Here is a 57,671-nt window from a genome sequence, read left to right as displayed (position 1 = left end):
TGGATCACCCTATCCTCGCCATGCTCTTCACTGTCGGAATTGACAATACCTGTCGTCGGGCGGCGATCACGGCGTTCCGTCCATTCGATGAGCTCCATACGGCCATCGAAATGTTCAATCACGGCCGTGCAGCTTTCCACCCAATCGCCCGTATTGATGTATTCCACGCCATTCATGCTCTCGATCGTGGCGTGATGAATATGGCCGCAGATCACACCATCAACCCCGATACGCTGCGCTTCTTCCGAAACCACGCTCTCGAACTGACCAATGAAATTGACCGCCTTTTTGACGCGAAACTTCGCCCAGGCTGAAAATGACCAGTAGCGCAGACCGAAAAGCGAGCGAACCCGGCTCATAACCGTATTTATCCAGATTGCTGTGTCATATGCCCAGTCGCCCAGATAGGCGATAAAGCGGGCATTGCGTACAACCACATCGAACTGATCACCATGGATTACCAGAAACTTGCGTCCGTCTGCCGTCTCATGGATCGCGCGGTTCATCACTTCGATGCCGCCAAAATGCGTTCCCTGAAAATTGCGCAGGAACTCATCGTGATTACCAGCAATGTAGATGATGTTGGCACCCTTGCGACTCTTGCGGAGCAGCTTCTGGACCACATCATTGTGCTCTTGCGGCCAATGCCAATTGCGCCGCAGGCGCCACCCATCGACAATATCGCCGACAAGATAGATCGTCTCGGCTTCATGATAGCGAAGAAAATCCAGAAGCAGTTCCGCCTGTGCGGCCTTGGAACCGAGATGCACATCCGAGATAAAGAGGGTTCGGAGTTTTCTGGGCTGCGGAGCGTCGGTGCTCATATGGTTGTCCCCTTCAATGGCAACCTGATCTGAGCGCAGAAAACCCGATTCATGTCACAGACATATGACGGTCGGCTTTGAGGCGCGGAAGGTGGCGTCCGCGCCTCCTGTTCTGTCCACTTTAGGCGACAAGTCCCACAGTTGGGCCGACATATCGCGACTGCGGACGAATGAGCTTGTTTGCCGCCACCTGTTCACGACAATGCGCTATCCAGCCCATGGTTCGCCCCATAGCGAAAACGCAAGTGAAAGCCTCACGCGGGAACCCCAGCTGTTCCAACAACAAAGCAGTATAAAACTCGACATTGGTTTCGAGGGAGCGGTCCGGCTTGTGGCGCCTTAGAACTGCGATAGCGGCTTTCTCAACGGCCTCGGCCAATTCAACGCGGTGTTTTCCACGCCCTTGTTCTAGGGCTTCGATGTGCTTCAATGCACCTTTCAAGGCATCGGCGCGAGGATCGCGTACACGATAGACCCTGTGACCGAACCCCATCAGTCTGTCTCCATCCGCAACAGCGGATTCAAGCCAACGCTCCGCGTTGTCGGGCCTACCGATTGCATCCAGCATATCGAGGACCGGGCCGGGTGCACCGCCATGCAGCGGTCCTTTCAATGCGCTGATTGCGGCAAGCAGCGATGAGGTCAATCCGGCTCGTGTAGATGCCACGACACGCGCAGCAAAAGTCGATGCGTTCAATCCGTGGTCTGAAACCGTTATAAGATAAGTGTTCAGCCCAGCGACCTCTGCTTCATCCGGCATTCCCGCATTCATCATACGAAGGATGTCAGCGCTATGGGGAAGCGTCGGATCAGGATGTATGGGACGGCGCCCCTTCTGGCCCCTCAGAATGGCCGTCGTAAAGACTGCCGGTGCCGCCATCAGATGCAAGGCTGCGGTCAGATCATCGTCGTCAGGGATGCGTGCCATCAATGCGCGAAGCGCTTCGATGGGAGACATTTCCATCAATGTATCGTCAAGCGCATCCGTATGATGAAATACCTGTACGCGCGCTTCACCGAGCGCTTTCTGAAGTTCCTCCCCTTTGGGAAGATCATTGAAAAAGCCGCCCCACAGAAGTTCTATTCCATCTTCGACGCTGCTATGCGGGACCAGATCGTCCAGCGACCGACCGCGAATAACCAGCCTGCCTGCAAGCCCATCGACGTCAGACAACACGGTTTCAGCAGCAATCACATCTTCAAGTCCGCTATTCATAATTATTCTCCTTGTTTGCCTTTCGACATTGAATCCAAGTATAGTTGACGTCAATCTTGACGAAATAGATCAATGTAGGGGGCAATAATGGACTGGCTAACTGCGGAGGAAGCCCTTGCTGTTCTCCAGACAAAGCCGCAGACTCTCTATGCAAATGTGAGCCGTGGCCGCATCCGTTCCAAGCCATTGCCGGATGATCCGAGACGCAGCCTCTATCGGTCGGAGGATGTCCATCGTCTGGCTGGCAAGCGTCCCGGTCGCAAGAGAGATAGCGTGGTTGCCGCCGACACCATTCGTTGGGGCCTGCCGATCATGCGCTCGGGCATTTCGACCATCCTGGATGGCCGCTTGCTCTATCGTGGCTGCGACGCTGCTGAGCTGTCCGAAACAGCAACGCTGGAGGAAGTGGCTGCACTGCTGTGGCAGATGGATTTCGACGGTATCATCAGAAGTGACAACGAATCGACCTTGAACATTCGTCAGACCGAGACTGCGCCTCTGGAACGGCTGTTTACTGTCCTTGGTGTTCGCGCTGCGAATGATCTACCCAGTTCGGGGCGTTCAACATCAATCCTGCAGCAAGAGGCTTTTGGTCTGCTGCAACTGTTTCACAATACCGTTCTTGGCGTTTCCGCATCGAATATGCCGATGCATGAACGCATTGCTCAGGCTTGGCAAAAGCCGCAGGCAAGTGATGTGATCCGGCGCATTCTTGTGCTTCTGGCCGACCACGAACTCAATGCATCGGCATTCGCTACACGCGTTGCGGCGTCTACAGGTACACCGCTTTCCGCTGCGGTTCTCGCCGGATTATCAACATTGATTGGCCCGCGACATGGACGAGCGGCCACAGCGGCGGCGGCTATTATTACGCAAACCCGGCAAATAGGAGCAGAAGCAGCGATCAAGGGCCAGCTCAGACAAGGAACACAGTTTCACTTTTTCGGCCACCCGCTTTACCGCGAAACAGGTGATATTCGCGCCACCGCACTATTGGAACATCTGGAATTGCCTCCCCCCTATAGCGATCTGGAACAAAGTGCCGCGAACATTCTCGGAGAAAAGCCAAACGTCGACTTCGCCCTCGCCGCCGTTACAGAAATCTATGATCTGCCGCTCGACGCACCGCTATTTCTGTTTGCGCTCGCACGCATCGTGGGATGGCTCGCCCATGCACTGGAACAGGCTGATAGCGGATCGCTCATACGCCCGAGGGCAGAATTCATGCCGCCGCTTGAATAGCGCTTCACCAAATATTGTTCGCAATGAACGCATATTCTGCCGGTAAAAGGTGGACATATGCGCCCGTGAACCAGAATCCGGTTGATCGGACTGCTCGCTTGGTGGCATGTCTCTAAAACTTGAACAAGATGTGAGGATCGAGCCGTGGACTTGGGCCTGAAAGGTCGAAAAGCAATTGTGTGTGCTTCCAGCAAGGGACTCGGACGGGCATGCGCGGAGGCGCTCGCCGAAGCCGGTTGCGATCTGGTTCTCAATGGACGCAACGAAGAAACTCTCGCCACAACCGCGGAAGCAATTCGCAAAACATTTGGCGTGAAAGTCGATACTGTCGTTGCCGACGTGTCCACCGCTGAAGGGCAAGCCAAACTGCTTGCCGCCTGCCCTGCACCGGACATTCTCGTGAATAATAACGGCGGTCCAGCCTTCAAGGATTTCCGCCTGCTCGACCGCGACGCGATCCTGCAGGGTGTGACACAGAATATGGTCACCCCCATAGAATTGATCAAAGCTGTTATCGACGGAATGGTCGAGCGCCGTTTCGGCCGTATCGTCAATATCACATCGACGTCGGTTTACGCCCCCATTCCCGGGCTTGATCTCTCATCTGGCGCCCGCGCCGGTCTGACTGCATTTCTGGCTGGCGTCGCCCGCACGGTTGCAGCCTCCAATGTGACGATCAATAACATCCTTCCCGGCGCCTTTGACACGGATCGCCTTCGCAATGGCTTTGCATTCTCAGCCCAGAAGAACGGCACGACAGCGGATGCGGAAGCTGCAAAGCGAGCATCAGCAATTCCTGCCGGGAGAATCGGTCAGCCAAAGGAATTTGGTCAGGCCTGTGCCTTCCTATGTTCGGAACATTCCGGGTTCATTACCGGGCAGAATCTCGTTATCGATGGCGGCGCCTATCAGAGTGCGTTTTAACAGCATCAAATAATAGATCTGCAAAATTGGAAAAACTCATTCTCGAAAACGGGCCTACTGAGATTTGAGCCGATAGACTAAGAACAATGACGGCCCAGAGTGCGGAAGTCGTGTACGGAAACTGTATGCGGACACCGCACCCTCCACGTGCAAACGAGCTTTTGCCCTGCACGAAAGATTTTGGAAAGCGATGCGACCATGACCAAGAAAACACCTTCCACTTCCCGTTCGGATTTCGATGAAGCAGCTCTGTTCTTCCACCGTTATCCGAAGCCCGGAAAGCTGGAAATTCAGGCGACAAAGCCACTTGGCAACCAACGAGATCTGGCGTTAGCTTATTCTCCCGGCGTAGCCGCTCCCTGCCTCGCAATCCACGAAGACCCGGCAACTGCCGCCGAATACACCGCTCGCGGCAATCTCGTTGCCGTCGTGTCAAACGGCACTGCTGTTCTCGGCCTCGGTAACATTGGTGCGCTTGCTTCCAAACCGGTCATGGAAGGTAAAGCCGTCCTTTTCAAAAAATTCGCCGACATCGACGTATTCGACATTGAAATCGACGCGCACGAAATCGGTCGCATCGTTGATGTTGTTGCCGCTTTGGAGCCAACTTTCGGCGGCATCAACCTTGAAGACATCAAGGCACCGGAGTGCTTCGAAGTTGAAGAACAGCTTCGCGCGAAAATGAACATTCCGGTTTTCCACGACGACCAGCACGGCACAGCGATCATCGTTGCTTCGGCGGTGTTGAACGGTTTGGAACTTGCCGGCAAGAAAATCGGGGACGCCAAGATCGTTACATCGGGCGCTGGCGCTGCGGCCCTTGCCTGCCTCAATCTTCTCGTCAATCTCGGCGCGAAACGCGAAAACATCTGGGTCTGTGATCTCGAAGGCGTTGTCTACGAAGGCCGTAACACGCTGATGGATCGTTGGAAGGAAGTTTACGCCCAGAAGACTGACGCGCGCGTTCTGGCCGATGTCATCGGTGGTGCTGACGTCTTCCTCGGCCTGTCGGCTGCTGGCGTGCTGAAGCCTGAACTTCTGAAACAGATGGCCGAAAAGCCACTCATCATGGCCCTTGCCAATCCGAAGCCGGAAATCATGCCGGAAGAGGCTCGTGCGGCCCGCGCCGACGCCATGATCTGCACCGGACGTTCGGATTATCCAAACCAGGTCAACAACGTTCTCTGCTTCCCCTATATCTTCCGCGGCGCACTCGATGTCGGTGCGACTGCAATTAACGAAGAAATGAAGCTGGCGGCTGTCCGCGCAATTGCCGCTCTTGCCCGCGAAGAGCCTTCGGATGTCGCTGCACGCGCTTATTCCGGCGACACACCCACTTTCGGACCAGACTACATCATTCCATCGCCATTCGATCAGCGCCTGATTCTGCGTATCGCCCCGGCAGTGGCCAAAGCGGCCATGGAAACAGGCGTGGCGACACGCCCGATCGAAGACATGGAAGCCTATCTCGATCGTCTGAACCGCTTCGTCTTCCGCTCCGGCCTCATCATGAAGCCAGTCTTTGCTGCCGCCCGCGCGCAGGAAAAACCAAAGCGCGTCATTTATGCAGATGGTGAAGATGAACGCGTGCTCCGCGCTGCTCAGGTAGTCATTGAAGAGCGTATCGCAGCTCCGATTCTCGTCGGACGCCCGCAGGTTATCGAAACACGCTTGCGCCGCTACGGCCTCAAGATTCGTCCGGGAACGGATTTCGAACTCATCAATCCGGAAGACGATCCGCGCTATCGCGACTATGTAGACCTTTATCTGTCCTACACCGGCAGGCAGGGCGTCACACCGGAAGCTGCACGCACCATCGTCCGCACGAACTCGACCGCAATTGCCGCTCTCGCGGTTATGCGCGACGAAGCAGACGCCATGATCTGCGGTCTTGAAGGTCGCTTCGAACGCCACCTCCGTGTCGTACGGCAGATTATCGGCAAGGTTCCCGGTATCCGAGACTATTCCGCCTTGAGCCTGCTCATCTCGCAGCGTGGCGCCCTCTTCCTCACAGACACTTATGTCAACGTCGAACCGGGCGCGAACGAGATCGCCGAAATGGCAATTCTTGCTGCAAAGGAAATCAGCCGCTTCGGTATTGAGCCAAAGGCTGCTCTCGTATCGCATTCGAATTTCGGATCGAAAGAATCAGCCAGCGCCGAAAAGATGCGTGAAGCAGCGGCAATTCTTGCCGAGAAGGCACCTGAGCTGGAATCCGATGGCGAAATGCACGGCGACTCCGCTCTCTCGCAGGCTCTGCGCGATCGTGTGTTCCCGAATTCGCGCCTGAAGGGCGAAGCCAATCTTCTTGTTTTCCCCAACCTTGACGCTGCAAACATCACGCTGAACGTAGTCAAAATGGTTATAGATGCGCTGCACGTGGGTCCAATCCTGCTCGGCGCGGCACGTCCGGCACATATTCTGACGCCATCCGTCACCTCGCGTGGCGTCGTCAATATGACAGCACTGGCGGTCGTTGAAGCCTTGCAAAAATCAGGAGAGACTCTTCGCAAGAAGAAGTAATTTAACAATAACTAAGTTAGATAATTATAACATAAACTCAAATAACGGCGAGTATATTTAAATATACTCGCCGTTAGTATTTAATTTACTATATTTTTTAAACATGATATCGCCAGCATCGTTATCGAGGTTATCATGTTTTTTATTTCAATTAATTCTAATAGATCACTGACTTACTCAGTAGTTTTGATATTCTCGGGAATATTGGCTGGCTGTACAACTATACGCCCTCCAGAATTATGCACGCCTGCCGAGCAAATACAGCTTAAGAAGCAACTTCGCGTCACCCAGTCACTCCTTGATCGCAAGGAAGCAGAGCTTTCTCAGATGAGAAAGACCTCGGCTCAGAATCGTTGCGTCGGGAGCCTGTTTACACCTGCTGTCAAATCCGCACAGTGCACGAAATTGCTGACCAGAACAGATCATCTGGTAAGCGAAACACAGACTTTGCGCGAACGCGTCAATGAGCTGAATATGGCGCTTGCCGGACGTCCGTCTGCGTCCAAACATATCAAATCGTGCAAGGCCTCCTGGGTGGTGTCCCCTAAGAAACCTCAGTCGAAAACTGTCCACGTACCACAGCGGAAGTCCAGGGGCATCGCCAAGCCGAGCGCCGAGATGGCCAACTCAATTGCATTGCCTGCCTATGAAACTCCCGCTCCTGTCGAAACAGAGAAAGTGGATTACACGTCATCTGCAACGGTGGAGACCTCGAATACGACACCGGCCTATGTTGCACCTGTCGCAACGACACCGCCTGTGGAACGCCCCTATACGGCAAACGCAAAAGTCAGGGTCGTCGGGTCAGGGTTCTTTCCGGACCAATCAACACCAGCAAGTCAGCCAACTCCGGCCCATGCGCCTGCCCCGTAAGCGCCAGGCGCAAGGGCATGAAAAGGTTCTTGCCCTTGCGCCCAGTTGCAGCCTTCACTGCTTCGGTCCAGACTTTCCATGTCTGATGATCCCAGGGAGCTGGTGGCAGAAGGGCAAAAGCCTCTTCCAAGAAAACGCGATCCTCTTCTGACGGGTCCGGCGTTTCTGGCAGATCACCGTCAACGATGGACCACCAATGCACCGCATCCTTGAAGCGGTCGAGATTTCCTCGCACTGCCCGCCAAAAGGGCTCAGCCTTCTCGCCGCAAATGCCCATGGCAGCCAGACGTAGCTGGGCTTCTGAAAACGGCATCTCGTGCAGCAGGGCCCGATTGAGCGTGTCCAGTTCCGCAGGATCGAACTTTGCCGATGACTTCGATATGGATGCCAGATCGAAACGTTCGGCGAGACTTTCCATATTGGGTGCCGCCGAAACATTTTCCGAGGTGCCGATCAAAATCGCCAACGAGGCCACTGCCATCGGCTCGAACCCGGCGTCGCGCAGCGATCCGACAGACAGTGCGCCGGTTCGCTTTGAAAGCCCCTCGCCCGAAATTGTCGTCAGTAGATTGTGGTGCCCAAAAACCGGAGCCTTGGCCCCCAGTGCCTCGAAAATAGCAATCTGCACACCGGTGTTGGTTACGTGGTCGTCACCGCGAATGATGTGCGTGACACCGAGATCAATATCATCCACCACCGACGGCAAGGTATAAAGATAAGTGCCGTCTTCACGCACCAGCACAGGATCGGACATAGAGGCCAGATCGACGGTCTGCGGGCCCCGAACAAGGTCATCCCAATGAACCTCCGTGCGCTGCGTATCAAACGGATCAGCTTCGAAATTCGGCAGCAGGAAACGCCAGTGTGGCTTGCGTCCTTCAGCTTCAAACGCAGCTTTCTCATCGTCAGTGAGTTTTAAACCTTCGCGGCCATATACCGGCGGCAGACGACGTGCGAGGCGCAGTTTGCGGCGACGCTCCAATTCATCAGCCGTTTCATAGCAAGCATAAAGCAAACCAGCCTGTTTGAGCTTCTCTACTGCCTTGCCATAAACATCAAAACGCTTCGACTGATATTCGACGCGATCAGGTTTGACACCGAGCCAGTCAAGATCGACTGCGATTGCCTGCGCGTATTCTTCCCGGGAGCGCTCAACATCAGTGTCGTCATAGCGCAGAATGAACTTGCCGCCATTCTTCTGTGCGAAAAGCCAGTTTGAAAGCGCTGTGCGTGTATTACCAATATGGATATAGCCCGTCGGCGACGGAGCAAAACGAACAGTTACGGTCATCTTATTGTCTTTCAGCGGTCGCGGAAGCGGTTCGTTATAGGGTAGCGGCGATCGCGTCCAAAATTCTTCTTGGTAATTTTAACACCGGGCGCCGATTGTCGGCGCTTGTATTCAGCCAGATAGAGCAAATGTTCGATCCGTTGAACGGTTTCGAGCGGATGCCCGCGCTCAGCAATCTCGGTGTTGCTCATTTCGTTTTCGACAAGGCATTCAAGAATATCGTCCAGAACCGGATAAGGCGGCAGACTATCCTGATCCGTCTGGTTTTCACGCAGTTCAGCAGACGGCGCCTTGGAGATGATGTTGTGCGGGATCACTTCACCCGATGGGCCAAGCGCACCGTTCGGAACATGACTGTTGCGCCATTCCGACATCGCATAGACCTGCATCTTGTAGACGTCTTTGATCGGATTGAACCCGCCATTCATGTCGCCATAAAGCGTCGCATAGCCCACCGACATTTCAGACTTGTTGCCGGTGGTGACAACCATCGAACCGAACTTGTTTGAAACAGCCATCAGAATGGTGCCGCGTGCGCGGCTTTGCAGGTTTTCTTCGGTAACGCCGCTCTCGGTGCCTTCGAACAGCGGATGCAGCGCTTCAAGAAAGCCTTCAACTGGCGCAGAGATCGGAACAATATCGTACCGAACACCGAGCGCTTTTGCACAATCGGCCGCGTCTTTCAGAGATTCATCAGATGTATAGCGGTAAGGGAGCATGATGCAGCGCACCCGATCCTTACCCAATGCATCGACGCCGAGAGCCGCGCAGATTGCCGAATCGATGCCGCCCGAAAGCCCGAGCACCACATCCTTGAAACCGTTCTTGTTCACATAATCCCGCAAGCCCAGCATGCAGGCGGAATAATCAGCTTCAAGCCCTTCAGGAAGAATAGCCTTTTCGCCTTCTTCACAGCGCCAGCCGTCATTCTCTCTGCGCCAAACGGTCAGCGTGATCTGCTCCTCAAACTGAGGCAATTGCAGACAGAGCGACCGGTCAGTGTTGAATGCAAACGATCCACCATCGAAAACCAGTTCATCCTGTCCGCCAACCTGATTGGCATAGACCATCGGTAACTCGGTTTCGATCACCTGCTTCAGGACAACCTGATGGCGCCGGTCCATCTTCGCACGGTGATAAGGCGAACCATTCGGTACGAGCAAAATCTCTGCGCCACTCTCAGCCAGCGTTTCCGCCACACCGAGTTCGCCCCAAATGTCTTCACAGATTGGAATCCCGATGCGAACACCACGGAAATTGACTGGCCCCGGCATTGGGCCTGCCTGAAATACGCGCTTCTCGTCAAACTCGCCATAGTTGGGCAGATCGACCTTGAACCGTTCGGCAATGATCTCGCCGCCATCCAGAACCGCGATAGAGTTGTGCAGACCACTTTCACGGCTAAGCGGCGTGCCGATAATGACGCCTGGTCCGCCGTCGGCAGTGTCGCTCGCCAGCGCACGAACAGCCTTTTCACACGCAGCAAGAAAAGATGGTTTCAGAACCAGATCTTCCGGCGGATAACCAGAGATGAACAATTCTGTAAACAAAATGAGATCGGCCTTCATCCTGGCCGCCTCAGCGCGTGCCGCGCGTGCCTTGGTCAGATTTCCGGCGATATCGCCCATGATGGGATTAAGCTGCGCAACGGCAATACGGAGCATGGCAAGATTCTCATGAGAGGCAAACATGCCCAAGCTTTAGCGCGCTTGGGCAAGCAAATGCAACGGATGCGATCAACAGAGCACTCTGTTTGTCAGGCCAAATAGGTATTGGCGAGGATATAACCCCAGATCGCGACGACGAACACAATGGAAATCAGAACAGCAAGAGAACCGCAGTCCTTTGCAATCTGAATTTCCTTATGAAAATCCCGCGAGACGGCATCACACGTTGCCTCGATACCAGTGTTCAACACTTCCACGAGGATGAGAAACAGGATCGAGCCAGTCATGAAGAGGAAAGCGAGCCATGTCGGCGCAAGGAAAAAAGCCACCGGCAGAGACAGAAGAAACAGCACAAGCTCCTGTTGGACGGCCTTTTCATGTCCTGCGAGGTACTTCAGTGCTCGCATGGAATTAAGAAAGGCCAGGAAAATGCGCTGCATCATTACCCTCAATCAAATTGGTTACAGCTTGGCCCGAAAATCAGAGCCAATTTTCTGAAAGCATAAAGCGTCCTTTATGCATCCATTCAGACACATGCCGCTCCAAGGCAATCAATAGGTGAGTTTCCCCGAAATGCAACAGGGCGGAGATCGAAACCTCCGCCCTGCAAGCTCTAGAATGTTGGAAACAGGTCAGGCACTCGCAACCTGCTTGTCCGCACCTGCATCGCGCTCCTTCTTGAGGAGTTCGGCCAGCAAAAACGCGAGTTCCAGCGCCTGATCGGCGTTGAGACGTGGATCGCAGTGCGTGTGATAACGATCGTGCAGATCTTCTGCCGAGATCGCACGCGCGCCGCCCGTGCATTCCGTCACATTCTTGCCGGTCATTTCGACATGGATACCTCCCGGATGCGATCCTTCAGCGCGATGGATCGCGAAGAAGGACTCCACTTCCTTGAGGATACGGTCGAACGGACGCGTCTTGTAGCCACCGGCGGTGATCGTATTGCCGTGCATAGGATCGCATGACCATACGACCTTGCGACCTTCCTTCTCGACAGCACGGATAAGCTGCGGCAGATGATCACCAACCTTGTCGTAGCCAAAGCGCGCAATCAACGTCAGACGCCCTGCTTCGTTTTCCGGATTCAGAAGATCGATAAGGCGGATGAGATCATCCGGCTGCAGCGACGGCCCACACTTGAGACCGAGCGGATTCTTGATTCCACGGCAGTATTCGATATGCGCATGGTCAGCCTGACGTGTGCGATCACCGATCCAGATCATGTGGCCGGACGTGCCGTACCAGTCGCCGGACGTCGAGTCCACACGAGTCAGCGCTTCTTCAAAGCCAAGAAGCAGCGCTTCATGGCTGGTGTAGAAATCGGTTTCACGCAGCGAATGATTGCTGTCAGCCGTGATCCCGATTGCACGCATGAAGTTCATGGTCTCGGAAATACGCTGCGCCAAAGCTGCATAGCGCTCTGCCTGCGGGCTCTTGCCGACAAAGCCGAGCATCCACTGGTGAACGTTCTCCAGATTAGCGTAACCGCCCTGAGCGAATGCCCGCAGCAGGTTAAGCGTAGCCGCCGACTGGCGATATGCCATGTCCTGACGCTGCGGATCGGGAATGCGCGATGCCGCGTCGAACTCGATACCGTTGATGATGTCACCACGGTAGGACGGCAGTTCCACACCATTCAGCGTTTCCATGTCCGATGAACGTGGTTTGGCAAACTGACCGGCGATACGACCGACCTTCACGACGGGCTTCGACGCACCGAATGTGAGGACAACGGCCATCTGAAGAAAGACGCGGAAAAAGTCGCGGATGTTATCCGCGCCATGTTCAGCAAAACTTTCAGCACAATCGCCGCCCTGGAGCAGAAATGCCTTGCCTTCCGCCACTTCAGCCAGTTGCTGCTTGAGCTTGCGTGCTTCACCTGCAAAAACCAGCGGCGGATAGGTGCGAAGACGAGCCTCAACGTCGTTCAGAGCCTGTGCGTCCGGATAAAACGGCACTTGCTTGATCGGTTTGTTTCTCCAGGAATGCGGGGTCCAGTTCTTCGTCATTTGAGCACCTGTTTGCTTCTATCCGCTCGATTTCTCTCGGATTATATCCTCCTTACACGAATGCCGGAATCCTTTAACGGACAGCTCGCATCTGACAAAGATGACAGTCTGCCCCGGAAAACCGGCCTGCGTGGTCGCGCTGATATAATGCAGGCCGAGACTTTATGCCAGCAATAATCGTTAACCGGAGAAACCGGTCGCGAAAGAGTTAGCCGTCAACTTTCTCACCATTCACGACGCGATAGGTCGGCTTGTACATAGTGACCAGTTCTTCGGCCGCTGTCGGATGAACCGCCATCGTGCGATCGAAGTCATCCTTGGTCGCACCAGCCTTGAGGGAAATACCCAGAAGCTGAGCCATTTCACCGGCATCTGGCCCCATGATATGGGCCCCGACCACTCTGCGGCTCGCGGCATCAACGATGAGCTTCATCAGCATTTTCTCATTGCGGCCGGAAAGCGTGTTCTTCATAGGGCGGAACAGCGCTCGGTAAACATCAAGTTCCGGATACTTCTTCGCAGCCTCATCTTCCGGCAAACCGACCGTGCCAATTTCTGGCTGAGAGAACACCGCCGTCGCAATCAATTCATGGTCGGGCTTCGTCGGATTGTCCTTGAACGCCGTTTCGAGAAAGCACATGGCTTCGTGAATTGCCACTGGTGTCAGCTGGACGCGGTTCGTAACATCGCCCACGGCCCAGATATTCGCGACATTGGTACGCGAATAATCATCGACCGGAATCGCGCCAAGCTCATCCATCTTGACGCCAACTCTCTCCAGCCCAAGACCCGTCGTGTTGGCCTTGCGCCCGATCGCCATCATTGCCTGACCGACTTCCAATGTATCGCCATTGTTCAACGCGATTTTCAGATTACCGTCGGACTGCTTCTCGATTTTCTCGAAAACCGCTTCGCAAATGATACGGATACCTTTTGCTTCCATGGTTTCATGCAAAAGATGGCGCAAGTCCGGGTCGAAACGGGAGAGGATTTCCTTGCCTCGATACACGAGTGTCGTTTCGACGCCAAGGCCGTGGAATATGTTCGCGAACTCAACAGCGATATATCCGCCACCCGCAATGGCAATCGCTTTCGGCAGCTCAGCGAGATGAAACGCTTCGTTGGAGCTGATGCAATATTCATGTCCGTGCATGGATTCGGGCATGCTCGGATGACCGCCGGTCGCAATCAATATCTGGTCTGCGGTAACGCGACGACCGTCTGCCTTCAGCTCAACAGTATGTTCATCGATCAATTCGGCGCGGCTGGCAAAAATTTCGACATCGGAATTCTGGAGGCCCTTGGTGTAGAGCCCTTCAAGCCGGGCAATTTCTTTGTCCTTGGCATCGATCAGCTTTTTCCAGTCAAACGTCGATGTGCCGACATCCCAACCATAGCCGGCTGCATCCTCGAAATGCTCAGGAAACTGCGAAGCATAGACGAAGAGTTTCTTCGGTACGCAGCCGCGAATAACGCAGGTTCCGCCCATGCGATATTCTTCTGCAAGACCGACCTTTTTGCCCATGGCCCCAGCGAGACGCGCTGCCCGAACACCGCCAGAACCGCCGCCGATAACAAAAAGATCATAGTCGAAGCCGGTCATGGGATTCTCCAATAAACATTAGGTTGGCTGCTATGTAAGCAAAAGAAAAAGCCCGGCCAAGGGACCGGGCTTTCAAATTCCTCGTTACCGCAAAAATTACTGCTGCGCAGGCTGTGCCGGAGCTGCAGCAGCGCCAGCCTGTGCCGCCAGAACCTCAGCTACGCCGGTCGCCAGATCACGGGCGATGCCATTCTGCCAGATATTTGCTGCTTTCACGACTTCACGCGTCACAATCGGGCCTTCGGACAGAAGCTTCTTGCCTGCAGGCGACGTATAGAATGCTGCTATGGCTTTGAGTTCGTCTTCGGAAAACGCTTTTGCATAGGCGCGAGCGGATTCGGTTTCGAGATCCGCACGGCGGGAAGCAAGAGCGAGAGCCTTGTCATCGACAGTCTTCGTGATCAGGGCTTCCAGATTCGGATCCTTCTGGATCAGTTCACCCTTGAGGGAGCGCGCTGCGTTCGGCAGAATTTCGTCGAACTGCTCAGTAGCACTAATCGCAGAAATAGCAGCACGGGCAGCTTCCAGATGAGCTTCAGTGATTTCCTGTGCCGAAGCTGCATGAATGCCCGACATCAGTACGAGCGCGGAAAACGGTGCAATCAGACGGCGAAAGCCAGTTGCCGGGATCATAAGGTCAGTACTCCGTTCAATCAGTTCAAGACCGGTTCATGGTGCGGATGCCGTCGTTGCCGGCAACCACTGCCGCACGCGCCAGTCCGATGAAAAGTCCGTGCTCGACAACGCCTGGAATTGCGAAGAGAGCGTCAGATAGTGTCTTTGGATCGGGAATGCGGCCAAAAGATGCATCCACGATATAATGCCCACCATCTGTTACGAAGGGTGAGCCATCTTTTAAACGCAGTGCCAGCGGGCCTGCAAGACCACACTTCGCAGCTGCTTCTTCAATCGCGCGCATGGTAGCACCAAGACCGAAGCGATTGACTTCCACAGGCAGCGGAAAACGCCCGAGTGTTTCGACGACCTTCGAACTGTCGGCAATAACGATCATTGCGTCAGATGCCGCAGCCACGATCTTTTCACGAAGAAGCGCTCCACCGCCGCCCTTGATGAGCGAAAGGTTGGTATCGACTTCATCGGCACCATCCACGGTAAGATCAAGATGAGGCGTTTCATCGAGCGTCGTAAGCGGAACCCCGAGTTCCTTGCAAAGTTTTGCGGTGCGTTCGGAAGTAGGCACTCCAATGATCTTGAAGCCGTTGCTTACCTTGTCGGCAAGCAGGCGCACGAATTCCTCGGCCGTCGAACCAGTACCAATCCCCAGACGCATTCCGTCCTTGACGTGCGTGAGCGCTTCTGCGGCGGCTGCGATTTTCAGCTTGCGAGCTTCGTCCATACTTGAATTCCCGATATTCCCCTGCGGATTCTCATTGTGGTCCGGCTCGCCTCTAGCATGCGGACGCGGCACAACAAAGCGCCTATTCGAACTATGACGCAGAATTTCGGTTTTTAGAGCGCATCCCGATCGCGAGGTTGAGCCGAAGTCGACAATCAGATAGGACTTCCTTATTCCCCATTTCACACACGAGAAGCTAATGTCTGCTGCCAACCCCAAGCCCATCATCGTTTTCGATCTCGACGGAACCCTTGTCGACACAGCACCAGACCTTCTCGACAGTCTCAATCACTGCCTCGCTATATCGGGCCTGAAAACAGCGGATCGTGAATCGTTACGCAGATTCGTAGGGCAAGGCGGGCGCGTCATGATCGAGCGTGCTTTCGCCGCGCAGAAGAAACAGGCCGACGAAGCACAGCTTGACAATCTCGTGGAAGAATTCCGCGAACATTATGCCGATCACATGCCGGGACATTCAACCTTTTTCCCAGGCGTTCTGGAAGCAATGGACCGCTTCTCAGCAAGCGGTTATGAGCTCGCAGTTTGCACGAACAAATTCGAGGCTTTGTCGGTAAAACTCCTGACTTCCATGGGTGAAGCCGAGCGATTTGCTGCAATCTGCGGAGCCGATACATTTGCTTATCGCAAGCCTGATCCGCGCCATCTCACCGAGACCATCGTACGGGCTGGTGGCAATCGTGAACGGGCAATCATGGTCGGGGATAGCCGAACAGACATCGACACCGCAAAAGCTGCTGGCATCCCCGTTGTTGCCGTCGACTTTGGGTATACCGATCTTCCCGTACAGCATTACGATCCAAGCCGTGTGATTTCGCATTTTGACGAGTTCACCCTCGAAATGGCCGAACAGCTCATCGATGCGGTCACCGATCCCGTATAAAGGGAGAATGGTAAATGATTACGCAGCGTTTTCTTATATTTTGCTTTGCTTTCTTAGCCACGGTATCAACAGCGTCTGCGAACGACGGATCGCCGGGACTACCCGGCGTTCAGGCTCAAAAACCCATTGTGACCGCCCCGCCGCCTGCTCCCGAACCGGAACAGGCACCAAGCGGTAACTGGAAAAATTTTCGTGTCGGTAATACTGACGTTTCGGTCTCTGGAAGCATCACGATTGATGTCGGCACCAAGAACAGCCGGACGTCCGGTCGTTAATTGCGAGAGGATCGCACCAATGCCGACAGGGCAGCAGGTATCTGAGCAGGCAAATCTTCCGCAATAAGTCCATGGCCAAAGCGTCGCGCGGCGTCCGCATGCATCCACACGGAAGCACACGCCGCTGCAAATGCGGGCATCCTTTGAGCAAGCAGGCCGCACACAATTCCCGTCAAGACATCGCCTGATCCTGCAGTGGCGAGCAGCGGGGTTCCATTGGCATTGACCACTGCCAGACCACCCGGTTCTGCGATCACGGTATCGGGACCTTTATATATAAGGACTGCGTTAGCACGCCTTGCAGCCTCGCGAGCCTTTTCGATCTTTGATGTCGAACTCTTTGCTATATCTGGAAAAAGCCGCCGGAACTCTCCCTCATGTGGTGTAAGCACAAGAGCAGTCTTTATGCCCTGTCGCTTATCGAAAAGCTCAGCTGGATTCTGCTCAAAGGCCGTAATCCCGTCGGCATCAAGAACCAAACCATGAAAGCCCGCTGATTCGTCACTTGCTAGAAACAGGGCATATTCACGCGCCAAAACGGGATTTCCATAACCCGGACCAAGGACAGCTGATGCGACCTTACGTTCGGCAAAAAACTGTCGAATATCCCTCAAACCACGGGTCTCACGGACCATGATACTGGTCAGATGCGTGGCATTGACCGTCATAGCATCGGGCGGAGACAGAAGCGTTACCGCACCCGCCCCACTACGGGCCGCAGCGAGGGCTGATAAGCGTGCGGCACCTGTAGAATGAACGCCGCCGGAAAACACGGCTGCATGGCCGCGACTATACTTATGAGCCTCAATGCCAGATACTGGCAGGGCGCTTGCCCAAAGGTCTGGAGCATTCTCGAATGCATGCGGTTCGATCGCAGTAAGTATGTGATCCGGAATGCCTATATCCGCCACATGGAGAACACCGCAATGCGCCCTTCCCGGTTGTAGCAAATGGCCGGGTTTCTTGCGAAAGAACGTAACTGTTGCTCGTGCACGGATCGCCGTTCCGAGGATATGACCGCTTTCACCGGATATGCCGCTAGGTAAATCAACCGCCACAACCGGCACATCAGAAGTGTTCACAGCATCAATCGCGATGGCTTCGGCTCCGTGAACATCGCGAGCGAGGCCAGCGCCGAATAATGCATCGATTACGCCGCCGAAACTCGCAACCGAAAATTCACCGAAGTTCGAGACAGGCCCCTTGTAGAACAACGACGCACGCATGGCATCGGAGCCTTTCCTCGGGGGAGCGGATGCGAAGCACACGACTTCCAAACCCGCTTCCAGGAGAAACTGCGCCGCGATGTAGCCGTCGCCACCATTGTTGCCAGGCCCGCAAAGAACAGCAACTGGAGCATTGCGAGGAAACATCCGCTGTGCAACCTCTGCGACGGCCCGGCCTGCAGCAAGCATCAGTGAGAAACCATCCTTGATACCGGTCTCGATCGTCTGGCGATCCGCTTCTGCCATTTCCTGCGGGGTCAGCAACTCGTACATCGCGTACCTTCTCAATACGGGGTCTCATTGTGATTAAATACGCGGCACCGGACTTTATGCAAGCTTGCCCTCTTTTGATGCATAATGACTAATTTTTAGACAGATAAACCGGAATGATAGTGCCTATTTCATACCCGTCATGAGAGTCCCGCTTGCACAAGCGTCATGAATAGTGCCACTCTGCCTGCGGATGAACGAAATCGAAGAAGTTTTTTATACAGACTTCAAACTGGCACACTTCATGCTTCTCTATTGGTGAAACGGGCACAATGTCCATTTCCGTAGAAGAGCGGAGACCATTCTCTGATGAAAAAGATCGAAGCCATCATTAAGCCCTTCAAGCTGGATGAAGTGAAGGAAGCCCTTCAGGAAGTCGGCTTACAGGGGATCACTGTCATCGAAGCCAAGGGCTTCGGACGACAGAAAGGTCATACCGAGCTTTACCGCGGCGCCGAATATGTCGTCGACTTTCTTCCCAAGGTGAAAGTTGAAGTCATCGTCGCAGACGAAACCGTGGACAGCGCCATCGAAGCCATCCGCAAGGCTGCCCAGACGGGACGCATCGGGGACGGCAAGATTTTCGTCTCCAACATCGAAGAAGTTATCCGTATCCGCACCGGTGAATCCGGCGTGGATGCAATCTGATAATACCTGCGTACAATCCATCGTCGTGCAAACAGGGAATTAAAATGACGACTGCCAACGATATTCTCAAACAAATCAAAGACAACGACATCAAGTTCGTCGACCTTCGCTTCACCGACCCGAAGGGCAAACTGCAGCATGTTACGATGGATATCGGCCTCGTCGACGAAGAAATGTTTGTCGACGGCGTGATGTTCGACGGCTCTTCCATCGCCGGTTGGAAAGCCATCAATGAATCCGACATGGTTCTGATGCCGGATCCGACGACGGCCCATATCGACCCGTTCTTCGCTCAATCCACACTGGTCATCCTTTGTGACATTCTTGACCCGATCTCGGGTGAAGCCTATGGCCGCGATCCGCGCACGACCGCAAAGAAGGCGGAAGCCTACATGAAGTCGCTCGGCATCGGCGACACGGTCTATGTCGGTCCGGAAGCTGAATTCTTCGTCTTCGACGACGTGAAGTACAAGGCTGACCCGTACAATACCGGTTTCAAGCTCGACTCGACCGAACTGCCGTCAAACGACGATACTGAATATGAAACGGGCAATCTCGGCCACCGTCCGCGCGTCAAGGGCGGCTATTTCCCGGTACCGCCGATCGACAGCGCGCAGGACATGCGCTCGGAAATGCTAACCGTCCTCACCGAAATGGGTGTCACGGTTGAAAAGCATCATCATGAGGTTGCTTCCGCACAGCACGAACTCGGCGTGAAATTCGACACGCTGGTCCGCAACGCCGACAAGATGCAGATCTACAAGTATGTCGTGCATCAGGTTGCCAATGCCTATGGCAAGACCGCAACCTTCATGCCGAAGCCGATCTTCGGTGACAACGGTTCGGGCATGCACGTCCACTTCTCGATCTGGAAAGAAGGCAAGCCAACCTTCGCTGGTAACGAATATGCCGGCCTGTCGGAAAATTGCCTTTACTTCATCGGTGGCGTTATCAAGCACGCCAAGGCCGTGAATGCCTTCACCAACCCGTCGACCAACTCTTACAAGCGTCTGGTTCCGGGTTACGAAGCCCCGGTTCTGCTTGCCTACTCGGCTCGCAACCGTTCGGCTTCCTGCCGTATTCCATTCGGCAATTCGCCGAAGTCCAAGCGTCTGGAAGTTCGTTTCCCTGATCCGGCGGCAAACCCGTATCTGTGCTTTGCTGCCCTGCTCATGGCTGGTCTTGACGGCATCAAGAACAAGATTCATCCGGGTCAGGCCATGGACAAGGATCTTTACGATCTGCCTGCCAAAGAACTGAAGAAGATTCCGACCGTCTGCGGTTCACTGCGTGAAGCACTGCAGTCACTCGATAAGGATCGTGAATTCCTCAAGGCTGGCGGCGTGTTCGATGACGATCAGATTGACAGCTTCATCGAACTCAAGATGGCCGAAGTGATGCGTTACGAAACGACGCCGCATCCGGTCGAGTACGACATGTACTACTCGGTTTAAGAAAGCTGCGCGGGCGTTAATCCGTTCGCGCCATTTCTTTTGCTCTTACCGAGGGGAACGACGCGCAACACTTGATGATTGCGCGCGCAAAAGAAACCCCGGCAATGCCGGGGTTTCTTTATTAGATCAATGCGATAATTCTAATATTTAAAGTGCTTTGAGCACACGAGCCGCCATCATCATTTCAATTTCGCGGTTTTTTCGCCGCTCTATGGCTTCCGCGTCCGAACCCCAATGCTCGATAGTCCAGTCCTCATCAATATGAGCCAGATTCCAGCCTTGCTCTGCTGTTATTTCATCCTTTGCGATAGCAAGTGCAATAATCGCTGAGCCGGTCAGCGTCGTCATTGTATGCAGTGATGCCAGCGCGATTGGGTCTTTGAAACCAGCCAGATGAACACCGAATGCCGCGATGGCTTCCCGAGGCTGTTCAATGTGCATCACACCTTCAGCAAGTGAAAAACGTGCGCCAAGGCCTTCCATCCAGTCGATCAGCGGATCCCATTGCTCGGTCTGCCGAGAAACGAGTTCCTGCGGACTATCGGCGCGATAGCAAAGCATATCCGTGCCTGCGAAACGCAAAATGTCCTCGAAAACTGCCTGCGGATCCTGCGCAATCCCATCAATCGCCGTGTTGACGAGACGGGTCGCAGGCATTTTCCCCGGGTCGATAACCTTTTCCTGAGCGGTGAATTCGTCCGCTACGATCTGGGCCGCCGCCTTGGTCGGCAACAGCAGCAGATTGCGAGCCGGCGTCTTGACAGGGCGACCATCCAAATGGACGGTGAAACCGCCTTCAACTTCCGCCACTTCTGCCTTTTCGTAGAAGCGTTTAGGCAGTTGCGCCAGCATCTGCTTTTGTGCCCGCACGATCGGGTTTTCGTCCGAAAGCTGCTTTCCTGCCTCAAGATCACTCAAAATATCACGCATAGATTTGTCCAGTTCTGTGTCGCTGACTTGGTGGAAGGCTCAACAACTAGAGAACCTGTTCGTCCATACCTTGCAGCAATGCATGGAGTTCAGATGGCGCTTCCAGAATGTGATGGGCGCCAGATTCAATCAGTCCCTGCCGGTTATGATACCCCCAGGAGACGCCCACCGCCATAGCCGCCGCCGCGCGTGCCATCTGCATATCATAAACAGCATCGCCGATAACAATTGTCTGGCTGGGTTCTATCCCCATTTCCGCGCAGGATTCAAGCACCATGGCCGGGTGTGGTTTCGACGGGCAATCGTCAGCAGTACGCGTCACCACGAAATGATGCCCGATGCCATGACGTTCGAAAACAGAGCGGACGCCGCGCTGGGATTTTCCGGTCACTATGCCAAGCAGAAGATCGTCCCTCGCCCCGAGCTCCGTCAGAAGCGGCAGAATTCCATCGTAGAGCGGCTCCGTGAAATCGGGCGCCTGTCGCAACATCACAAAGTTTTCCTTGTAGCGTTGCGTCAACCAATGCACCTGCTCATCCGGCTCGCGATCCAGAATCTTAGCAATAGCCAGATGCAGCGACAGGCCGATGATCGAATGCGTTTCCTCGATTGCGGGAGGTTCCAGACCGGCATCTGCAAAGCTCGTAGCCATGCATCTGTGAATGAAGTCACCGCTGTCGACCAGCGTACCGTCGCAATCGAAAAGGACCAGTTTCATCGGGCGTTGGTGACCTTTGCCGGCTTGTTGATAATCATCAGTCCGCAACCAATCAGCGCAAGAGCCGCGAATATTTTCCAGCTCAGGGGCTCATTCAGGATCAGACCGCTCAATAACACGCCGAAAGCGGGCGTGAGAAAGGCGAAATTAGAAAGTTTCGATGCCGGATAACGGCGCACCATCCAGAACCAGAGCGGATAGGTGAAAGCCACCACGAATATCGCCTGAAAGAGAAACGCCGATATGGACAAGGCATCCGGGCTACGAAGCAATGGGCCGCTCAACGCGATGAATGGCAGCGGCACCAGTGTCGCGACCACCAGCTGGTAGAGAAGCGTCTTTTCTGGAGCCGTATGGGCAAGCCGGGTTCGCTTGATAACCAGCGTGGTAAGTCCCCACAGCACACCTGACACGAGCGCAAGCATATCGCCATAGATGGCGTGCGGCCCCGGTCGGCTGACATGATCGGAGAAGACCAGAAACACACCCAGAAAGGCGATACACATGCCAACGAAGGCCCGGACAGACATCCGCTCGCCGAGAAGGAAATGACTGCCAATAGCGACCCAGAACGGCATGACGTTCATCATGAGTGTGACACGCCCAACGCTCGTCAGCTCCATCGCCAGAAAAATCAGAACGAATTCGCTTCCGAACAACAGCCCGGCGGCAATTCCGGCCCAGAGCGTGCCATCACGCTTGAAAAGCGGAATACGGCGCCAGTAACACCAGAGAAAAACGCACAGGCCACCGAGCGCAGCACGCCCCGCCGCCATCAGCATGGGATTGAACCCTCGATTGCCGATCTTGATGGCAACCTGATTGAGCCCCCAGCTGAACATGATGAACATGACCAGCATGATGGCCAGCCCATCGAACGAAACTCGCCCCTCGGACGATCCCCCCGCTCCGCCTGACATTTTTAATCTTCCGCACTTTCCTCATCAAAGCCGAGCAGGTTCCACGACTGAACCATATGCGGCGGCAGTGGCGCGGTCACATCGATAGTACCGCCCGACGGATTTGGAATACGAATACGGCGCGCATGAAGATGCAGACGTTTTTGTATACCGCCCGGAAACTCCCAATTCTGGTCAGCTTCAAAGTACTTTGGATCACCGATGATAGGATGACCGATATAAGCCGCATGCACACGCAGCTGATGGGTTCTACCGGTATAAGGCTCCATCTCCAGCCAGGTCAGATTGTTCCCTGCCTTCTCGATGATGCGGTAATACGAGACAGCGTGATCGGAATCCGGCTCGCCATGCTGGCAAACACGCATCTTGTCACCATCCGGTGTCTGTTCCCTGACCAGCCAGGTTGAAATCTTGTCCTCGCGCTTGCGTGGAACGCCTTTGACCAAAGCCCAATAGGTCTTTTTAGTGTCGCGTTCACGGAAGGCGGTGGTCAACGCCTGCGCTGCGCCCCGCGTACGAGCAACGACAAGCACGCCCGATGTGTCACGGTCGATACGATGCACAAGACGCGGTTTTTCGCCCTTCTTGTTGCGCCATGCCTCCAGCATTCCATCAACATGACGCGATACGCCTGAACCGCCCTGCACGGCGAGACCTGCAGGCTTGTTGAAAACGTACACTTTCGGGTCTTCATAGAGAAGCATCTGCGAAAGCACGTCGCCGTCCTGCTGGCTGCGGATTGTCCGCGCCGTGACCGGGCCGACGGCCTTTTCATCGACGCCAAGAGGTGGAATACGAACAGTCTGTCCGGCCTGAATACGCGTATCTGCCTTGGCCCTTGAGCCGTCGATACGAACTTGCCCCGACCGCAGAAGCTTCTGCAGATGGCCGAAACCCAACCCCGGATAATGGACCTTGAACCAGCGGTCGAGCCGCATGCCCGCCTCGCCTGTATCCACAATCTTCTGTTCAACGCCTGCCATGGAGAAACCCGATCAACTCTTGCTATTGCGGTGCGTACGCGCGCGCCGGTCATTAAGTCCTGTCAATAGACGCGAGTTCCGACGATTGCTAGGCGGAATTCCTGAAAACTGCAATTTGGCTGCTTTAGCCGAAACTGGTCCAGCAATCCCTAAAGAATTCCATTTCGACTACTGAATCTTCACACTCGGTTACACACGTTCTTAATTTATGGTCGATCTTGACACCCAATCGCCACTTCTTGTCGCCATCAGATATTGATAGAACAAAGGGGCTATACCATTTAGTCCCGTGAAATAGAACGAGCGGGAGTGCGAAAGTGTCATTGCTCAAAATCTACTGGCGAGCCATGGAATACCTTGCGGTCGAAAAGACTGCAACGATTACCATGTGTGTCGCCAGCGTGCTGGTTGCCCTGGTCACACTTGCCGAACCTATTCTGTTCGGTCGGGTCATTCAGGCTATCTCCGATAAGGGCGATATTTTCTCGCCTCTTGCGATGTGGGCTGCGCTTGGCGGCTTCAACATTGTTGCTGCAGTCTTCGTGGCGCGCGGAGCCGACCGCCTCGCACACCGCCGTCGTCTGGGCGTGATGATCGATTCTTATGAGCGTCTCATCACTATGCCGCTTTCGTGGCACCAGAAGCGCGGTACATCCAACGCACTCCACACGCTGATCCGCGCAACAGATTCGCTTTTCACGCTCTGGCTCGAATTCATGCGCCAGCATTTGACGACCGTGGTTGCTCTGGCGACGCTCATTCCGGTTGCAATGAGCATGGATATGCGCATGTCGCTGGTGCTCATCGTGCTCGGTGTCATCTATGTGATGATTGGCCAGCTTGTCATGCGCAAGACCAAGGATGGTCAGACCGCTGTCGAAAAGCATCACCACAAGCTGTTCGAACATGTGAGCGATACGATCAGCAACGTCTCGGTTGTGCAGAGCTATAACCGCATTGCGTCGGAAACCCAATCTCTGCGTGATTATGCCAAGAACCTGGAGAAGGTACAGTTTCCTGTTCTCAATTGGTGGGCGCTGGCCAGCGGCCTGAACCGCATGGCATCAACCTTCTCAATGGTGGTGGTTCTCGTTCTCGGCGCTTACTTCGTTACCAAGGGCCAGATGCGCGTCGGCGATGTAATTGCCTTTATCGGCTTTGCACAGCTGATGATCGGTCGTCTCGACCAGATCAGCGCCTTCATCAACCAGACCGTTACGGCACGCGCCAAGCTTGAAGAGTTCTTTCAGATGGAAGATGCCACGGCTGATCGTCAGGAGCCCCAGAGCGTGTCGGACCTGAACGACGTCAAGGGCGACATCATATTCGACAATGTAACCTTCGAGTTTCCGAACTCCGGCCAGGGCGTCTATGATGTATCGTTTGAAATCAAGCCAGGACAGACGGTGGCCATCGTCGGCCCAACCGGTGCAGGCAAGACGACGCTCATCAATCTGTTGCAGCGCGTTTTTGATCCGGCAGCCGGCCGCATCACGATCGACGGAACAGATACGCGTACCGTCAGCCGTCGTTCGCTGCGTCATGCCATCGCAACTGTCTTTCAGGATGCAGGCCTGTTCAATCGATCGGTCGAGGAGAATATTCGTGTGGGTCGAGAAAGTGCCACGCATGAGGAAGTGCATGCTGCAGCACGTGCCGCAGCAGCCCACGACTTCATTCTGGCCAAGAGCGATGGCTACGATACGGTTATCGGTGAACGCGGCTCACAGCTTTCGGGCGGTGAACGTCAGCGCCTAGCGATTGCGCGCGCAATCCTGAAGGATTCGCCGATCCTCGTTCTGGACGAAGCCACCAGTGCGCTTGACGTTGAAACCGAAGAGAAGGTGAAGCAGGCGGTTGACGATCTCAGCCACAACCGCACGACCTTCATCATTGCTCACCGTCTTTCGACAGTCCGCTCCGCCGATCTGGTCCTTTTCATGGACAAGGGCCACCTGGTCGAAAGCGGCAGCTTCGATGAACTGGCCGCACGCGGCGGTCGCTTCACCGACCTTCTTCGTGCTGGCGGCCTCATGCTGGAGGACAAAGCGCCCAAAGCTGTCGAGGGTAGCAATGTGATGCCGTTTCCGTCCAAGGGCGCAGTAGGCTAAAACATAGAGCTTTCAAATGAAAAGCCCGCGATGATCTCATCGCGGGCTTTTTTCTTCATGGCCTAAAATCTAAAACGGTACCTCGAAGCGGAGCCCATCATATCCCGGTTCGACATTACCCGGTGTCTCACGCATGACTGTCTCGTAATCGAGTGGAACGTGCATATGCGTGAGAATGGCGCGCTTGGGCGCCAGCTTCTCGATCCATTCCAGCGCTTCACCAAGCGAGAAATGGCTTGGATGTGGGCGATATTGCAGCGCATCTATGATAAGCACGTCGGCCCCGCCCAAATGCTTAAGGCTTTGCTCAGGGAAAGCGCTCACATCAGTGCAATAAACAACAGATCCGATACGAAAGCCGAGCGATTCAATATCGCCGTGCACCTGACTAAACGGCTCGAAGCGGATTGGGCCACCCGCTCCCGATATGGAAAACGGCGTCTCCGGAGCAATGTCGTGCATGCTGAGGATCGGCGGGTAGCTCGATCCGGCAGGTGTTTCGAAACAATAACCAAATGCCTCGAAGAGCCGGTTCCGCGTCAATCGATTGGCATAGACATCCATGAGACGACGATTTTCAACGACATATGTGCGAAGATCGTCGACACCGTGAATATGGTCAGCATGCGGATGTGTATAAACAGCCGCATCGAGGCTGTGTGCGCCTGCATCAATCATCTGAGCACGGAAATCCGGCCCGGTATCGATCACAACTGTCGTGCTGTTACCTGTATCGTCAAATCGCTCGACCAATAGCGATGCGCGACGACGTTTGTTTCTCGGATTATGGGGATCGCAACTGCCCCAATCGCCATTGATACGCGGCACGCCGGGCGACGAACCACAGCCCAGAACCGTGAAACGCAGGCAATTTTTTGGGGGAGTCACGCTCAATCTTCCCCCTTACAGTGCCAGTGTAGGCCGAGGCATCTTGGAAAACAGCCTGAACACGTTGTCGCTCGTGATACGCGCGACTTCGTCATTGCTCACGCCAATCGTCTCAGCCAGCACGGCCGCTGTATGCTGCACGAAAGACGGTTCGTTGCGCTTGCCGCGATGCGGCAACGGAGCAAGGAACGGCGCATCCGTTTCCACCAGCAGGCGGTCACGCGGAACGATGGTCGCTATTTCGCGAATCTCCGGTGAGTTCTTGAAAGTCAGAATCCCTGAGAAAGAAACATAACCGCCGAGCGCGATGCCCTTTTCAGCCAGAGCACGACCGGAAGAGAAACAGTGCAGGATAAACGGAAAAGCGCCCTTCTCCGTCTCACGCTCCAGTATCTCGGCCATATCCTCATCCGCACTGCGGGCATGAATGACTAACGGCAACTGAGTCCGACGCGCCGCCTCAATGTGTACGAGGAAACCTTGGCGCTGCGCTTCCGGTGGGGCATAGTCGTAGTGATAATCGAGACCCGCCTCGCCTATGGCGACAACCTTCGGATGTTCCGAGAGACGCACGAGATCATCAGCCGTAATGTCGAGTTCTTCATGCGCGTTGTTCGGGTGGGTACCGACCGAGCAATAAACGGAGTCATAGGTTTCCGCGATCGCGCGGATCGTATCGAATTTCTTGACCCGTGTGGAAATCGTCACCATGCGCCTAACTCTGGCATCCAGAGCGCGCTGAACGATATCATCGCGCTCCGGTTCAAAGTCGGCAAAGTCGAGGTGACAATGACTGTCGACAAGCATCATCGAACTCAGTTCTGTTCTTCTGTTTCCACATAGCGCGGAAATACCGGCTGCGGGGCTGGCAGATCGGCACCCCCGACAAGCTGGCTTGCCGTAACGTCAGAGAACTGACGCTTGTCGGCAGGAATTGCCAGTATGTCGAGAAGCTTTTCTGCCGACTGCGGAATGAACGGCTGCACCATGATGCCAACGCGCCGGATCACTTCGGCTGTCACATAAAGGACAGTACCCATGCGCGCCGGATCGGTCTTGCGCAGCGCCCAAGGTTCCTGCCCCGCAAAATAACGATTGGCTTCCGCGACAACGGCGAAGATCGCGCCGAGCGCCAGATGCAGCGCTTGGTCGTCCATAGCTTTACGCGCCGTTTCCAGCGCCGCATCGGCCTGATCGAGAATTGCTTTATCCGCGTCGGAGAATTCACCCGGAACCGGAACCTTACCTTCGCAATTCTTGGCGATCATCGACAGCGAACGCTGCGCCAGATTACCGAGATCATTGGCCAGATCGGCATTGGTGCGGTTGACGATGGCGTCATGACTGTAGCTGCCATCCTGACCGAATGGTACTTCACGCATCAGGAAATAGCGCAGCTGATCGAGCCCATAACGTTCAACGAGACCGAAGGGATCGATCACATTGCCGAGGGACTTCGACATTTTCTCGCCACGGTTGAACAGGAAGCCATGTGCGAAAACCCGCTTCGGCAGCGGAATACCAGCCGACATCAGGAATGCGGGCCAATAGACGGCGTGAAAGCGCGAGATATCCTTGCCGATGATATGTGCATCGGCAGGCCAATAACCCCACTTTTCATCCGAAGTATCAGGATAGCCAAGAGCAGTAATGTAATTGGTCAGGGCATCGACCCAGACATACATGACGTGTTTCTCGTCACCCGGCACCGGAATGCCCCAATCGAATGTCGTACGCGAAATCGACAGGTCCTTCAGACCCGACTTGACGAAGCTCACAATCTCGTTGCGGCGCTCCGCAGGCATGATGAAGCCCGGATTCTTCTCGTAAAGATCGAGCAATTTGTCCTGATAGGCTGAGAGACGGAAGAAATAGCTTTCTTCCTCAACCCATTCGACAGGAGTCCCTTGCGGACCGTAGCGCACACCATCCTCGCGGACTTCCGTTTCCTCTTCGCCGTAATAGGCTTCGTCACGCACGGAATACCAGCCGGCATATCCACCCTTGTAGATATCGCCATTGCCAGCCATCGCTTTCCAGATAGCCTGACTCGCCTTGTAATGGCGCTCTTCCGAGGTGCGAATATAGTCGTCATTCGAGCTGTTCAGCACATCCGCCATCTGGCGGAACGCAGCCGTATTGCGATCTGCGAGCTCGCGCGGCGTAATGCCTTCCTTGCGCGCGCTCTGCAACATCTTGATGCCGTGTTCGTCCGTACCGGTCAGAAAGAAAACATCCTTGCCGTTCAGGCGCTGAAAACGCGCCATTGCATCGGTCGCGATCAACTCATACGCGTGGCCGATGTGCGGCTTTCCGTTCGGATAAGCAATCGCGGTGGTGATGTAATATTTTTCGCGGCTCATTATGGACCCGGTCTTTCGAAGTTTGAAAGCGCGCCTGAATGATTAGCAGACACACGAGGAGAAAATTATCAGCGGTGACATAACGCATGTCAGCGGCCATGTCACGCAAGCGGAGGCTGACCGGAACGAAAAGCGCGATGCGTTTTTTCCAAAAGGATTACCACAGCTTGCCGGCGGTCGAGATTGTAGGTTTCAGCATCCACGGTCTCGCGTACGAGATCGCTCCAGAAACGCGACCAGCGATCTGCATCACGCAGTTGCCCTGCCTCCGCACGACGACGAGCTTCGATTGCAACCTGCCCAAGCAGATGATCACGGAACAGCTCATATTGAACCTCCGACTCACGACCATTCAATATGCCGCCGAGCGCCTGCGCTTTCGGCAAATCGAAATTTTGTCCTTCGAGAAGGGAATCGACAGTGTCGGAGATTTCGATACCGCCATTCGCTACCAGCAGAAGTGCCTTACGCACACTGCCTTCCGATCGCTGGAGCAGTGTTTGCGTTACAGCATCAGCCTGCATTCCGACACCGGGACCGACATGTGCCAAGGCATCCGTCAACCCAGCATCGTCAAGTGGCTTGAAGCCGATGCTCTGGCAACGCGACCGGATTGTCGGGAGCAAGCGTCCCGCCGAATGGGAAATCAGGATAAAGAGCGCCCGTGCAGGAGGCTCTTCCAGGGTTTTCAGGAGTGCATTGGCGGCATTGCGATTCATATCATCGGCAGGGTCGACAATAACGATGCGCCAAGCGTGGTCTGATGCCGTTCTGGTCAGAAAATGTGTAACCCGGCGGATTTCCTCCACAGGAATACCCGTTTTGAATTTCCCGGTCTTCTGATCGAATGGGCGATTGATATGCAGGACAGCGGGATGCATCCCGCCTGCAATCTGTCGCCAGAGCGGCCTTGCAAAATCCGGAGCAGCAATATGCTCCGGCGCTTCGCTATTGTCGCCATGCGCCAGCATATGGCCAGCCAGGTGAAAAGCGAGCGTTGCCTTGCCGATCCCCTGCGCACCTTCAAAGAGCAGCGCATGATGCATACGCCCCTCGCGATAGGCTTGCGCCAAAAAGTCACTAATCTCCCGGTGCCCGGCAACATAATCACTTGCAGAAGGCTCTGGCACACCCTCAATGGAATCGTGCGCTTTAGGGACGTCGAGTTCCTCAATCACAACAACCCCCTTTCCTTCAAAGCACTATCAACCTCTTTTGCGACATCACTTGCAATCTGGTCTTGCAGGCGATCAGCGTCGATCACCTTGCAGCGTTCAGGTTCCGCCTCGGCGATTGCGAGAAAGGCTTGCCGTCGTGCCTCGTGCACAGCAATATCTTCCTTCTCGAACCGGTCCGCCGTCTCGCTGCCGCGCCGTTTTCCAGCACGAGACAAACCCTTCTCTGCGGGAATATCAAGGATGATCGTCATGTCAGGCATGACGCCATCGATCGCAATGCGCTCCACAGCCGCCATATAGGTTCTGTCGAGATTGCCGGTAACACCTTGATACGCACGACTTGAGTCGATGAAACGGTCACAGAGAACCACCCGCCCCTCATTCAGCGCCGGGCGGATAAGCTGGTTCACATGGTCTGCTCTTGCAGCACCGAACAGCAGGGCCTCCATCGCTGCGCCGTAGTTCTCCGCATTGCCGCTCAATATGACATGGCGAATTGCTTCCGCACCAGGAGAACCACCCGGTTCTCGCGTGATGACCGGATCGAAGCCGTTTGCCCGCAAATGCTTGGCCAGCAAAGCAATTTGCGTTGATTTGCCCGCTCCTTCGCCGCCTTCGAATGTGATGAACAATCCCGACAAACCAGCTTCCAAATGTTTGAATCGATATCCGAATGGACTTCTATCAAAGTTATTATCGGCCTTTGGCTATCAGGTCGAGCCTGGAATACGCGTAGCGCAGGTTAAAGATATTTCCGCAGCCAGCCAGTGGAAAGCTCCATTGCCGCACCCAATGCGCGCTTTGAAAGGCTCCCCTCTTCAACAGATTGCGCTGTAAAAACAGGAACATCGCGAAGAATACTACCATTAAGCTCCAGCCGAAGAACGCCGACCTGCTGGTTGTCGGCAACAGGTGCATCGAGTGGACCCTTATAGACAATACGCGCTTTCAGCTTGTTGCGACCGTCCTTGGGCAACAACAGCTCGACGCGATCCTTGACCTTCAACGGCACGTGCGTGAGCGCACCACCGAAAACTTGCGCCTCACCCACGATTTCATCCGCCGGATAAAGCTGCACATCATCAAATGCCGTCATCCCCCATTGCAGGAGACGCTTTGCTTCTTCTTCACGCTCCTTGATGCTGGCAAGGCCGCTCATCGCCAGATAAAGCCTGCGACCGTTCTGTTCCGCCGACCCGACCAGCGCAAAGCCCGATGCTTCCGTAAAGCCTGTTCCCATGCCGTCAGCCCCGACATCAAGCCGCAACAACGGATTGCGGTTGCGCTGCATGATGTTGTTCCAGGTGAAGGCCGGCTGAGCATAGTACTTATAGTATTCAGGATGGGCGGTTCGTATGTGCCGCGCCAATCTGACCAAATCCTGCAGCGAGACTACTTGTCCTTCAGCAGGCAACCCCGTGGAATTTACGAACTTGGAGCCGATCAAGCCTAGCTCCTTCGCGCGGTCATTCATGCGGTCTGCGAAAGCCTGCTCGCTGCCTGCCAGTCCTTCTGCCAGTACGATAGCTCCGTCATTCGCCGACTGAACAATCATTCCTTGCAAAAGATCAGCGACGGTCGGCGTCGACTTGATACGCGCGAACATCGTTGACGTCCCCGAGGGTGCACCTCCGGTTCTCCATGCATTTTCGCTGACGGTGTATGGTGTACCGAGTGTCGTGGCACCCTGTTCGAGCGCTTCGAATACCACTTCCGCAGTCATCAGCTTGACAAGTGACGCAGGAGGAATCGGAACATTGGCATTCTTGGAGAGAAGCACAGTTCCGCTCCGGTCATCGACGAGCAAGACCTGCGGAGCTTTTGTAACGAATGCAGCTTCGACAGGTGCCGCCAAGCTAGCAACCGGCACGGCAACAGCCAGCGAAACGCCGACAGTGACGGCACGAGCAAACACCAGTGTTTTTGAAATCAGCCCCATGCAAATCCCGTTACGTGAGCAATGTGATAGAGCTTACGCAACGAATCCGACCAAAATCAATATGCCAGTGTTTATCACCGTATCGTGAGCGATCAATCGAGACGCACCACAAACGCATTTTCTGCGCCGACCTTCCAGGCCGCACGCAGCAGAGCATCATTTCCACCCTTCTCGGCCACGGCTGTCAACTCGTACAACTCACTGGTTTCGGTCGGAATCTTCGTGAGCGTAAATCTGATTGAGCCTGGCAATGAAGCCTGAACCTGCCTGGCCTCTTCAAGCGTCTTGAATGTGCCAATCTCAACATATTCGCCGTGTTCCTCGGCTTCACGACGCTTCCAGGCGCTTGAGATCGCATCCTTGGTCAGGATGCTGCCATAGGCGCGCTCTTCGGCATAGGCTGTTGCTGCAAGCCGGTCAGACGCATAGCCCGCGAGACCGCTGACACCGGCAGCATTAGCCACTCCAAAGCTTGAGCCGGGGCGCTGCGACGGTACCGGTACATTTGCCGGTAACATTGGAGCTGCTCCACCCGACGGATCGCTATAAGCAGGATCGACAGCAAAAGGTGAGTTTTCAGGTATAGGCGCGGATACCGGAACCGCATCCATTACAGGCATCGGAACGCGTGACTTCGGTGAGGTCGGCGTCGGCCCGTTCATTGCCATCATGACGCCAGTTGCGGGCTGGCCGATCGCATCGCCACCTGCCGGACGGTACGACGCCATCAGAAATGCATCATCATTGCCGTTCAACGGAGCTCTTCCGACATATTCGACCTTCACATTCGCTGTACCGTGATGCTGGTAATCAAGCATTTCGGCAGCTTTCTGGGAAAGATCGATCACGCGATCATATTCGTATGGACCACGGTCGTTCACACGCACGATCACCGAACTGCCATTGGCGAGATTGGTCACGCGGGCATAGCTCGGCAACGGCATCGTTGGATGCGCAGCGGTCAAATGTGTCATGTCGTAGACTTCACCATTGGCAGTCAGACGACCGTGAAAAGCTTCACCATACCAAGAGGCATGGCCGACCTTGACGTATTTCTTGTCTTCCTTGGGATAATACCAGCGACCTTTGACCTTGTAGGGCTGACCGGTCTGATCGCGCCCGCCACCACGTGGTAGAGGCTTTCCTTTCGAAAAGGCTACGCGTGGGCTGGCTTTCACGCCATATTTGGATTCGGCGAAATATTCCTTCGAGCGCTTTGTCTTCGATTTCGGCTGCGGTGCCGATGCACAACCCGCCAAGGCAACAGCAATGGCCATAAACGACAATATAACGACAGAACTGCGCTTATCGCGCAGCTTCACTGCCTTGCCGTTGACCGAATGTTTCAGCCCTCGTTTCGAATCCATACGCCACACGCCCGTTACTCAACAACACAACCGGAAACGCTGGTTGCGCCTTTTAGAATTTAGTGATGTCACCGATTCATTGACGGATCATTAAAGCTTTTGGAATTCCGCGTATTTTGAGTCGCATTGAACGGCACGGGCTCTACGCGGACGCGCCATGAATGTCCTGAATTGTGGAACAATCGCTCCTTCGAAACGTTGAATTTTCAACAGGAAGGAGAACAAAAATGTTGAGAGCAATGATCCTTTGGCTGATGGGGGTTCCACTCGTTGTCGTGCTGCTTATCTGGTATTTTTTCTTTTAAATGTGGAACGTTCAGATCCTTCAATCGTTATTCATACGGCTCTTATGACCTCCGAGCCAGTCACCTAACGTCATGGATTAGGCCCGCTCCAACAAGGCGGGTCTTTTTTTGCGTGATCAACATCACGGCCTCAATTTTGAATCTGGCATGTAAACATTGATTGCTTTGCGCAGCAGACGAAAATGGGCTGGTGTCCAGGTTGACAGTTCACCATCTGTGTTTACAGCACGCGGCTTCTTGGTGCGCACAATAACTTCGGTCGTCGGAAAAGCCCGCACATCATCCCATTTGGAATGGGTCCCACGACGCAGGCTTGGTAGCAGGCGCAAAAGTTTCCACCAGTGATCGACTTCCAGACTATAGAAATCCAGCTTACCGTCATCCACTGTCGCATCCTTTTCGACAGCCATACCGCCGCCGTAGAATTTTCCATTCCCGACAGAGACTTGCAACGTACGGATTTTCTCCGTCATGCCGTCATGTTCCAGATAGGCTGTGAAAAGCTCGGAGCGCATGAGGATGCGCGCTGCGACAATCGCATAACCGAGCTTCCCCCATTTCTTCTTCGCCGCGGAACTCAGTTGCTGTGCCAGTTCGGCACTGAAACCGATACTTGCGACATTGAAATAAAGGTGACCGTTCACCTCACCCAGATCGATGGGCTGCACCTCGTAGGATGCAAGGCGACGCGCTGCCTCAACTGGATCGGCAGGAATGCCGATGGTTCGGGCAAAATCGTTTGCGGTTCCGAGCGGAAGGATTGAAAGCGGCAATCCGGTTTCCATCAATCCTTTGGCCGCAGCGTTCAGCGAACCATCGCCACCACCGACAATAACCAGATCGCAATCTCTTTCACGAAGGATCACATCTGAAATTGTCTCATCGTCCTGCGGATTTCGTTCTATGAGCTGGAGGCCACCGCGTTCCAATGCTGCACGAATATCCGCGCCGTATCCCCTGCCATTCCGGGCATGTGGGTTTACGATAAGTAGTGCTCGGCGCTTTGTGGTCTTACCCATGGACTTCCTGTCATCTGCAACAGCCTGCGAATCTGGCTGCATGGCTGGGAGCGTTACCTGCAGATGGCCTCTCAATCCTGGATATCAATGGAACGGTTCATGAAAAATTTGTCACGGTACTGTAGTGTTTCGTGAGGTCATGAGACCGCATGTAGTGAAAAGGCCGACCTGTCGACAAAACAGTTTGACGAGACCAGAAAGAGAACATAGCTTGGCAAAACCAACTGTAAAACTTTCTAAAGCGGCCTCGTCGAATTTGTCGCTAATCGACTGAAATACATTACAGTTTGCGGGTATGATGTAATGGTAGCCTGTCAGCTTCCCAAGCTGAACGCGCGGGTTCGATTCCCGCTACCCGCTCCAACACAATCGCTCGCACAAGTGTCAGAGACTAGCGAACATTTTCTCCGGTTTTTGGATCGACCTTCACCTCCACCTTGGCGCCAGCCTTGGTGACATATTCGATCTCGTAATAACCACGATCATTCCAGTCGACTTCATCAATGAAAGCAGTATCCGCGCTCTGTTCGATTTTCGCGATTATTTCCGAAAGCTTGGTGCCTTCCGGTGGTGGAGCGGCATAGGCCGCAGCAACAGACAGACCAAGAAACAAAGTCGTAACAGCAAGACGCATGGTTATCTCCTTTAGCTATCCTAAAAGAGTAGGACTTCAGGCGTCTTCTTCAAGGCTAATGAGCATTACTTTATGATGGGGCTTATCGAACCGGTGAAGGTTTGATCTATCATCGCAGAGAGTTTAGGCTCTGCTCCAGACAAGATGACGACGATCGCTAGCATCAGTATCAAAGGCGCAGCAAGAATGCCGCTCCTTACAGCCGGTTCGAGAATGCGCCGGGTTTTCTTGCTTCGCGTGGATTGCTGATCTCTCATGCAACTAACAGTAGTCGAGCAGACTTAATTGCCTATTAAATAATGTAGTTAATGCGTTATTAGCGCCCAACTACCGCTTAGTTTCCCTTGTTTCCGCGATATATATTGACCCCGAGCTCACGAATTTTCTTGCGCAGCGTGTTCCGATTTAATCCCAGAAGGTCTGCCGCCTTGATTTGATTTCCACGTGTTGCCGTAAGACAGGCAAGGATCAAGGGATATTCCAGTTCCGCCAGAACCCGATGGTAGAGACCTGGAGGCGGCAAATCGGCACCGAATGACGCGAAGTAACGCTGCATATTCTGCTCGACAGCCTGCGATATGGAAATGTTCTCCATATCGCCACCACCGGCAGGAACGATATCCGGCTTGGCCAGTTCAGACTTCAATTCGGTTTCGATGATCTCCGGCGATATTTCCTCTTGCGGATAAAGCGCCGCAAGTCTTCGCACGAGATTTTCCAGCTCACGCACATTTCCAGGCCATGGGTACCGGCGCATCATTTCCAGGCCAGCAGTGCTGATACGTTTTTCGGGCAGACCTTCTTCGGCAGCCCGCTTGAAAAAATGGCGCACGAGATCGGCCACATCCTCGCTGCGCTCGCGAAGCGGCGGCAAGCGCAGAGGCACGACGTTCAGCCGATAATAAAGGTCTTCGCGGAAAAGTCCTTGTGCAATCAACTGCCGCAAATCCTTGTTGGTTGCTGCAACGATGCGCACATCGGTCTTGATCGGCGTGCGTCCGCCGACTGTCATATATTCGCCCTGTTGCAGCACACGCAAAAGTCGGGTTTGTGCTTCCATCGGCATATCGCCGATTTCGTCGAGAAACAGTGTTCCACCATTCGCCTGCTCGAAGCGACCGCTCGAGCGGTTTTGTGCGCCGGTAAAAGCGCCCTTCTCGTGCCCGAACAACTCAGACTCGATCAGGTCGCGTGGGATTGCCGCCATATTGATCGCAACAAACGGTCCTTTTCGACGGCGTCCATATTCGTGCAGGGCGCTCGCAACCAGTTCCTTGCCCGTACCGGATTCACCCGTAACCATCACGGTCAAATCCGTCTGCATCATGCGCGCCAGCACACGGTATATTTCCTGCATCGCAGGCGAACGGCCCACCAGCGGCATGTTATCTGCCTGCTCATCCGATAGAGCGGCAATGGGCTTGTGTTTTGGTTCAGACAGCGCACGACCGACGATATTAATGAGTTCCGTCAAATCGAATGGCTTCGGCAGATATTCGTAGGCTCCCGCCTCGGATGCCCTAATTGCCGTCATGAATGTGTTCTGCGCGCTCATCACCACAACCGGCAGGTCGGGACGCATCTTCTTGATGCGCGGCAGAAGATCAAAGGCATTCTCGTCCGGCATATTGACGTCGGTTATGACAAGGTCACCGTCACCTGCCGCCACCCATCGCCAGAGCGAGGCAGCATTGGAAGTCACGCGCACATCGTAACCTGCTCGCGACAATGCCTGGTTCAGCACGGTCCGAATGGCTGCATCGTCATCCGCCACCAATATGGTTCCCGTCGGACGTCCTGCGATCATGCGTTGTCTCCAGTATTTCCAGCTGCCAGTTCAGTATTTTTCCATGCGGGCATCAGAACGCGGAAAGTCGTGCGCGTAGGATGGCTGTCACATTCGATAATACCGCCATGATCACCAATGATCTTCGCAACGAGTGCCAGTCCCAGCCCCGAACCATTGGTCTTCGTGGTCACGAAGGGATCGAACAAATGCGGCAGCATATCCTGCGGCACACCGGGTCCGTTATCGTGTACACAGAATTCGAGAGGCAGGGCCACCCTATCCCGCGCGCCCGGCACCTGCAGACGAATACCTGGACGATAAGCCGTGGACAGGACAATCTCGCCGCCCTCACGATCGCCTATGGCTTCCGAGGCATTCTTCAGGAGATTGAGAAAGATCTGCACGAGCTGGTCACGATTGGCGAAAACCGGCGGGAGAGAAGGATCATAATCTTCCACAAAGCGGATCTTCCGTGCGAACCCGTTCTTCGCAATCGCCTTCACATGATCCAGAACCGCGTGAATGTTGACCGCAGAGCGCTCGATGGGGCGCTCGTCCGAGAAAACTTCCATGCGGTCAACCAGTGAAACAATCCGATCCGTTTCGTCGGTAATGAGGCGCGCAAGCGCTCGATCTTCATCGCTGACAACCTGCTCCAGCAATTGTGCCGCACCGCGGATACCGGATAAAGGGTTTTTGATTTCATGGGCCAGCATTGAGGCAAGCCCGGTCACGGACCGCGCAGCACCTCGATGCGTCATCTGGCGGTCTATCTTTTCAGCCATCGTCTTTTCCTTGAAGAGGATGACCACAGCTCCCGGCAGCTCCGCTACAGGCGCTACGTAAACATCAACGATGCGCTCTGCCCCAAGACGCGGCGACGAGACATCGACGCGATATTCGTTCACCGGCATCTGACTGGTGCGAACCTGATCGACGAGTGCCAGAAGTGGGCTGCCAAAGGGCAGAAAGGATTCCAGCCGGTTGCGCGCCAGAATGGACGAACCGGAACGAAAGAACTGTTCCGCGTCCAGATTGGCATAGGCGATATAATTCTCGGCGCTAACCATGATAACCGGTTGGCTGATCGCATCGAGTACAACTGACGGAATACCGTTCGTTTCGATTCTCTCGCGCATCAGGCAACCTCTTTGAGCGCGGTTTCAGGAACTTCGCGCATGAATATACGACGCAAGGCATCGATGACGGCTTTTCGATCGGTCAGGGTCATGACTTCTGCTTTCTCGATTGGCGTACATGCAGCGCCAGCAAGACGATCAAGATACCAGCCGAGATGTTTGCGCGAATGACGGATGCCCGTCGTACTTCCATAATGCTCGAGCATATCTTCGTAGTGCTTTATAATATAATCAAGAATTTCACTTCGTGACTGTGGGGCAAGATCGCTTCCAGCAATTGCACCAGCCAGCCACGGTTGTCCATAAGAGGCACGCCCGACCATCACGGCATCCGCTCCAGAACGGCGTAAAATTTCCTCCGCATCAGGTCGACACGCCACGTCTCCGTTGGCAATCAGAGGAATCCTGACTGCATCCCGGACGGCGTGAATTGCATTCCAGTCCGCTTTACCTTCATAGAACTGACAACGCGTGCGCCCATGGACCGTCACCATGGCGATACCGGCGCCTTCAGCGCGCCTTGCAAGTTCAGGTGCGTTGATACTTTTCTCGTCCCATCCCAGCCGCATCTTGAGTGTGACCGGAACGCGGACCGCGTTAACTGTGGCCTCGACGAGGGTCATTGCGTGATCGAGATCGCGCATCAGCGCAGACCCCGAATAACCGCCCGTCACTTTCTTGGCCGGACACCCCATATTGATATCGATGATATCAGCGCCTTCACCTTCGGCGATCCTGGCCGCCTCGCCCATCCAGTGTGCTTCTCGTCCCGCGAGCTGCACGACATGCGTTCCAAGCCCCTCGCCTGAGAGGCGCAGAAGGCTTTCCTTGTGACGGTTACAGAGTTCGGCGCTGGCGACCATTTCAGACACGACCATGCCAGCGCCAGCCTCTGCGGCACGCCTGCGGAACGGAAGGTCCGAAACGCCGGACATCGGCGCGAGGAAAACGCGATTGGCAAGGGCCACACCGCCAATGGTCAAAGGTTGATCGAGAAAACTCACCAATAAATGCCTATTTGATGTGCATAGTGCAATTAGCACATACATTAATCAGTCTCAATTTTCAACGCAAGGAAAAGCGCGCGCAAAATCACGATAAATCAATTGCCGTCTGGCATTTATCTGCACAAGGCATTATTCGGCTTGAAAAGGCAAATTTGAACAGATGCAACCTTTGGCAGAGGCGACAACCATTTCAAAGATAGCAGCAGTCATTGTGGCAGCTGGCCGCGGAGAGCGAGCCGGGCAGAGCATCGAAGGGCCGAAACAATACCGGCGCATCGGTGGCGAAGCCGTACTTGCCCGCACTTTGCGCGCTTTTATCGACTGCCCGCTGGTTGATAGCATCGTTGTCGTCATTCATCCTGACGACCATGTGCTTTACGAACGCGCCCTCCAGGAAAACTGCGACACCATTCTCGTCGTGAATGGCGGCGCTACCCGGCAGGAATCAACGCGCCTTGGTCTCCTCGCATTGCGAGATTATGCACCGCAATATGTCATGATCCATGATGGTGTGAGACCGTTTGTCAGTCAGGATTTACTGAAGCGTATCGTCGAAAATCTCGCGCCTGATGAAGGCGTTCTACCGGCTCTGGCAGTTTCGGACACTCTGAAACAGTCAGCCACAGACGGAACAGTAAAAACGACGGTGCCTCGCGTTGGTCTTTTTGCTGCACAGACCCCCCAAGCATTTCCCTATACGCCAATCCTTGATGCACATGAAAAGGCCTTCGCGATCAGTCGCTCTGATTTCACGGATGATGCTGCCATTGCCGAATGGCAAAGTATCGCTGTCCGCATCATCGAAGGATCGGCGGACAATACAAAGCTTACCTGGGCAAAGGATATCGAAATGGCTGACAAACGCCTGCGGCAAGACCACGTCTCGTTTCCCGACATTCGTACTGGCAATGGCTATGACGTCCATTCCTTTGAACCCGGCGATCATGTGACGCTGTGCGGTGTGAAAATTCCCCACGAAGCGAAACTCAATGGCCACTCGGACGCCGATGTTGGACTTCATGCACTGACCGACGCCCTGCTTGCGACGCGAGGAGCGGGCGATATCGGCACGCATTTCCCGCCTTCCGACCCACAATGGAAAGGCGCTGCTTCCCGCATCTTTATCGAACATGCTGCCAATATCGTACGTGAAGCTGGCGGTCGTATCGCCAATGTCGACGTGACCTTTATCAGCGAAGCACCGAAGATCGGCCCACATCGTGCAGCAATGACGGAAGCTCTTTGCGACATGCTGGGAATTGCCGCCGATCGCGTTTCCATCAAAGCGACGACCAATGAAAAGCTGGGCTTCGTCGGACGCCGTGAAGGTATCGCTGCCATTGCAACGGCAACCGTCATCTATCCCGGCGAGGTTCCCGAATGAGCGCGCTCATCGCAGAAGACAAAGCTATTGCCGTACTGGAAGCCTGCCGCAAGGCCGGTGTAATGATCGCGATGGCCGAGTCTTGCACAGGCGGGCTAATAGCTGGATGTCTGACCGACATCGCCGGTTCGTCCGATGTCGTGGATCGCGGCTTCGTTACTTATTCCAACGAAGCGAAAGCCGAAATGATCGGTGTTCCGATGGAATTGATCAATCGCGTTGGCGCTGTCTCGAAAGAAGTGGCGCTTTCCATGGCTGAAGGGGCACTTTCTCGCTCCCGCGCCGGTGTAACGGTGGCGGTTACGGGCGTTGCGGGGCCAGGTGGCGGTTCCGATGAAAAACCTGTCGGTCTCGTGCACATCGCATCGGCACGAAAAGGCCACCCGCCCCTTCATCGCGAATACCATTTCGGTCCAAAAACCAGAGCCGAAATCCGCCACGCGACGGTTCTCGCCGCACTGGACCTCGTTCTCAAAAACCTTCGATAGTCTGAAGCATATACTTTTATTCGTCGTGCCCTATCCTTGTCTTTGATCAGACAAGGAGAACATGGCGATGCGTTTCGATGGTAAGGTGGCAATCGTTACAGGTGGGGCAAGTGGCATCGGCGAAGCGACTGTTCGGGCTTTTGTTAGCGAGGGAGCGAATGTCGTTATCGCGGATTATTCGGAGCATGGCCAGCAACTGGCCAACGAGCTTGCAGGCGGCACCGAACGGGCAATATTCGTCAAAACCGATGTAACCGATACGAAAGCCGTGCAGGCGTTGATTGCAAAAACCGTCGAAACTTATGGTCGCCTCGACATCATGTTCGCCAATGCAGGCATCGCCGCAGATGGCCCGATAGACGAGCTGGATGAAACTGCATGGCAGAAAACCATCGATATCAACCTTACCGGTGTCTATCTTTGCGATAAATACGCGATTGACCAGATGCGCTCACAGGGCGGCGGAGTGATCGTGAATTGCGGCTCCATTCACAGTCATGTCGGGAAATCCGGCGTCACCGCCTATGCGGCTGCAAAGGGCGGCGTAAAACTTCTGACGCAGACACTTGCCATTGATTACGGTGCGCAGAACATCCGGGTGAACGCGGTTTGTCCCGGCTATATCGATACGCCGCTTCTCAAGGATATACCCGACGACAAGAAACAGGCTCTAGTAGCCCTGCATCCTATAGGTCGTCTCGGTCGCGCCGAAGAAGTAGCCAGCGTCGTGCTTTTTCTGGCAAGCGACGAATCTTCCTTCGTCACGGGAGCATCCATACTGGTCGATGGCGGCTATACGGCGCAGTAAAAGCACATCCTGAAAAGTGTGAAACGGTTTTCAGATAAGATGTGCGTGAAAAGAAGAAAATGAGGGCCCCGGAAAACCAGGGCTTTTCTCAGGTTAATCCGTATATCTGATCGGCCCGCTTCTCAAACGCTTCGGAAAATTTTTTGAAAGCGAGATCGAACATCGTTCCCATGAGAAGACCGAGGGTACGGCTCTTGAACTCATAATCGATGAAAAATTCGACATCGCACTCACTTCCGTCTCCTACCGGCTTGAAGGTCCAGCGGTTGTCGAGATAGCGAAACGGCCCGTCGAGATATTTTACATCAATGACGTTTTCCTCGGGCTTCAGCAGCACCTGACTGGTGAATGTCTCACGGATAAGCTTGTAACCAACTGTCATGTCGGCAATGAGAAGAGCCTTACCGTCACGCTCCTTGCGGGAGCGAACAGACAAGGCCTCGCACATTGGCAGAAACTGCGGATATTTCTCGACATCCGCAACGAGACCGAACATTTGCTCTGCCCGGTGATGTACCCGCCTGACGGTCGTAAACTGCGGCATTTCCTGTCTTAGGCCCGTGCAGAGATCTGCGCCTCACGCGCGGCTCTCAGCTTCGCGAAATCGTCGCCAGCGTGATGCGATGAACGCGTCAGCGGACTGGATGCAACCAGCAGGAAGCCCTTCGTCCGACCAATCGTCTCGAACGACTTGAATTCGTCGGGTGTCACGAAGCGAATGACAGGATGATGCTTGCGGGTCGGCTGGAGATATTGGCCGATGGTCATAAAATCCACATCAGCCGAACGCAGATCATCCATCAACTGAAGGATTTCATTCCGCTCCTCGCCAAGACCGACCATGATACCGGATTTGGTGAAAATGGTTGGGTCCAGTTCCTTGACGCGCTGCAGCAGGCGGATCGAATGGAAATAACGAGCGCCAGGACGAACCTTCAGATAACGCGACGGCACAGTTTCCAGATTGTGGTTGAACACGTCCGGGCGAGCCCTGACCACGACTTCGAGAGCACCTTCCTTGCGCAGGAAATCCGGCGTCAGGATTTCAATCGTGGTAGCAGGAGTAGCTTCGCGGATCGCCTGAATGACCTCAGCAAAATGCTGCGCACCACCATCGGCAAGATCGTCGCGATCCACCGATGTTATAACCACATGCGTCAGACCCATCTGCTTGACGGCCTTGGCAACATTCTCGGGTTCGTTCGGATCGAGCGCAGTCGGGATACCGGTCGAGACGTTACAGAAAGCACAGGCACGCGTGCAGATCTCGCCCATGATCATGAAGGTCGCGTGCTTCTTTTCCCAGCACTCGCCGATGTTCGGGCAACCTGCCTCTTCGCAAACCGTAACCAGCTTGTTTGAGCGAACGATATCGCGCGTTTCGCTGTAGCCGCGTGAGACAGGAGCCTTGACACGAATCCACTCGGGCTTCTTCAGGACAACATTGTCCGGACGATGCGCCTTCTCGGGATGCCGCTCACGCTTGCCTTGGTTCACCAGATCGAGAACTGTAACCATGCTTTTTCCTGCCTATCCGAAGCATTTTCATGAATGGACCTGAAATGCTCCCAAATTCGGTTCGGTCCTAATCCCTGCCTTCAACCCTGTCAACTTGAGCGATTTGCTACTCATCGCCGCGCCGCCAGTCCAAGAGCCCGGAAAACTAATGCCCATATCAGGCCAAATACCAAGCCTGCAGCGCCGAGCGCCAATGTGAGTACCCAGACCCCATACCAACCGGTTATGGCCATTCCGTTGACCGATATGGTGTTGCCGCCAAGAACACTCAAGGTGCCGGCTGCAAACCCCAGCACCAATCCTCCAACAGTACACCATTTAATGATCGGCCAGGCGGCACGCCGCCATGGCCCTCCGTTCTCGATCAGCGGAATGAGCGTCCCTCCGTATTATGCGTTCAGCACACGACCATACGCATCCAGAACGCTTTCCTTCATCATCTCGGAAAGGGTCGGGTGCGGGAAGACCGAATGCATCAGCTCTTCCTCAGTCGTTTCAAGGTTCATGGCGATCACGAAACCCTGGATGAGTTCAGTCACTTCCGCACCGACCATATGAGCACCAAGCAGCTGTCCCGTCTTCTTGTCGAAGATGGTCTTAACCAGTCCCTGATCTTCACCGAGCGCAATCGCCTTGCCATTTGCAGCAAACGAATAGCGACCAACGCGGATATCGTAGCCCTTTTCCTTGGCCTTTGCTTCGGTCAGACCAACGGAAGCGACCTGCGGGTTACAGTAGGTGCAGCCCGGAATCATGTTCTTTTCGAGCGGATGAACATTCGGAAGGCCTGCAATCTTCTCGATGCAGATAACGCCTTCATGCTCGGCCTTGTGTGCTAGCATTGGCGGACCGGCAACATCGCCGATAGCATAGATGCCAGCAACGTTGGTCTTGCCATATCCATCAATGACGACGCATCCACGGTCTGTTTTCACACCGAGTGCTTCAAGGCCAAGATTTTCGATATTACCCTGAACGCCAACTGCCGAGATCATACGGTCCACGGTCAACGACTGCGTCTTGCCGTCCTTGGTCTCGATATGGGCGGTCACATTATTTGCACCCTTCTCGACCTTGGTAACCTTGGCATCGGTAATGATCCTCAGGCCACGCTTTTCAAGCTGTTTGCGCGCGAGTGCGGAAATCTCCGCATCTTCAACCGGCATGATCTGCGGCATCAATTCCACGACCGTCACGTCAACGCCCATGTCATTGTAGAAAGAGGCAAACTCGATACCAATCGCACCCGACCCCATAACCAGCATAGACTTCGGCAGTTCCTGCGGAACCATTGCTTCGAAATAGGTCCAGATCAGCTTGCCATCCGGCTCAATGCCCGGCAAAGAGCGCGGACGTGCGCCAGTGGCGACGATAACGTGCTTCGCCTTGTAGGTGCCCTCGCCCAGAACGCCCTTCGGAACAGGGTTCTGCGGTTGCATCGGCTGCTTTGACGACTTGCCGACCGAAATCTCAACCGGATTGTTGCCCGAAGCAGCCTTTACAAGCTTTGCCTCGCCCCAGATCACGTCGATCTTGTTCTTCTTCATCAGGAAGCCGACGCCGCCATTAAGACGTGCGGACACACCGCGCGACCGCTGTACCACAGCCGTCACATCAGGTATGATCGTTCCTTCCAGCTTCAGGCCGTAATCCTTGGCGTGTTCGCCAAAATGCAGGATTTCAGCCGAGCGCAAAAGCGCCTTGGTCGGAATACAGCCCCAGTTGAGGCAAATGCCACCCAGATGTTCACGCTCAACGATAGCCGTCTTCAGGCCAAGCTGCGCAGCGCGGATTGCGGTAACATAGCCACCCGGGCCCGAGCCGATAACAATAACGTCGTAAATGTCGGCCATATTGTCCTGCCTTTGCTCAGTTCACTTCTCGGGTGAGCAGCACCCAGTCGTGTCTTTTGTCCTGCCCAATGCGTTCTATCGCTTCGAGCCGCTCAATTTCCTTGAAACCATGGGCGCCGTAAAGGGAAAGCGCCACATCGTTGTGGCTTTCGGTTATCAGGCTGATTGCCGGATTACCGTTCCGGTACGCCAGGTCGATCTCGTTTGCGACGAGTGCACGGCCAATACCTTTGCCGCGAAACTCCCGATAAACGCCAACACTATCTATAAAACGGTTGCCAATGACCTTGCGCTGCATCGCGATCAGCTGATCCGTAACCGGATGTTTTTCAGGCAGATCGTTGATACTTTCGTCCACAGTGAAGCCGATGGAAAGCCCGGCAATATCGCCGGCCCATTCGGCTATCGTCACGCTCTGCCAGCCTTCGCTCCCGTCAGCGCGCATATATTGCCGACCGCGTTCCATGGCCGTTTCGGTTCGCCCGTCAAGAACGGCCCCGTACCAGAGCCATGACGCAAAACCGTGCGAAGAGATATCGACAAGAATGGCGATCTCTGCGGCTTCACGGCGTTCAGCCGGGCGTAGGTTCGGTTGTCCAGCCATTCAAAAACCTCAGGCGTCGAGTTCAGCAGAACGCGACGCCCTTGAAGTTGATCAATCAGACCAGCATACCCATCGGGTTTTCGATGTGACGCTTGAAGGCCTGTGCAAGTTCAGCAGCCAACGCGCCGTCGACGGCACGATGATCGGTTGAAAGGGTTACAGACATAACGGTCGCAACCTTGATTTCACCGTTCTTGACCACTGCACGCTGTTCACCTGCGCCGATTGCGAAAATGGTCGCATGCGGCGGATTGATGATCGCGGCAAAGTCCTTCACGCCAAACATGCCAAGGTTGGACACGGAGGTCGAACCGCCCTGATATTCTTCAGGCTTCAGCTTGCGATCACGCGCACGCTTGGCAAGGTCCTTCATCTCATTGGAGATAGCGGACAGCGTCTTCGAGTCCGACTGACGCACGATTGGAGTAATCAGACCGCCCGGAATGGAGACTGCAACGCCGACATCAGCACGCTTGTGCTTGACCATACCGCCTTCAGTCCAAGAGACATTGGCTTCAGGAATGTCACGCAGTGCAAGAGCAACAGCCTTGATCACCAGATCGTTGACAGAAAGCTTGTAGGCCGGAACCTCACCCTTTTCAGTCTTGATCATCGGTGCGGCTGCATTGATCTGCGAACGCAGAGCCAGAAGTGCATCCAGTTCGCAATCAATCGTCAGATAGAAATGCGGAACAGTCTGCTTCGATTCCACCAGACGGCGGGCAATGGTTTTGCGCATACCATCGTGAGGAACAATCTCGTAAGTGCCTTCCTCAAAGAGCTTGAGAACGGCTTCATCCGACATCGGCTTCGGTGCGGCAGCAGAGGCAGCTTCCGCCTTCGGCGCAGCAGCCTTGGCACCACCGGAAGCCAGAGCAGCTTCCACATCGCGCTGAACGACACGGCCGTGCGGACCGGTACCCTTCACAGCGGCGATATCGACACCGGATTCCTTGGCGATACGGCGTGCAAGCGGCGACGCAAACACGCGGTCACCCTTATTCGCAGCAGCGGGCTGCTCTGCCTTGGCTGGTGCAGGCACCGCTGCAGGAGCTGCAGCTGGCTTCGGCTCTTCCTTGGGAGCCTCGACCTTTGCTTCTGTGTTCGGAGCCGAAGCCGCGCCCTTTGCGGCAGCCGCCACGTCCTCGCCTTCTTCGGCGAGGATAGCGATCAGCGCATTGACCTTGACGCCTTCGGAGCCAGCGGGAACCACGAGCTTGGCAATCGTGCCCTCGTCCACAGCTTCCACTTCCATCGTGGCCTTGTCGGTCTCGATTTCAGCAATAACATCGCCAGGAGCGATCTTGTCGCCTTCCTTGACCAGCCATTTCGACAGGTTGCCTTCTTCCATCGTCGGAGAAAGCGCTGGCATGGTGATATTGATCGGCATGTCCAGACCCTTTCGTTACGCGGTATAGGTAACGGCTTTCACCGCTTCGACCACTTCGGCGACAGTCGGCAGCGCCAGCTTTTCCAGATTTGCCGCATAAGGCATCGGAACATCCTTACCAGCAATGGTCAGGATCGGCGCATCGAGATAATCGAAAGCCTGCTGCATGACGCGGGTGGCGATTTCCGTACCAACGGACGACTGCGGGAAACCTTCTTCCACAGTCACCAGTCGGCCAGTCTTCTTGACTGATTCGACGACAGTCGGAATATCCATCGGGCGGATCGTGCGCAGATCGATGATTTCAACATCAATACCCTGCTGGGCCAGCTCTTCAGCCGCCTTGACGGCGTAGGTCATGCCGATACCGAACGAAACAATGGTGGCGTCTTTGCCCTGCTTGTGAATGCGGGCCTTGCCAATCGGCAGCACGAAATCGTCAAGCTTCGGCACATCGAAATGATGACCGTACAGGATTTCGTTTTCGAGGAAGATCACCGGATTCGGATCGCGAATGGCAGCCTTCAGCAAGCCCTTGGCGTCGGCTGCCGTGTACGGCATGACGACCTTGAGACCCGGAATGTGGCTGTACCAGGCCGCATAGCACTGCGAGTGCTGGGCAGCAACGCGTGCAGCAGCACCGGATGGGCCACGGAAGACCATCGGAGCGCCCATCTGTCCACCGGACATATAAAGCGTCTTGGCAGCAGAGTTCACGATCTGGTCGATTGCCTGCATGGCAAAGTTAAAGGTCATGAATTCAACGATCGGACGCAGACCCGCAAAAGCCGCGCCAACACCTACACCGGCAAAACCATGTTCGGTGATCGGAGTATCGACAACACGCTTGGAACCGAATTCGTCGAGAAGTCCCTGCGTTACCTTGTAAGCGCCCTGATATTCGGCGACTTCTTCGCCCATCACGAAAACATTCGGATCACGGCGCATTTCTTCGGCCATAGCATCACGAAGCGCTTCACGAACTGTCGTGGAAACCATTTCGGTGCCAGCCGGGATGTCCGGGTCGGACGCGACTTCGAGTGCTGGAGCCTTTGGAGCAGCCGGAACAGAATCAGCCTTCTTCTCTTCGGCTTTTGGCTCTTCCTTGGCTTCGCTCGATGGTGCCTCGGCTTTGGCCGCCGGAGCAGAACCGATGTCGGAAGCGCTTTCACCGTCACCGAGAAGCACGGCAATCGGCGTATTGACCTTCACGCCTTCGGTGCCTTCATCGACAAGAATTTTGCCGATCGTGCCTTCATCGACAGCTTCGACTTCCATCGTCGCCTTGTCGGTTTCAATTTCGGCGATCACATCGCCGGACGTAACCTTGTCGCCTTCTTTCTTCAGCCATTTGGAGAGCTTGCCCTCTTCCATGGTTGGGGAAAGTGCGGGCATGAGAATTTCTACGGGCATGACAACACCTTCCTGGAATTAGAGCAGAATATCCGTGTAGAGCTCGGATGCATCCGGCTCCGGATCGTTTTGAGCGAAATCAGCAGAATCAGCGACAATGTCGCGGACATCCTTGTCGATTTCCTTCAGCTCTTCCTCGGTTGCCCAACCCTTGTCGATCAGACGCTGCTTGACCTGTTCGATCGGATCATGCTCGGAGCGCATCTTCTGCACTTCTTCCTTCGAACGATACTTTGCCGGATCCGACATGGAGTGACCGCGGTAACGGTAGGTCTGCATGTCGAGAATGATCGGCCCCTTGCCGGAACGCGTCCATTCCACGGCCAGATCGGCAGCAGCCTTGACCGCACGAACGTCCATGCCATCTACCTGGATACCCGGAATATTGAAAGAGAGACCGCGCTTCGAGAAGTCCGTTTCTGCGGACGAGCGCGAAACCGATGTGCCCATGGCGTAGCGGTTGTTCTCGATGATGTAGACTACCGGCAGCTTCCATAGCGATGCCATGTTGAAGCTTTCGTAGACCTGACCCTGATTGGAAGCGCCATCGCCGAAATAGGTCAGCGTTACATTGTCGTTGTCGCGATAGCGATTCGCGAATGCAAGGCCTGTGCCGAGCGAAACCTGCGCACCGACGATACCATGACCGCCGTAGAAGTTCTTCTCTTTGGAGAACATGTGCATGGAGCCGCCCTTGCCCTTGGAAAGGCCGCTGCGACGTCCGGTCAGTTCAGCCATCACGCCGCGCGCGCTCATGCCAGCTGCAAGCATATGACCATGATCGCGATAGGCGGTGATTACCTGATCACCTTCCTTCAGCGCCATCTGCATGCCGACCACCACGGCCTCCTGGCCGATATAAAGGTGGCAGAAGCCTCCAATGAAGCCCATGCCATAAAGCTGGCCGGCTTTTTCTTCGAAACGCCGGATCAACAGCATTTCGCGATAAGCGTCCAGCTCCTGCTTCTTGTCGAAGTTCACAGGTGCAGGTGCCTTGGGTGCAGTCACAGAAGACGCCTGCGTTTTGCTAGCAGGCGACTTTTTAGCCCTCGGTGCCATATCTCGCTCCCTAAATTGTCGTTCTATTGTGACGTTATACGGGCATATCACAAGATACAATATGCGCCCAGAGCATAGCTGCTATGTCGCCAAGCCCTTAAAAACATATCACAAAAAGACAATTAACCGGATTTCAGTTAATTTGAACGGTCTTCCCTGGAGGTGATAATTGTCACTTCATCGGGATGGGAGAGATTAAGCGCTCTGCGTGCCTGCTCGTCAAGCATATCCTTCTCAATGGAACCGTCGCGCAAAAGCGTGACTCGTTTTTCGAGCGCGTTGCGATCTGCCGTCACCTGTTCAAGCTGCTTGGCCAGAAGACTTTTCTGCTCTTCCAGCTGGATACGGGAGTAGAGACCATATTCGCCGTGATAGGCGTGAAAGCCGAAGTAACTCAGAAATGCAGCCGTCAGAATGGGCAACACAAAACGCCCACGGATCGATTTACGCTTCTGCTTGGTCCACATTTCGGCTTCCTTCCCGGATATTCGGTGCCACTACGAATCCTGCGAAGGGCATCAATCCGAATTCCACCATCAAGCATTATTTTGCTTAACAGAGATTTACCAAGAACCGATGTCAGGAACAGTCGGGACTAGTTTTCGCAACAGCTGGAAGAAGTGAACCTCGCGCAAACCATTCAAACCCGTCAGGAATCGAGAACGGCTCACCATAAAGACGAGCCGCTCATTCAGATTGTTAAAATGTTTGACAGGATCAAACGTCTACAATTGTGGAAAACCCGCCCATGATCATGCGCTTGCCGTCGAATGGCATCTGGTCACCCATCGCCTTCATACGCGGATCACTCATCATTTTGCTATTTGCAGCGTCGCGCGTTGCCTTGTCGGGATATTCGAACCAGGAGAAAACAACCTCCTCGTCGGCCTCAGCCTTAACCGCACGTCGAAAATCGGTGACCTTGCCATCCGGCACATCATCCCCCCATGCTTCGACCATACGCGTCACGCCAAACTCCTTGAATAATACAGCAGCTTCGGCGGCATGCTTGCGATAGAGTTCCTTGTTCGCCTTGGGGACGGCGACAACAAATCCTTCGATATAAGCCATTTTCTCTCTCCCGTTGTTAACTCCCCCACGGCTTCATCATCTGAATTCCAAGCCGCTGCCTCATCTGCTCAAACACCAATGTAATAACATTGATATCAATATAATTGCATTCGGTCAAATGCCGAGCATTGGAAGTCATATAGGGCGAAAACGAAAAAAGGCGGACCGAAGCCCGCCTTTATCAGTCTCAGAGAAAAATCAGAGGAACTTCAGTGCGTTGCGACCTGCATAGCGGGCCTGCTTGCCAAGTTCTTCCTCGATACGGATAAGCTGATTGTACTTGGCCGTACGGTCCGAACGGGCCAGCGAGCCAGTCTTGATCTGACCACAGTTGGTAGCAACCGCGAGATCGGCAATCGTCGAATCCTCGGTTTCACCCGAACGATGCGACATGACGGCAGTATAGCCAGCCTTATGAGCTGTTTCGACCGCGTCGAGCGTTTCAGACAGCGATCCGATCTGGTTGACCTTGACGAGAATCGAGTTGGCAACGCCCATACGAATACCGTCACGGAGACGAGCGGAATTGGTGACGAACAGGTCGTCACCAACGAGTTGGCACTTGTCGCCAATAAGATCGGTGAGGTACTTCCAACCTTCCCAGTCGTCTTCAGCCATACCATCTTCGATAGTGACGATAGGATAGTCGCTGGCGAGCTTGGCGAGATACTTGGCCTGAGCCTTTGGATCGCGCGTCTTGCGCTCGCCTTCATAGACGTAATTACCGTCCTTGAAGAATTCGGTCGCAGCGCAGTCGAGGCCAAGAGCAATATCTTCACCCGGCTTGAAACCGGCCTTTTCGATCGATTCCATAATGAAGTCGAGCGCAGCCTGGGCATTCTTCAGATTAGGAGCAAAGCCGCCTTCATCGCCAACATTGGTGTTGTGACCGGCATCCTTCAGACGCTTTTTGAGGGTATGGAAAACTTCCGAGCCATAACGAACAGCTTCACGAACGGACGAAGCCCCCACCGGCAGAATCATGAATTCCTGGAAATCAATCGGATTGTCAGCATGTGCACCGCCATTGATGATATTCATCATGGGGACCGGCAGAACATGGGCATTTGCGCCACCAACGTAGCGGTAAAGTGGGAGACCCGTTGCCTGAGCCGCAGCCTTGGCAACTGCAAGCGAAACACCCAGAATTGCGTTGGCACCGATGTTGCCCTTGTTGGCCGAGCCGTCAAGCTCGATCATCGTCTGGTCGATAAGCAGCTGGCTTTCCGCATCCATGCCCGCAATAGCGTCAAAAATCTTGCCATTGACAGCTTCGACGGCCTTTTCCACACCCTTGCCGAGATAGCGGCTGCCACCGTCACGCAATTCTACAGCTTCATGCGCGCCAGTCGATGCGCCAGACGGAACCGCAGCACGTCCGAAAGAGCCGTCTTCAAGCACAACGTCCACTTCGACGGTCGGGTTGCCGCGGCTGTCGAGGATTTCGCGGCCGACGATGTCGATGATTGCAGTCATAGGAACCAGTCCTTCCCTATAGATTGCCCCGCCAGATGTGCGAGGCGCTTAACAAATCCGATGCGGCCATTTCTTAGCGCATAATCCTAAAACTTTGCAGACATTTCAGAAAAGATTATGCACCAGGCCAATTTTTAAGCCCTAACCGCAAAAAAGCGGCGAGAATGGCTTAGCGAAACAAAAGGCGGAGGAAAATCCCCCGCCTTTTTAAATTCTCCGAGAACTGTTTAAAGCCCTTTCGCGATACGATCGAAAGCCATCAGCTTTTCGAGGAGCGCGGGCATTTTATCCACCGGCACCATATTCGGACCATCGGATGGGGCATTGTCCGGATCCTGATGCGTTTCGATGAAGAGCCCGGCAACGCCAACGGCTACAGCTGCGCGTGCCAGTGTCTCAACGAATTCGCGCTGACCACCCGACGAACCACCGTGCCCGCCCGGTTGCTGTACTGAGTGAGTCGCATCGAACACAACCGGTGAACCAAGGCCTGCCATGATCGGCAAGGAACGCATATCGGAAACGAGCGTATTATAGCCAAACGAAACACCGCGTTCGGTCGCCAGCACATTCGGATTGCCACTTTCCGTAATCTTGGAAAGAACATTCTTCATGTCCCACGGCGCCAGAAACTGGCCCTTCTTGACATTCACGACACGTCCCGTCTTTGCGGCAGCAATCAGCAGATCGGTCTGGCGGCAGAGAAATGCCGGGATTTGCAGGACATCGACCACGGGAGCAACTGCGGCGCACTGCTCTTCAGTGTGGATGTCCGTCAGCACCGGAAAGCCGAACTCCTTCTTGAGATCGGCAAAAACTTCCATTGCCTTTTCGAGGCCGATTCCACGCTCAGCCTTCAAGGATGTGCGATTGGCCTTGTCGAAGCTGGACTTGTAGACAAGATCGATGCCGAGCTTATCGGTCATCTCCTTGAGACGGCCCGCCATATCGAAGGCGTGTTCACGCGTTTCCATCTGGCACGGGCCCGCTATCAGGGCAAACGGCGCACTGTTTGAAAAAGTAACGTTTCCGATTTTTACGGATGAATTGGCAGTCGCCATGACGTGAACCTCGATATTGAGTGCCTTGCAGGCACCTTATCTGGCGTAAAGGTGGGTCGAAAACAAGACCACGGCCTGAAAGCAGAAATGAAAACGCGCCCCGAAAGGCGCGTTAGATTTTCAGACCAGACGGCTCTGCTCGATTGCCGCTTCAATGAAGGAAGCAAACAGCGGATGCGGTTCGAACGGTCGAGACTTCAGTTCAGGATGGTACTGAACGCCGATGAACCAAGGGTGGTCAGGATATTCGACTGTTTCCGGCAGAACACCATCCGGTGACATGCCTGCGAAGTTCAGCCCGGCAGATTCCAGACGTTCCTTGTAGTCGATATTGACTTCATAGCGATGACGATGGCGCTCGGAAATATCGGTCGATCCGTAGATTTCCGCAATCTTTGAGCCCGACTTCAACGCCGCTTCATATGCACCAAGGCGCATTGTACCGCCAAGATCACCAGCCGAAGCGCGCTTCTCGAGCATATTGCCCTTCAGCCACTCGGTCATGAGACCAACAACCGGCTCCTTGGTCGGACCGAACTCGGTCGAAGATGCGTTTTCGATACCAACGAGATTACGTGCTGCTTCAATGCAAGCCATTTGCATGCCAAAGCAGATACCGAAGTAAGGAACCTTGCGTTCACGAGCGAACTTCGCTGCAAGAATCTTGCCTTCCGCGCCACGTTCGCCGAAACCGCCCGGCACCAGAATGCCATGAACCTTTTCCAGATATGGGGCCGGATCTTCGCTTTCGAAGACTTCAGCCTCGATCCAGTCGAGATTGACTTTTACCTTGTTGGCAAGACCACCATGATAGAGCGCTTCGATCAGCGACTTATAGGCATCTTTAAGGCCAGTATATTTGCCGACGATGGCGATGGTCACTTCGCCTTCTGGATTGTGGAGGCGGTTGGAGACCTCTTCCCAGCGGTCCATACGGGGCTTCGGAGCCGGATCGATACCGAATGCCGACAGAACTTCCGAATCAAGGCCTTCCTTATGGTAGGCAATCGGCACATCGTAGATCGTTGCTACGTCGAGCGCCTGAATGACCGCGCTTTCGCGGACATTACAGAACAACGACAGCTTGCGACGTTCTGATTCCGGAATCTCGCGATCGGCGCGGACCAGAAGGATATCTGGAGCAATACCGATAGAGCGCAGCTCCTTGACCGAATGCTGGGTCGGCTTGGTCTTCAGTTCACCAGCTGCCGGAATATACGGCATCAAGGTCAGATGGATATAAACTGCCGTTCCGCGCGGCAGTTCATTGCCAAGCTGACGGATCGCTTCGAGGAACGGCATGGCTTCGATGTCGCCAACCGTGCCGCCGATTTCGCAAAGAACGAAATCATAGTCTTCGTTGCCTTCAAGGACGAAGTTCTTGATCTCGTCGGTCACATGCGGAATGACCTGAACCGTCGCACCGAGATAATCGCCGCGGCGTTCCTTTTCGATGATATTCCGATAAATGCGGCCGGTGGTGATGTTGTCCTGCTGGTTGGCAGGACGACCGGTGAACCGCTCGTAATGGCCCAGATCAAGGTCGGTTTCGGCACCATCGTCAGTGACGAACACCTCACCATGCTGGTAAGGCGACATCGTGCCGGGATCGACATTCAGATAAGGGTCGAGTTTACGGATACGCACGCGGTAACCACGTGCCTGAAGGAGTGCAGCCAGTGCTGCGGCAGCTATGCCTTTTCCAAGGGAAGAAACCACGCCGCCAGTGATGAATACATATCGCGCCATGGGCTTATCTCGTTAGACTTTCTTGATTGATTCCGCCACCAAAAAATGCACCCCGGCAGTGTTTTTTCACCGAAGCAAGGCGGTAATCGTCGTTGCACAAAGAAAAACCGGAGCCAGAAACCCCGGAGCGAATACGTCTGTACTCTCTAGCGCCTCTATTCACATAAAGCCATGTCGAAGCTCGAAATCCACAGCTTCCACCTGTCAGAATAGCCATTGGCACAAAAGAAAAGGCCGAGCCCATAAGCCCGGCCACATTCACATAGTCATTTACAGATCAGAGAACAACCACTTCGGTACCCAGACCGACGCGCTCATAAAGATCCATCACATCCTCATTGATCATGCGGAAGCAGCCGTTGGAAGCCGAGCTACCGATAGTCCATGGCTGTACCGTGCCATGAATGCGGATGTAGGTGTCCTTGTTGCCCTGAAACAAGTACAGAGCGCGCGAACCAAGTGGGTTGCCTGGACCACCATCCATACCGTTCTTGAAGCGACCATAGTGAGCCGGATCACGCTCGATCATTTCCTTGGTCGGAATCCAGCGCGGCCACTCCCGCTTCGCGTTGATTGTTCCAGTGCCCTTGAATTCCAATCCCTGCTTGCCGACAGCGATGCCATAACGGCGAGCAGTCGTCGACGTTTCAACAAGGTAAAGGAAACGCTGCTTCGGGTCGATCACGATGGTGCCAGGCTTATAGCCGGTAAAAGCCACTTCCTGCGCCCGGAACTTCGGATCGATGTTGTACTTATTGGCCTTAACTGCATTGCCGCTCTTGGAAGCCTTTTTCTTCTTCGGCTTTTCAGGATTGGCCTTGGCATCGCTTGAGAGAGCAACTTGCTGAACAGACGCAGCAGCTTCATTGAGCTGCGCTTCAGCGCTTACCGGCGAAGTTGCAAATGCAGGAGCGGTCGCTCCGATGCAGAGAGTTGCAATACCTGCCATCAAAATACGGCGTGAAAACATGTTCGGTTCCCGAAAATTCAAGCACAAGGGAAAAATGTCTGCCGCATTAATTGCGACCAGACTTTCGCTTTCCTTACTGCAAAGCGATCCGGTTCTCAATTCGCTGCCATCGTTCTGCAATGCGATTCGCGGCAGCGTATTGCCTAGCTGCAACACTTTGCAGTCTCATGATTAACAAAAAGAAAACCGGCCACAAGGGCCGGTTTCGCATTCTGTTCACTTTGCTCGGCCTTTTACTGCGAGCTAGGAACCGGGTTGGCCGGGGTTTCCGGAACAACCGGAGCCTGCGGCTGGGTAGCGTCGGGCTGTGTTGCCGGCGCTGTAGCACCTGGAGCTGCAGGTGCAGTCTGATTGGCGTCAGGACGCGAAGACTCGCCACCCAGCTGATTGAGGATACCGCCGCCATTGCCGCCTGCCGGAGCTGACTGACTGCCGGTTGCCGCCGGGATACGGTTGAGAATGTCGGTCGGCTTTTCGCCGTAGCGTGCCATGATGCCGAGAATAAGCGAGGTCGCGAAGAAACCGATCGCGAGAATGGCTGTCGTGCGGGTCAGTGCGTTGGCTGCGCCGCGAGCCGTCATGAACCCCGAACCGCCGCCAATGCCAAGGCCACCGCCTTCAGAACGCTGGATAAGCACAACGCCGACAAGCGCCAGCACGATCAACAAATGAATGACAATGATTACGGTCTGCATGGGTTACGGTCTTTATATCCCTAAAACTAGAGCGGCTCTTTACACGCTATTGTCCGATAATCCAAGCCCCGAGACCAAGATAGACAGACGTGATGTGCCGGTTACAAATTACGATAGGTTTCGCATATGGCGAGAAAATCGTTCGCCTTCAAGCTCGCACCACCAACAAGCGCACCATCAACATCCGCGACGCCGAGCAATTCCAATGCGTTTGAAGGCTTGACCGAACCGCCATAGAGCAGCCGAAGATGTGCGCCTTTCGTGCCGAAACGTTCAATTAGCTGCTCACGCATGAAAGCATGAGCGGCACGCACGTCCTGCACTGTTGGCGTCAACCCTGTACCGATTGCCCAAACCGGTTCGTAAGCAATGATCGTATTCGCGGCATTGACGCCATCCGGCAAAGAGCCAGCAAGCTGCTTGCCGATTACATCCAGAGTACGCTCCGCCTTGCGCTCATCGGCAGTTTCGCCGACGCAAACGATTGCAATCAATCCGGCAGCCCATGCGGCCTCGGTCTTGGCGCGAACAGTGTC

The 57,671-nt window shown here is 54.6% G+C and carries 53 protein-coding genes and 1 tRNA gene (2 of these 54 running past the window's edge); 12 read left to right on the top strand and 42 right to left on the bottom strand.

All coding sequences use genetic code 11. The features are described from left to right. Window positions 1-824, bottom strand: partial view of a UDP-2,3-diacylglucosamine diphosphatase gene (locus OANT_RS10910; RefSeq protein WP_012092008.1) — the 5' portion only. The gene continues 43 nt to the left of window position 1, outside the view; only the first 824 of its 867 coding nucleotides appear in the window; its start codon is at window positions 822-824; its stop codon lies beyond the left edge, outside the window. 121 nt (window positions 825-945) lie between these two features. After that, the gene (locus OANT_RS10905; protein WP_012092007.1) at window positions 946-2,040 is read right to left on the bottom strand and encodes a citrate synthase/methylcitrate synthase; all 1,095 of its coding nucleotides are present in this window, start codon (window positions 2,038-2,040) and stop codon (window positions 946-948) included. Between the two features lie 87 nt (window positions 2,041-2,127). On the opposite strand from OANT_RS10905, the gene OANT_RS10900 reads away from it, so the two are divergent. The 3 genes from OANT_RS10900 (at window position 2,128) to OANT_RS10890 (ending at window position 6,729) form a co-directional block, all read left to right on the top strand. Beyond that, the gene (locus OANT_RS10900) at window positions 2,128-3,282 is read left to right on the top strand and encodes a citrate synthase (protein WP_012092006.1); all 1,155 of its coding nucleotides are present in this window, start codon (window positions 2,128-2,130) and stop codon (window positions 3,280-3,282) included. A gap of 144 nt (window positions 3,283-3,426) precedes the next feature. After that, the gene (locus tag OANT_RS10895) at window positions 3,427-4,206 is read left to right on the top strand and encodes an SDR family oxidoreductase (protein ID WP_012092005.1); all 780 of its coding nucleotides are present in this window, start codon (window positions 3,427-3,429) and stop codon (window positions 4,204-4,206) included. A gap of 198 nt (window positions 4,207-4,404) precedes the next feature. Further along, complete coding sequence (locus tag OANT_RS10890; protein ID WP_012092004.1) at window positions 4,405-6,729, top strand: NADP-dependent malic enzyme; 2,325 nt, start codon at window positions 4,405-4,407, stop codon at window positions 6,727-6,729. 790 nt (window positions 6,730-7,519) lie between these two features. On the opposite strand, the gene gltX is transcribed toward OANT_RS10890, so the two are convergent. The 7 genes from gltX to rpiA form a co-directional block, all read right to left on the bottom strand. Continuing rightward, window positions 7,520-8,893, bottom strand: coding sequence for a glutamate--tRNA ligase (gene gltX, locus OANT_RS10885; protein ID WP_012092002.1), 1,374 nt, complete (start codon window positions 8,891-8,893; stop codon window positions 7,520-7,522). Between the two features lie 11 nt (window positions 8,894-8,904). Further along, on the bottom strand, window positions 8,905-10,584 hold the full coding sequence (locus OANT_RS10880; RefSeq protein WP_012092001.1) for an NAD+ synthase: 1,680 nt from the start codon (window positions 10,582-10,584) through the stop codon (window positions 8,905-8,907). Window positions 10,585-10,649: 65 nt separating this feature from the next. Beyond that, the gene (locus OANT_RS10875) at window positions 10,650-11,000 is read right to left on the bottom strand and encodes a diacylglycerol kinase (protein WP_010660042.1); all 351 of its coding nucleotides are present in this window, start codon (window positions 10,998-11,000) and stop codon (window positions 10,650-10,652) included. Between the two features lie 192 nt (window positions 11,001-11,192). Continuing rightward, window positions 11,193-12,572 carry a class II 3-deoxy-7-phosphoheptulonate synthase gene (locus OANT_RS10870; RefSeq protein ID WP_010660041.1) on the bottom strand — a complete coding sequence of 460 codons (1,380 nt, stop codon included), beginning with the start codon at window positions 12,570-12,572 and terminating at the stop codon, window positions 11,193-11,195. Between the two features lie 208 nt (window positions 12,573-12,780). Beyond that, window positions 12,781-14,175 (bottom strand): glutathione-disulfide reductase, encoded by a 1,395-nt coding sequence (gene gor / locus OANT_RS10865; RefSeq protein ID WP_012092000.1) that lies wholly within the window; start codon window positions 14,173-14,175, stop codon window positions 12,781-12,783. A 96-nt stretch (window positions 14,176-14,271) separates the two neighbouring features. After that, window positions 14,272-14,808 carry a DUF2059 domain-containing protein gene (locus OANT_RS10860; protein ID WP_010660039.1) on the bottom strand — a complete coding sequence of 179 codons (537 nt, stop codon included), beginning with the start codon at window positions 14,806-14,808 and terminating at the stop codon, window positions 14,272-14,274. Between the two features lie 25 nt (window positions 14,809-14,833). After that, window positions 14,834-15,532, bottom strand: coding sequence for a ribose-5-phosphate isomerase RpiA (rpiA, locus tag OANT_RS10855; protein ID WP_012091999.1), 699 nt, complete (start codon window positions 15,530-15,532; stop codon window positions 14,834-14,836). A gap of 199 nt (window positions 15,533-15,731) precedes the next feature. Here rpiA and OANT_RS10850 point away from each other — a divergent pair, with 199 nt between their 5' ends. Then, complete coding sequence (locus tag OANT_RS10850; protein ID WP_012091998.1) at window positions 15,732-16,433, top strand: HAD family hydrolase; 702 nt, start codon at window positions 15,732-15,734, stop codon at window positions 16,431-16,433. Window positions 16,434-16,447: 14 nt separating this feature from the next. Next, window positions 16,448-16,708 (top strand): hypothetical protein, encoded by a 261-nt coding sequence (locus OANT_RS10845; RefSeq protein ID WP_012091997.1) that lies wholly within the window; start codon window positions 16,448-16,450, stop codon window positions 16,706-16,708. Here the strand turns inward: OANT_RS10845 and OANT_RS10840 are convergent. Then, window positions 16,705-18,207: a bifunctional ADP-dependent NAD(P)H-hydrate dehydratase/NAD(P)H-hydrate epimerase gene (locus OANT_RS10840; protein WP_012091996.1), complete on the bottom strand. Its 1,503-nt coding sequence runs from the start codon at window positions 18,205-18,207 to the stop codon at window positions 16,705-16,707. The genes OANT_RS10845 and OANT_RS10840 overlap by 4 nt on opposite strands. 306 nt (window positions 18,208-18,513) lie before the next feature. Between OANT_RS10840 and OANT_RS10835 the strand changes: the two genes are divergently transcribed. Together OANT_RS10835 and glnA are read left to right on the top strand one after the other, a co-directional pair. Next, complete coding sequence (locus OANT_RS10835) at window positions 18,514-18,852, top strand: P-II family nitrogen regulator (protein WP_002964122.1); 339 nt, start codon at window positions 18,514-18,516, stop codon at window positions 18,850-18,852. A 44-nt stretch (window positions 18,853-18,896) separates the two neighbouring features. After that, complete coding sequence (glnA, locus tag OANT_RS10830; RefSeq protein WP_010660034.1) at window positions 18,897-20,306, top strand: type I glutamate--ammonia ligase; 1,410 nt, start codon at window positions 18,897-18,899, stop codon at window positions 20,304-20,306. Window positions 20,307-20,453: 147 nt separating this feature from the next. On the opposite strand, the gene OANT_RS10825 is transcribed toward glnA, so the two are convergent. Genes OANT_RS10825 through OANT_RS10810 form a run of 4 tightly spaced genes read right to left on the bottom strand, consistent with a single transcriptional unit; the run spans window position 20,454 to window position 23,857 of the window. After that, on the bottom strand, window positions 20,454-21,236 hold the full coding sequence (locus OANT_RS10825; RefSeq protein WP_012091995.1) for an ATP12 family chaperone protein: 783 nt from the start codon (window positions 21,234-21,236) through the stop codon (window positions 20,454-20,456). 46 nt (window positions 21,237-21,282) lie between these two features. Next, window positions 21,283-21,954, bottom strand: a complete 672-nt coding sequence (locus OANT_RS10820; RefSeq protein WP_012091994.1) for an HAD-IA family hydrolase — start codon at window positions 21,952-21,954, stop codon at window positions 21,283-21,285. Next, on the bottom strand, window positions 21,951-22,874 hold the full coding sequence (locus OANT_RS10815; RefSeq protein ID WP_012091993.1) for a DMT family transporter: 924 nt from the start codon (window positions 22,872-22,874) through the stop codon (window positions 21,951-21,953). The genes OANT_RS10820 and OANT_RS10815 overlap by 4 nt, the downstream gene beginning before the upstream one ends. Before the next feature lie 2 nt (window positions 22,875-22,876). After that, window positions 22,877-23,857 carry an RluA family pseudouridine synthase gene (locus OANT_RS10810; protein ID WP_010660030.1) on the bottom strand — a complete coding sequence of 327 codons (981 nt, stop codon included), beginning with the start codon at window positions 23,855-23,857 and terminating at the stop codon, window positions 22,877-22,879. Window positions 23,858-24,174: 317 nt separating this feature from the next. Here OANT_RS10810 and OANT_RS10805 point away from each other — a divergent pair, with 317 nt between their 5' ends. Continuing rightward, window positions 24,175-25,968, top strand: coding sequence for a glucan ABC transporter ATP-binding protein/ permease (locus OANT_RS10805; protein ID WP_012091992.1), 1,794 nt, complete (start codon window positions 24,175-24,177; stop codon window positions 25,966-25,968). Window positions 25,969-26,037: 69 nt separating this feature from the next. Here OANT_RS10805 and OANT_RS10800 read toward each other — a convergent pair whose 3' ends face one another. The 8 genes from OANT_RS10800 to OANT_RS10765 form a co-directional block, all read right to left on the bottom strand. Beyond that, window positions 26,038-26,856 (bottom strand): MBL fold metallo-hydrolase, encoded by an 819-nt coding sequence (locus tag OANT_RS10800; RefSeq protein ID WP_012091991.1) that lies wholly within the window; start codon window positions 26,854-26,856, stop codon window positions 26,038-26,040. A gap of 15 nt (window positions 26,857-26,871) precedes the next feature. Continuing rightward, a complete protein-coding gene (locus OANT_RS10795; RefSeq protein ID WP_040130126.1) occupies window positions 26,872-27,663 on the bottom strand; it encodes a TatD family hydrolase in 792 nt (263 codons plus the stop codon). An 8-nt stretch (window positions 27,664-27,671) separates the two neighbouring features. Beyond that, the gene (gene metG / locus OANT_RS10790) at window positions 27,672-29,219 is read right to left on the bottom strand and encodes a methionine--tRNA ligase (RefSeq protein ID WP_012091989.1); all 1,548 of its coding nucleotides are present in this window, start codon (window positions 29,217-29,219) and stop codon (window positions 27,672-27,674) included. Window positions 29,220-29,320: 101 nt separating this feature from the next. Further along, window positions 29,321-30,397 (bottom strand): DNA polymerase III subunit delta', encoded by a 1,077-nt coding sequence (locus OANT_RS10785; RefSeq protein WP_012091988.1) that lies wholly within the window; start codon window positions 30,395-30,397, stop codon window positions 29,321-29,323. Further along, on the bottom strand, window positions 30,394-31,038 hold the full coding sequence (gene tmk / locus OANT_RS10780) for a dTMP kinase (RefSeq protein WP_040129268.1): 645 nt from the start codon (window positions 31,036-31,038) through the stop codon (window positions 30,394-30,396). Before tmk ends, OANT_RS10785 begins: the two co-directional genes overlap by 4 nt. Window positions 31,039-31,139: 101 nt before the next feature. After that, window positions 31,140-32,336, bottom strand: a complete 1,197-nt coding sequence (locus OANT_RS10775; protein WP_012091986.1) for a D-alanyl-D-alanine carboxypeptidase family protein — start codon at window positions 32,334-32,336, stop codon at window positions 31,140-31,142. A gap of 92 nt (window positions 32,337-32,428) precedes the next feature. Beyond that, on the bottom strand, window positions 32,429-33,703 hold the full coding sequence (locus OANT_RS10770; protein WP_012091985.1) for a septal ring lytic transglycosylase RlpA family protein: 1,275 nt from the start codon (window positions 33,701-33,703) through the stop codon (window positions 32,429-32,431). Window positions 33,704-34,130: 427 nt separating this feature from the next. Then, on the bottom strand, window positions 34,131-35,027 hold the full coding sequence (locus OANT_RS10765; protein ID WP_012091984.1) for a lipid kinase: 897 nt from the start codon (window positions 35,025-35,027) through the stop codon (window positions 34,131-34,133). A gap of 289 nt (window positions 35,028-35,316) precedes the next feature. Between OANT_RS10765 and OANT_RS10760 the strand changes: the two genes are divergently transcribed. Further along, window positions 35,317-35,390: transfer RNA gene (locus tag OANT_RS10760), tRNA-Gly, on the top strand. A gap of 28 nt (window positions 35,391-35,418) precedes the next feature. Here OANT_RS10760 and OANT_RS10755 read toward each other — a convergent pair. The 4 genes from OANT_RS10755 to dusB all read right to left on the bottom strand — a co-directional run bounded on the left by OANT_RS10755 (window position 35,419) and on the right by dusB (window position 39,593). Then, window positions 35,419-35,661, bottom strand: coding sequence for a PepSY domain-containing protein (locus OANT_RS10755; RefSeq protein ID WP_012091983.1), 243 nt, complete (start codon window positions 35,659-35,661; stop codon window positions 35,419-35,421). A 334-nt stretch (window positions 35,662-35,995) separates the two neighbouring features. Next, window positions 35,996-37,468 (bottom strand): nitrogen regulation protein NR(I), encoded by a 1,473-nt coding sequence (gene ntrC, locus OANT_RS10745; RefSeq protein WP_012091982.1) that lies wholly within the window; start codon window positions 37,466-37,468, stop codon window positions 35,996-35,998. Beyond that, entirely contained in the window at window positions 37,465-38,589 is a 1,125-nt protein-coding gene (locus OANT_RS10740) for a two-component system sensor histidine kinase NtrB (RefSeq protein WP_012091981.1), read from the bottom strand. The genes ntrC and OANT_RS10740 overlap by 4 nt, the downstream gene beginning before the upstream one ends. Next, window positions 38,589-39,593 (bottom strand): tRNA dihydrouridine synthase DusB, encoded by a 1,005-nt coding sequence (gene dusB / locus OANT_RS10735; RefSeq protein WP_172488792.1) that lies wholly within the window; start codon window positions 39,591-39,593, stop codon window positions 38,589-38,591. The genes OANT_RS10740 and dusB overlap by 1 nt, the downstream gene beginning before the upstream one ends. 163 nt (window positions 39,594-39,756) lie before the next feature. On the opposite strand from dusB, the gene OANT_RS10730 reads away from it, so the two are divergent. The 3 genes from OANT_RS10730 to OANT_RS10720 all read left to right on the top strand — a co-directional run bounded on the left by OANT_RS10730 (window position 39,757) and on the right by OANT_RS10720 (window position 42,276). Further along, complete coding sequence (locus tag OANT_RS10730) at window positions 39,757-40,980, top strand: bifunctional 2-C-methyl-D-erythritol 4-phosphate cytidylyltransferase/2-C-methyl-D-erythritol 2,4-cyclodiphosphate synthase (protein WP_012091979.1); 1,224 nt, start codon at window positions 39,757-39,759, stop codon at window positions 40,978-40,980. Then, on the top strand, window positions 40,977-41,468 hold the full coding sequence (locus OANT_RS10725; RefSeq protein ID WP_012091978.1) for a CinA family protein: 492 nt from the start codon (window positions 40,977-40,979) through the stop codon (window positions 41,466-41,468). The genes OANT_RS10730 and OANT_RS10725 overlap by 4 nt, the downstream gene beginning before the upstream one ends. Before the next feature lie 67 nt (window positions 41,469-41,535). Continuing rightward, window positions 41,536-42,276: an SDR family NAD(P)-dependent oxidoreductase gene (locus OANT_RS10720; protein ID WP_012091977.1), complete on the top strand. Its 741-nt coding sequence runs from the start codon at window positions 41,536-41,538 to the stop codon at window positions 42,274-42,276. 88 nt (window positions 42,277-42,364) lie between these two features. On the opposite strand, the gene OANT_RS10715 is transcribed toward OANT_RS10720, so the two are convergent. From OANT_RS10715 to tpiA, 16 genes are all read right to left on the bottom strand, one after another. After that, window positions 42,365-42,820, bottom strand: a complete 456-nt coding sequence (locus tag OANT_RS10715; RefSeq protein ID WP_010660013.1) for a type II toxin-antitoxin system RatA family toxin — start codon at window positions 42,818-42,820, stop codon at window positions 42,365-42,367. Between the two features lie 8 nt (window positions 42,821-42,828). Then, entirely contained in the window at window positions 42,829-43,794 is a 966-nt protein-coding gene (gene lipA / locus OANT_RS10710; protein ID WP_012091976.1) for a lipoyl synthase, read from the bottom strand. Window positions 43,795-43,904: 110 nt separating this feature from the next. After that, window positions 43,905-44,090: a hypothetical protein gene (locus tag OANT_RS25640; protein WP_012091975.1), complete on the bottom strand. Its 186-nt coding sequence runs from the start codon at window positions 44,088-44,090 to the stop codon at window positions 43,905-43,907. Between the two features lie 93 nt (window positions 44,091-44,183). Further along, complete coding sequence (gene lpdA, locus OANT_RS10705; RefSeq protein WP_012091974.1) at window positions 44,184-45,647, bottom strand: dihydrolipoyl dehydrogenase; 1,464 nt, start codon at window positions 45,645-45,647, stop codon at window positions 44,184-44,186. 16 nt (window positions 45,648-45,663) lie between these two features. Next, entirely contained in the window at window positions 45,664-46,251 is a 588-nt protein-coding gene (locus OANT_RS10700; RefSeq protein WP_012091973.1) for a GNAT family N-acetyltransferase, read from the bottom strand. A gap of 55 nt (window positions 46,252-46,306) precedes the next feature. After that, entirely contained in the window at window positions 46,307-47,641 is a 1,335-nt protein-coding gene (locus OANT_RS10695) for a pyruvate dehydrogenase complex dihydrolipoamide acetyltransferase (RefSeq protein WP_012091972.1), read from the bottom strand. A gap of 15 nt (window positions 47,642-47,656) precedes the next feature. Next, the gene (locus OANT_RS10690; RefSeq protein WP_012091971.1) at window positions 47,657-49,054 is read right to left on the bottom strand and encodes a pyruvate dehydrogenase complex E1 component subunit beta; all 1,398 of its coding nucleotides are present in this window, start codon (window positions 49,052-49,054) and stop codon (window positions 47,657-47,659) included. Window positions 49,055-49,072: 18 nt separating this feature from the next. Next, on the bottom strand, window positions 49,073-50,113 hold the full coding sequence (gene pdhA / locus OANT_RS10685) for a pyruvate dehydrogenase (acetyl-transferring) E1 component subunit alpha (protein WP_012091970.1): 1,041 nt from the start codon (window positions 50,111-50,113) through the stop codon (window positions 49,073-49,075). 137 nt (window positions 50,114-50,250) lie between these two features. Beyond that, window positions 50,251-50,580 carry an FtsB family cell division protein gene (locus OANT_RS10680; protein ID WP_010660005.1) on the bottom strand — a complete coding sequence of 110 codons (330 nt, stop codon included), beginning with the start codon at window positions 50,578-50,580 and terminating at the stop codon, window positions 50,251-50,253. Between the two features lie 250 nt (window positions 50,581-50,830). Continuing rightward, a complete protein-coding gene (locus tag OANT_RS10675) occupies window positions 50,831-51,184 on the bottom strand; it encodes a DUF1428 domain-containing protein (RefSeq protein ID WP_010660004.1) in 354 nt (117 codons plus the stop codon). 198 nt (window positions 51,185-51,382) lie between these two features. Continuing rightward, window positions 51,383-52,660 (bottom strand): phosphopyruvate hydratase, encoded by a 1,278-nt coding sequence (gene eno, locus OANT_RS10670; RefSeq protein ID WP_012091969.1) that lies wholly within the window; start codon window positions 52,658-52,660, stop codon window positions 51,383-51,385. 227 nt (window positions 52,661-52,887) lie between these two features. Continuing rightward, the gene (gene kdsA, locus OANT_RS10665) at window positions 52,888-53,721 is read right to left on the bottom strand and encodes a 3-deoxy-8-phosphooctulonate synthase (RefSeq protein WP_012091968.1); all 834 of its coding nucleotides are present in this window, start codon (window positions 53,719-53,721) and stop codon (window positions 52,888-52,890) included. A 120-nt stretch (window positions 53,722-53,841) separates the two neighbouring features. Continuing rightward, on the bottom strand, window positions 53,842-55,470 hold the full coding sequence (gene pyrG / locus OANT_RS10660) for a CTP synthase (protein ID WP_010660001.1): 1,629 nt from the start codon (window positions 55,468-55,470) through the stop codon (window positions 53,842-53,844). 277 nt (window positions 55,471-55,747) lie between these two features. Continuing rightward, window positions 55,748-56,440 (bottom strand): L,D-transpeptidase, encoded by a 693-nt coding sequence (locus OANT_RS10655; protein ID WP_010660000.1) that lies wholly within the window; start codon window positions 56,438-56,440, stop codon window positions 55,748-55,750. A gap of 233 nt (window positions 56,441-56,673) precedes the next feature. Beyond that, window positions 56,674-57,135: a preprotein translocase subunit SecG gene (gene secG, locus OANT_RS10650; protein ID WP_010659999.1), complete on the bottom strand. Its 462-nt coding sequence runs from the start codon at window positions 57,133-57,135 to the stop codon at window positions 56,674-56,676. Between the two features lie 101 nt (window positions 57,136-57,236). Beyond that, a protein-coding gene (tpiA, locus tag OANT_RS10645; protein WP_012091967.1) for a triose-phosphate isomerase crosses the window boundary here: on the bottom strand, window positions 57,237-57,671 show its 3' portion. It continues 330 nt past the right edge of the window; 435 of the gene's 765 nt are visible here — the last part of the coding sequence; its start codon lies beyond the right edge, outside the window — the gene reads right to left on this strand; it ends in the stop codon at window positions 57,237-57,239.

This window comes from Brucella anthropi ATCC 49188, from assembly GCF_000017405.1.
Lineage (GTDB): Bacteria > Pseudomonadota > Alphaproteobacteria > Rhizobiales > Rhizobiaceae > Brucella > Brucella anthropi.
The sequence above is the reverse complement of the archived record's forward strand: the minus strand, read 5'-3'. Positions and strand labels throughout refer to the sequence as shown.

Excerpts from the sequence above, each read along its gene's own strand:
- OANT_RS10905 (WP_012092007.1), bottom strand. The coding sequence starts at position 2,040 with ATGAATAGCGGACTTGAAGATGTGATTGCTGCTGAAACCGTGTTGTCT.
- OANT_RS10900 (WP_012092006.1), top strand. The coding sequence starts at position 2,128 with ATGGACTGGCTAACTGCGGAGGAAGCCCTTGCTGTTCTCCAGACAAAG.
- OANT_RS10890 (WP_012092004.1), top strand. The coding sequence starts at position 4,405 with ATGACCAAGAAAACACCTTCCACTTCCCGTTCGGATTTCGATGAAGCA.
- gltX (WP_012092002.1), bottom strand. The coding sequence starts at position 8,893 with ATGACCGTAACTGTTCGTTTTGCTCCGTCGCCGACGGGCTATATCCAT.
- OANT_RS10880 (WP_012092001.1), bottom strand. The coding sequence starts at position 10,584 with ATGTTTGCCTCTCATGAGAATCTTGCCATGCTCCGTATTGCCGTTGCG.
- OANT_RS10875 (WP_010660042.1), bottom strand. The coding sequence starts at position 11,000 with ATGCAGCGCATTTTCCTGGCCTTTCTTAATTCCATGCGAGCACTGAAG.
- OANT_RS10870 (WP_010660041.1), bottom strand. The coding sequence starts at position 12,572 with ATGACGAAGAACTGGACCCCGCATTCCTGGAGAAACAAACCGATCAAG.
- gor (WP_012092000.1), bottom strand. The coding sequence starts at position 14,175 with ATGACCGGCTTCGACTATGATCTTTTTGTTATCGGCGGCGGTTCTGGC.
- OANT_RS10860 (WP_010660039.1), bottom strand. The coding sequence starts at position 14,808 with ATGATCCCGGCAACTGGCTTTCGCCGTCTGATTGCACCGTTTTCCGCG.
- rpiA (WP_012091999.1), bottom strand. The coding sequence starts at position 15,532 with ATGGACGAAGCTCGCAAGCTGAAAATCGCAGCCGCCGCAGAAGCGCTC.
- OANT_RS10850 (WP_012091998.1), top strand. The coding sequence starts at position 15,732 with ATGTCTGCTGCCAACCCCAAGCCCATCATCGTTTTCGATCTCGACGGA.
- OANT_RS10845 (WP_012091997.1), top strand. The coding sequence starts at position 16,448 with ATGATTACGCAGCGTTTTCTTATATTTTGCTTTGCTTTCTTAGCCACG.
- OANT_RS10840 (WP_012091996.1), bottom strand. The coding sequence starts at position 18,207 with ATGTACGAGTTGCTGACCCCGCAGGAAATGGCAGAAGCGGATCGCCAG.
- OANT_RS10835 (WP_002964122.1), top strand. The coding sequence starts at position 18,514 with ATGAAAAAGATCGAAGCCATCATTAAGCCCTTCAAGCTGGATGAAGTG.
- glnA (WP_010660034.1), top strand. The coding sequence starts at position 18,897 with ATGACGACTGCCAACGATATTCTCAAACAAATCAAAGACAACGACATC.
- OANT_RS10825 (WP_012091995.1), bottom strand. The coding sequence starts at position 21,236 with ATGCGTGATATTTTGAGTGATCTTGAGGCAGGAAAGCAGCTTTCGGAC.
- OANT_RS10820 (WP_012091994.1), bottom strand. The coding sequence starts at position 21,954 with ATGAAACTGGTCCTTTTCGATTGCGACGGTACGCTGGTCGACAGCGGT.
- OANT_RS10815 (WP_012091993.1), bottom strand. The coding sequence starts at position 22,874 with ATGTCAGGCGGAGCGGGGGGATCGTCCGAGGGGCGAGTTTCGTTCGAT.
- OANT_RS10810 (WP_010660030.1), bottom strand. The coding sequence starts at position 23,857 with ATGGCAGGCGTTGAACAGAAGATTGTGGATACAGGCGAGGCGGGCATG.
- OANT_RS10795 (WP_040130126.1), bottom strand. The coding sequence starts at position 27,663 with ATGCTTGTCGACAGTCATTGTCACCTCGACTTTGCCGACTTTGAACCG.
- metG (WP_012091989.1), bottom strand. The coding sequence starts at position 29,219 with ATGAGCCGCGAAAAATATTACATCACCACCGCGATTGCTTATCCGAAC.
- OANT_RS10775 (WP_012091986.1), bottom strand. The coding sequence starts at position 32,336 with ATGGGGCTGATTTCAAAAACACTGGTGTTTGCTCGTGCCGTCACTGTC.
- OANT_RS10770 (WP_012091985.1), bottom strand. The coding sequence starts at position 33,703 with ATGGATTCGAAACGAGGGCTGAAACATTCGGTCAACGGCAAGGCAGTG.
- OANT_RS10765 (WP_012091984.1), bottom strand. The coding sequence starts at position 35,027 with ATGGGTAAGACCACAAAGCGCCGAGCACTACTTATCGTAAACCCACAT.
- OANT_RS10755 (WP_012091983.1), bottom strand. The coding sequence starts at position 35,661 with ATGCGTCTTGCTGTTACGACTTTGTTTCTTGGTCTGTCTGTTGCTGCG.
- ntrC (WP_012091982.1), bottom strand. The coding sequence starts at position 37,468 with ATGATCGCAGGACGTCCGACGGGAACCATATTGGTGGCGGATGACGAT.
- OANT_RS10740 (WP_012091981.1), bottom strand. The coding sequence starts at position 38,589 with ATGCGCGAGAGAATCGAAACGAACGGTATTCCGTCAGTTGTACTCGAT.
- OANT_RS10730 (WP_012091979.1), top strand. The coding sequence starts at position 39,757 with ATGCAACCTTTGGCAGAGGCGACAACCATTTCAAAGATAGCAGCAGTC.
- OANT_RS10725 (WP_012091978.1), top strand. The coding sequence starts at position 40,977 with ATGAGCGCGCTCATCGCAGAAGACAAAGCTATTGCCGTACTGGAAGCC.
- OANT_RS10720 (WP_012091977.1), top strand. The coding sequence starts at position 41,536 with ATGCGTTTCGATGGTAAGGTGGCAATCGTTACAGGTGGGGCAAGTGGC.
- OANT_RS10715 (WP_010660013.1), bottom strand. The coding sequence starts at position 42,820 with ATGCCGCAGTTTACGACCGTCAGGCGGGTACATCACCGGGCAGAGCAA.
- lipA (WP_012091976.1), bottom strand. The coding sequence starts at position 43,794 with ATGGTTACAGTTCTCGATCTGGTGAACCAAGGCAAGCGTGAGCGGCAT.
- lpdA (WP_012091974.1), bottom strand. The coding sequence starts at position 45,647 with ATGGCCGACATTTACGACGTTATTGTTATCGGCTCGGGCCCGGGTGGC.
- OANT_RS10700 (WP_012091973.1), bottom strand. The coding sequence starts at position 46,251 with ATGGCTGGACAACCGAACCTACGCCCGGCTGAACGCCGTGAAGCCGCA.
- OANT_RS10695 (WP_012091972.1), bottom strand. The coding sequence starts at position 47,641 with ATGCCGATCAATATCACCATGCCAGCGCTTTCTCCGACGATGGAAGAA.
- OANT_RS10690 (WP_012091971.1), bottom strand. The coding sequence starts at position 49,054 with ATGCCCGTAGAAATTCTCATGCCCGCACTTTCCCCAACCATGGAAGAG.
- pdhA (WP_012091970.1), bottom strand. The coding sequence starts at position 50,113 with ATGGCACCGAGGGCTAAAAAGTCGCCTGCTAGCAAAACGCAGGCGTCT.
- OANT_RS10680 (WP_010660005.1), bottom strand. The coding sequence starts at position 50,580 with ATGTGGACCAAGCAGAAGCGTAAATCGATCCGTGGGCGTTTTGTGTTG.
- OANT_RS10675 (WP_010660004.1), bottom strand. The coding sequence starts at position 51,184 with ATGGCTTATATCGAAGGATTTGTTGTCGCCGTCCCCAAGGCGAACAAG.
- eno (WP_012091969.1), bottom strand. The coding sequence starts at position 52,660 with ATGACTGCAATCATCGACATCGTCGGCCGCGAAATCCTCGACAGCCGC.
- kdsA (WP_012091968.1), bottom strand. The coding sequence starts at position 53,721 with ATGGCGACTGCCAATTCATCCGTAAAAATCGGAAACGTTACTTTTTCA.
- pyrG (WP_010660001.1), bottom strand. The coding sequence starts at position 55,470 with ATGGCGCGATATGTATTCATCACTGGCGGCGTGGTTTCTTCCCTTGGA.
- OANT_RS10655 (WP_010660000.1), bottom strand. The coding sequence starts at position 56,440 with ATGTTTTCACGCCGTATTTTGATGGCAGGTATTGCAACTCTCTGCATC.
- secG (WP_010659999.1), bottom strand. The coding sequence starts at position 57,135 with ATGCAGACCGTAATCATTGTCATTCATTTGTTGATCGTGCTGGCGCTT.